27 protein-coding genes (2 of these 27 only partly in view) are annotated in these 57,671 nt (G+C 75.4%); 14 read left to right on the top strand and 13 right to left on the bottom strand.

Annotated elements, in window-relative coordinates; genetic code table 11:
• The 3 genes in view from JQX11_RS01895 to JQX11_RS32875 are tightly spaced (at most 59 nt apart) and all read right to left on the bottom strand, a layout consistent with a single transcriptional unit that may run on beyond the window.
• On the bottom strand, positions 1–140 hold the 5' end (the start) of the coding sequence (locus JQX11_RS01895; RefSeq protein WP_204923167.1) for an acyl carrier protein. The gene continues 169 nt to the left of window position 1, outside the view; 140 of the gene's 309 nt are visible here — the first part of the coding sequence; its start codon is at positions 138–140; its stop codon lies beyond the left edge, outside the window.
• 59 nt (positions 141–199) lie between these two features.
• On the bottom strand, positions 200–5,125 hold the full coding sequence (locus JQX11_RS01890; RefSeq protein WP_204923166.1) for a type I polyketide synthase: 4,926 nt from the start codon (positions 5,123–5,125) through the stop codon (positions 200–202).
• Between the two features lie 52 nt (positions 5,126–5,177).
• On the bottom strand, positions 5,178–12,779 hold the full coding sequence (locus JQX11_RS32875) for a type I polyketide synthase (RefSeq protein WP_269756740.1): 7,602 nt from the start codon (positions 12,777–12,779) through the stop codon (positions 5,178–5,180).
• Positions 12,780–13,615: 836 nt separating this feature from the next.
• Here JQX11_RS32875 and JQX11_RS01870 point away from each other — a divergent pair.
• Together JQX11_RS01870 and JQX11_RS01865 are read left to right on the top strand one after the other, a co-directional pair.
• Complete coding sequence (locus tag JQX11_RS01870; RefSeq protein ID WP_204923165.1) at positions 13,616–14,545, top strand: sulfite exporter TauE/SafE family protein; 930 nt, start codon at positions 13,616–13,618, stop codon at positions 14,543–14,545.
• A 248-nt stretch (positions 14,546–14,793) separates the two neighbouring features.
• Positions 14,794–15,633, top strand: coding sequence for a fumarylacetoacetate hydrolase family protein (locus JQX11_RS01865; protein WP_204923583.1), 840 nt, complete (start codon positions 14,794–14,796; stop codon positions 15,631–15,633).
• 65 nt (positions 15,634–15,698) lie between these two features.
• On the opposite strand, the gene JQX11_RS01860 is transcribed toward JQX11_RS01865, so the two are convergent.
• Complete coding sequence (locus JQX11_RS01860) at positions 15,699–16,436, bottom strand: SDR family NAD(P)-dependent oxidoreductase (protein WP_204923164.1); 738 nt, start codon at positions 16,434–16,436, stop codon at positions 15,699–15,701.
• Between the two features lie 242 nt (positions 16,437–16,678).
• Between JQX11_RS01860 and JQX11_RS01855 the strand changes: the two genes are divergently transcribed.
• The 4 genes from JQX11_RS01855 to JQX11_RS01840 are packed head-to-tail and all read left to right on the top strand — an operon-like array spanning position 16,679 to position 20,952.
• Complete coding sequence (locus JQX11_RS01855; RefSeq protein WP_204923163.1) at positions 16,679–17,365, top strand: (Fe-S)-binding protein; 687 nt, start codon at positions 16,679–16,681, stop codon at positions 17,363–17,365.
• Positions 17,362–18,804, top strand: coding sequence for a lactate utilization protein B (locus JQX11_RS01850; RefSeq protein WP_204923162.1), 1,443 nt, complete (start codon positions 17,362–17,364; stop codon positions 18,802–18,804). The genes JQX11_RS01855 and JQX11_RS01850 overlap by 4 nt, the downstream gene beginning before the upstream one ends.
• Positions 18,794–19,315 (top strand): LutC/YkgG family protein, encoded by a 522-nt coding sequence (locus tag JQX11_RS01845; protein WP_204923161.1) that lies wholly within the window; start codon positions 18,794–18,796, stop codon positions 19,313–19,315. Before JQX11_RS01850 ends, JQX11_RS01845 begins: the two co-directional genes overlap by 11 nt.
• 53 nt (positions 19,316–19,368) lie before the next feature.
• Positions 19,369–20,952, top strand: coding sequence for a DUF4139 domain-containing protein (locus JQX11_RS01840; protein ID WP_204923160.1), 1,584 nt, complete (start codon positions 19,369–19,371; stop codon positions 20,950–20,952).
• A gap of 48 nt (positions 20,953–21,000) precedes the next feature.
• Here JQX11_RS01840 and JQX11_RS01835 read toward each other — a convergent pair whose 3' ends face one another.
• The 3 genes from JQX11_RS01835 to JQX11_RS01825 form a co-directional block, all read right to left on the bottom strand.
• On the bottom strand, positions 21,001–22,533 hold the full coding sequence (locus JQX11_RS01835; RefSeq protein WP_204923159.1) for a polysaccharide deacetylase family protein: 1,533 nt from the start codon (positions 22,531–22,533) through the stop codon (positions 21,001–21,003).
• Between the two features lie 112 nt (positions 22,534–22,645).
• Positions 22,646–24,022: a glycosyltransferase family 2 protein gene (locus tag JQX11_RS01830; protein ID WP_204923158.1), complete on the bottom strand. Its 1,377-nt coding sequence runs from the start codon at positions 24,020–24,022 to the stop codon at positions 22,646–22,648.
• A gap of 1 nt (position 24,023) precedes the next feature.
• Positions 24,024–25,376 carry a nucleotide sugar dehydrogenase gene (locus JQX11_RS01825; protein ID WP_204923157.1) on the bottom strand — a complete coding sequence of 451 codons (1,353 nt, stop codon included), beginning with the start codon at positions 25,374–25,376 and terminating at the stop codon, positions 24,024–24,026.
• A gap of 609 nt (positions 25,377–25,985) precedes the next feature.
• On the opposite strand from JQX11_RS01825, the gene JQX11_RS01820 reads away from it, so the two are divergent.
• Genes JQX11_RS01820 through JQX11_RS01800 form a run of 5 tightly spaced genes read left to right on the top strand, consistent with a single transcriptional unit; the run spans position 25,986 to position 38,181 of the window.
• Positions 25,986–26,861 carry a DUF4132 domain-containing protein gene (locus tag JQX11_RS01820; protein ID WP_204923156.1) on the top strand — a complete coding sequence of 292 codons (876 nt, stop codon included), beginning with the start codon at positions 25,986–25,988 and terminating at the stop codon, positions 26,859–26,861.
• Positions 26,858–31,606, top strand: coding sequence for a hypothetical protein (locus JQX11_RS01815; RefSeq protein ID WP_204923155.1), 4,749 nt, complete (start codon positions 26,858–26,860; stop codon positions 31,604–31,606). Before JQX11_RS01820 ends, JQX11_RS01815 begins: the two co-directional genes overlap by 4 nt.
• Positions 31,603–32,766, top strand: coding sequence for an AAA family ATPase (locus JQX11_RS01810; RefSeq protein ID WP_204923154.1), 1,164 nt, complete (start codon positions 31,603–31,605; stop codon positions 32,764–32,766). The genes JQX11_RS01815 and JQX11_RS01810 overlap by 4 nt, the downstream gene beginning before the upstream one ends.
• Positions 32,750–36,307: a vWA domain-containing protein gene (locus JQX11_RS01805; RefSeq protein ID WP_204923153.1), complete on the top strand. Its 3,558-nt coding sequence runs from the start codon at positions 32,750–32,752 to the stop codon at positions 36,305–36,307. The genes JQX11_RS01810 and JQX11_RS01805 overlap by 17 nt, the downstream gene beginning before the upstream one ends.
• Positions 36,304–38,181, top strand: a complete 1,878-nt coding sequence (locus JQX11_RS01800) for an SWIM zinc finger family protein (RefSeq protein ID WP_204923152.1) — start codon at positions 36,304–36,306, stop codon at positions 38,179–38,181. Before JQX11_RS01805 ends, JQX11_RS01800 begins: the two co-directional genes overlap by 4 nt.
• A 27-nt stretch (positions 38,182–38,208) precedes the next feature.
• On the opposite strand, the gene JQX11_RS01795 is transcribed toward JQX11_RS01800, so the two are convergent.
• The 4 genes from JQX11_RS01795 to JQX11_RS01780 are packed head-to-tail and all read right to left on the bottom strand — an operon-like array spanning position 38,209 to position 48,705.
• Positions 38,209–38,481 (bottom strand): acyl carrier protein, encoded by a 273-nt coding sequence (locus JQX11_RS01795; RefSeq protein WP_204923151.1) that lies wholly within the window; start codon positions 38,479–38,481, stop codon positions 38,209–38,211.
• Positions 38,481–41,651 (bottom strand): non-ribosomal peptide synthetase, encoded by a 3,171-nt coding sequence (locus tag JQX11_RS01790; RefSeq protein ID WP_204923150.1) that lies wholly within the window; start codon positions 41,649–41,651, stop codon positions 38,481–38,483. The genes JQX11_RS01795 and JQX11_RS01790 overlap by 1 nt, the downstream gene beginning before the upstream one ends.
• Positions 41,652–41,674: 23 nt before the next feature.
• Positions 41,675–43,180 carry a class I adenylate-forming enzyme family protein gene (locus JQX11_RS01785; RefSeq protein WP_307826017.1) on the bottom strand — a complete coding sequence of 502 codons (1,506 nt, stop codon included), beginning with the start codon at positions 43,178–43,180 and terminating at the stop codon, positions 41,675–41,677.
• Positions 43,177–48,705 (bottom strand): non-ribosomal peptide synthetase/MFS transporter, encoded by a 5,529-nt coding sequence (locus JQX11_RS01780; protein ID WP_204923149.1) that lies wholly within the window; start codon positions 48,703–48,705, stop codon positions 43,177–43,179. Before JQX11_RS01780 ends, JQX11_RS01785 begins: the two co-directional genes overlap by 4 nt.
• A gap of 139 nt (positions 48,706–48,844) precedes the next feature.
• Here JQX11_RS01780 and JQX11_RS01775 point away from each other — a divergent pair, with 139 nt between their 5' ends.
• Positions 48,845–51,703, top strand: coding sequence for a condensation domain-containing protein (locus JQX11_RS01775; RefSeq protein WP_204923148.1), 2,859 nt, complete (start codon positions 48,845–48,847; stop codon positions 51,701–51,703).
• 82 nt (positions 51,704–51,785) lie between these two features.
• Here the strand turns inward: JQX11_RS01775 and JQX11_RS01770 are convergent, their stop codons facing one another.
• On the bottom strand, positions 51,786–53,903 hold the full coding sequence (locus tag JQX11_RS01770; RefSeq protein WP_232377001.1) for a cellulase family glycosylhydrolase: 2,118 nt from the start codon (positions 53,901–53,903) through the stop codon (positions 51,786–51,788).
• Positions 53,904–54,355: 452 nt separating this feature from the next.
• On the opposite strand from JQX11_RS01770, the gene JQX11_RS01765 reads away from it, so the two are divergent.
• A complete protein-coding gene (locus tag JQX11_RS01765) occupies positions 54,356–55,408 on the top strand; it encodes a LacI family DNA-binding transcriptional regulator (protein ID WP_232377000.1) in 1,053 nt (350 codons plus the stop codon).
• Between the two features lie 64 nt (positions 55,409–55,472).
• On the opposite strand, the gene JQX11_RS01760 is transcribed toward JQX11_RS01765, so the two are convergent.
• On the bottom strand, positions 55,473–56,552 hold the full coding sequence (locus JQX11_RS01760; RefSeq protein WP_204923147.1) for an SRPBCC family protein: 1,080 nt from the start codon (positions 56,550–56,552) through the stop codon (positions 55,473–55,475).
• A 586-nt stretch (positions 56,553–57,138) separates the two neighbouring features.
• Here JQX11_RS01760 and JQX11_RS01755 point away from each other — a divergent pair.
• Positions 57,139–57,671 carry the 5' portion of an endo-1,4-beta-xylanase gene (locus tag JQX11_RS01755; protein ID WP_204923146.1) on the top strand. It continues 862 nt past the right edge of the window, so only the first 533 of its 1,395 coding nucleotides appear in the window; the start codon lies at positions 57,139–57,141; its stop codon lies beyond the right edge, outside the window.

The following is a 57,671-nucleotide window of genomic DNA, read 5'->3' as shown; positions in this document are numbered from 1 at the left end:
ACCACGTCGATGCTCTCCATGCCCAGGTCCTCGGAGAACGTGGTGTCCATGGTGACCACCTGGTCGTCCGCGAAGTCGCCCAGCACGGCGTCGATCATCTCGGTGAGGTCGGCGAGGATGGTGTCCTGGGCCGAGGGCATGGGCGTTGCTCCTTCTGCTGATCGGATGGGTTGGGCGGTGCTGCGTGCCGGGTGCCGGCTCACGGCCGGGACACCCCGGGCGGGGTGGCGGGTGCCGGCTCCGGCCCCCAGGTCCAGGCGACGACGTACCGGCGCGGCGGCAGGTCCTCGGGGTTGGCGACGTCACGGTGGCCGACCCGGTAGGCCCGACCGCCGATCTCGACGGTCAGCCCCGAGTCGGTGGCCGAGTAGACCCGGAACCGGCGCGGCGAGCCGTCCAGCCCGGTCCCCTCGGCCTTGGCGACCGCCTCCTTGGCGGCCCAGAACCGGGTGAACCACAGCCGGCGGGCCTCGACGTTCCCACCGGCCAACGAGGCCAACAGGGTCAACTCGGCCGGGGTGAGGGCGAAGGTGAGGGTGCTCTCCGGATGGTCGGTGACCTCCGCGACGTCGATGCCGACGCCGGGGCCCCCGGGCACCGCGTCGGGTGCCCGGCGGCGGGCGATCGCCACCCCGATCTCCGCGCAGTGCGCCAGGGAGACGTCGCAGTCGCCGAGCCCCCGACCGGGCCGTCCACGTACCCAGGGCCGGCCGTCCGGGTCGTTGCCGACGGTCAGCTCGATCGGGTAGATGTCGGTGTGGCCGTCCTCCCACAGCCGGGCCCGGACCGCGTCCTTGGCGGCGATCCGGCCCAGCATCCACTGCTTGCGGGTCTTGGCCGGCTGCCGCTCGTAGTCGGCGTAGGCGGCCCCGCCGAGGATGCCCCGGGCGGCCATGCCCCGGGTGACCAGGTCGGTCCAGCAGTCGAACGCCATCGTCCAGCCCTCGGGCTGCAACAGCGACATCGGGTGCCGCTCGGGGAACCGCTCCGCGACCCGGGCCTGCGGGTGGCTGTCGAACCGGCGGTCCGTCGCGCCCTCGATCTCCGACCACACCCGCCCCTGGTAGCTGAGCTGGGTGTCGGCGACGAGTTTCCCGTCGTCGATGGCGCGGACCCGGGCGACGCACTCGAACGCCCGGCCGGCCGGCGGCGGCGGCCCGTAGAACCGCACCTGACCGAGCCCCACCGGCAGCGCCACCGTGCGGAACGGCTGGGTGGTGATCAGCCAGTTGCCGATGAGCTGCAGGGCGTTGTCCAGCAGCGCCCCCGGTGGCACCGGCGCGGTGACGATGCCGCGTACGTGCATGTCGCCGAGCGCGTGCACCTCGGTCACGCCCTGGAACTGCGGCCCGTGGAACATCAGCCGCTCCGCGTACATCTCGGCGGCGCCGAGGGTCGGCGGGCGTTCGGTGGCCGGGTCGTGGGTCCAGACCGGCGGCGGCGTCGGGTACGCCGTGCCGACCTCGATCGTCGCCCGGGCGTACCCGGCGAAGGCGACCGAGTACCGGTTCTCCCCGGCGGTGCGGACCACGATCTCCACGTCGGTGGCCGGTTCGGCGATCAGCCACCTGTTGAACTTCGCGTCGTGCACCGCCACCACCGGGACGCCGGGCACGAGCTGCTCCACCGCCTCCATCATGTGCGCGACCAGGGCGGTCGCCGGCACCACCGGCCACCGGTCCTCCGGGTCCGGCCAGTCGTCGGGCTGCACGAAGAAGCAGTGGTCCAGCAGGTACGGCATGGTGTCCAGGGAGATCCGCCGGATGATCCGGCCGACCTCCGTACCGGCCGCGCCGGCCGGGCGGGCCGCCGCGGGCGGCGTCGCCGCCGGGGTGACTGTCGGCTTCGCCAGCGGCGCGGTGGGGGCCGCCGCCCTGGCGGGAGCAGCCGGCGTGACGGGGGCGGCCGGCGCGGCGGGCCGCGCCGGGGTCGCGGTGCCGGCGGTGGCCGTGCCCCGGGTGTTCTCCTTCAGCAGGGCGGCGAGTTCGGCCGCCGCGCTGGAACCGCTGGCGAGCCGGTGCAGCGCGTCCAGCGCGGCCGCCGGGTCACCGGACGGCGCGGCGGGCTTCGCCACCCCGGGCCGCCCGGTCACCCGCGCGGCGGGCACCGGCGTCGCGGCCGGCGCAGCGGTCGCCGTCGGCACGGCGGCCGGGGCGACAGCCGTCCCCGGCACGGGGGCCGGCGCGACGGCGGGCGTCGGCACGACCGCCGGCCGGGTCACCGGCGGTGCTGCCGCGGCCGGGGTCGATCCGGGCCGGTCGGTGCCGGCGGCGACCGGACGGGCGACACCGTCGCCGACGCCCGGCGTGGCCGCCGAGCCGTCGGCCACGGTGACCCCGAGCAGGCCGGCGGCGTCCGCGCCGAGGCGGACCAGCGGCCCACCGAGGTCGAGCTTCACCCGGGGCCCACGCCGCGCGGCCTTCGCCGGGCCGTCCGCACCGGCCGTGGCCGGGCTACGGCCGGACGTGGCCGCCGGCGTGGCGGTGCCCCGCGGGGACAGCGCCCCCAGGTCCGGCGACGCCCCCTCCACCCACAGGGCGGTGGCGACCCGGCGCAACTGGTTCAACCCGCTGCGGTGCGCGGTGTTCACCGGCATCGCCAGGTGCTCGCGCCCGCGCAGGTTGTCCCCGACCAGCGAGGCGAGCTGCCCCGCGCCGACCTGGAGGAACACCCGGAACCCGGCGGCGTACATGGCCTCGACGGTCTGCCGGAACCAGACCGGCTCCATCATGTGCCGGACGAAGATCCGGTTGACCTCCTCCTCGTCGGCGGGGAACGGCGCGTGCAGGGTCGCCGACCACACCGGCATCCGGGTCGGGTGCACCTCCCAGCGGCCGAGGGCGGCACCGATCGAGGTGAGCCCGTCGGCGAAGGCGGGGGTGTGGAACGCCGAGCGGAACGGCAGCTTCTGGCACAGGATGTTGCGGGTACGCAGCGCCTCGACGAGGCGGTCGACCTGCGGCTCAGGGCCGTTGACCACCGACTGTGCCGGGGCGTTGTCGTGCGACAGCACCACCCCCGGGTAGTCGCCGAGCAGCGGGGCGACCCGGTCCGCGCCGGCCCCGACGGCCGCGAAGACGTAGCCGGAGACCTCCACCGAGTCGGCGTTGAACAGGTCGAGGAACTCGTCCATCGCGGCGGTGCTGATCTGGCCGCTGACCGCGGCGGCGGTCCACTCGCCGATGCTGTGCCCGGCGACCGCGTCGGGCCGTACCTTCATCCGGGCCAGCGCCGTGTCGAGCAGCTTGCCCACCTCGATCAGGCCGGCGCCGTGCCGGCCCAGGTCGGCGGCGGACCACTCGCGGTCCGGCAGACCGAAGTGGGCGGCCAGGTCGGCGGTGCGGGGGGAGAACTCCGCCTCGAGGCCGGGGAAGACGAAGGCGAGCTTGCCCGCCCCCGGGCCGAGCAGCGGCTGCGGGCTGAACCAGATGTCCCGCCCGCCCCGCCACGCCTGCCCCCGGGCGACTGTCTTGCGGGCCACCGCGAGCAGCTTGTCCGTCGGGTTGACGATGCCCAGCCGGGTCTGCGGCGGGGCGTCCCCACCGGAGCGGGCGGCCAGCTCGACGCCGATGCGGCGTACCTCCTGGTCGTCGCGGTCCAGCAGGTCGGCGAGCCCGGCCGGATCCGACGCGGCCAGCCAGAGCACCTGGTCCGGCTCGTCGACCACGGCCCGCCCGGCGGCCGGGGCGGTCAGCCCCACCACCGGCTCACCCACCGACACCGGGGCCTGCTCGATGATCAGGTGGGCGTTGATCCCGCCGAACCCGAACGCGTTGACGCCGGCCCGGCGCGGGCCGTCGCTCTCCCACGGCCGGGCGGTGTCGATCGGCGCGAACCGGGTCGCCGCCATCTCCTTGCGCGGCGTCTCGCAGTGCAGGGTGGGCGGCAGCACCCCCCGGTGCACCGCGAGCGCGGCCTTGATCAGGCCGGCCACCCCGGCGGCCGGCATGGTGTGCCCGATCATCGACTTCACCGAGCCGATCACCGGGCGCGGCCCACCGGTGTACGGGCCGAACACCTCCGCCACCGTGGTCAGCTCGGCGGCGTCCCCGGTCGGGGTGCCGGTGCCGTGCGCCTCCAGCAGCCCCAACGCGTCCGGGGCGGTCGGGTCGAGCCCGGCGGACTCCCAGGCCCGGCGGATCGCCAGCACCTGACCGGAGACCGCCGGGTTGAACATGCTCGCCGACTTGCCGTCGCTGGACACCCCGCTGCCCCGGATCACCGCGTAGACCCGGTCGCCGTCGCGCACCGCGTCGGCGTACCGCTTGAGCACCACCACGCCGGTGCCCTCGCCGATCAGCAGCCCGTCGGCGGCGGCGTCGAACGGTCGGATCTCGCCCCGCCGCGACAACGCCCGGAGCTGGTTGAACACCGACCAGAAGCTGATGTCGTGCACGTGGTGCACGCCACCGGCGAGCACCGCGTCCAACCGGCCGTTGAGCAGTTCGGTGATGCCCTGGTCCACGGCGATCAACGAGGAGGCGCAGGCGGCGTCGATGGTGTACGCCGGGCCGCGCAGGTCGAGCCGGTTGGCCACCCGGGAGGCGGCCAGGTTGGGCACCAGGCCGATCGTCCCCTCCGGCTGGTACGGCCCGAGCCGCTCGTCGAACTTCTTGCGCAGCAGCTCCAACCGGGCCGGGTCGACGTCGGGGATCAGCTCCCGCAGGATGCTGACCACCTGGCTGGACATCCGCACCCGCTGGGCGTAGCGGGCCTGGGCGGGGCTGAGGATGCCGCCCCGGCCGAGGATGACGCCGATCCGGTCGCGGGCCGGGAGCCGGTCGCCGCCGCCCGCGTCGTCGATCGCCGCGGCGGCCACCTCCAGCGTGATCAGTTGGTCCGGCTCGATGTCACCCACCGAGGCGGGCATCACCCCGAACCGCAGCGGTTCGAAGGTGGCGAACTCGTCGACGAACCCGCCGCGCCGGCAGTACATCCGGTCGGCCCGGTGGGACTGCTCCGGGTCGTAGAACTCCTCGTCCCAGCGGTGGGTGGGGACGTCGGTGATCGCGTCGACCCCGCCGATCAGGTTGCGCCAGTAGCTCTCCAGGTCGCCGGCGGAGGGCATCAGGGCGGCCATCCCCACGATCGCGATCTGGCCGGGCGCAGCGGCGCCGTTGTTCATCGGTTCCTCCGACGGATGGGGCGGGTGGGGGCGGGACGGCTCATCGACACCCTCACCACCCGGAGGCGGTGTAGACGACCGAGGTGACCGACGCGTCGGCCCAGGCCAGCTCGCGCAGCAGGGCCAGCGCGCCCTCCTCCGGGTCGATCAGGCCGATGCCGCGCCGGGCGTACTCGCGGCTCAGTTCGGCGGTGACCATGCCGCCGTGGCCGACGCCGGGCGCCCACGGCCCCCAGTGGACGGTCACGGTGCGCACCCCGGTGCGGGCCGCGTACCGGGTGCCGATGGCGTCCAGGGCGTCGTTGGCCGCCGCGTAGTCGGCCTGCCCCCGGTTGCCGTAGGCGGCGGCGATGCTGCCGAAGAAGACCAGGAACCGCGGTGCGCCGGGCAGCGCGTCGAGGCCGGCCAGCAGCCCCCGGGCCCCGTCGACCTTGGTGTCGAAGACCCGGGTGAACGACGCCGGGTCCTTCTCGGCGATCAGCTTGTCCTCGATGATCCCGGCGGCGTAGACCACCCCGTCGAGGCGGCCGTACTCGGCGTGGATCGCGGCCAGCAGCGCGCGGGTCGCCGCCGCGTCCCGGACGTCCAGGGCGTGGTAGCGGACCTCGCCACCCAGCTCGGTCAGTTCGGCGATAGTCGCGGTCACCTCCCGGGCCGCCAGGACGGCCTGCGCGGTGCGGGAGATCTCGGCCGGCGAGGACAGCCCCCGCCGGGCCAGCACCCCGACCAGCGCGGCGCGGTCGGTGGCGGCGGCCAGCTCCGGGTCCTCCGGGCCGGACGGCAGCGGGGTACGGCCGACCAGCTCGATGCGGCAGCCGCTGGCCGAGGCGAGCGCCCGGGCGAACCACGGGGTGATCCCCCGCGCCCCACCGACCAGCACCACCACCGAGTCGCGTTCCAACCCGATTGCGGCGGCCTCGGACACCCCGTCGCCGGCCGGTCCGGCACCCCCGGCGGCCAGCGCGCCCAGCTCGACCGGAACCAGGTCGGCGACGTAGCGGTCGTCGCCACGCCGGGCGACCACCGGGGCGTCGGCGGCGGTGAGCAGTTCGTCGAGCAGCTGCCGGGCCAGCACCTCCGGCGTCGCCGCCGGGTCCACCGCCACGAACCGGGCGGTCAGCCCCGGGTACTCGCGGGCGATCGTGCGGAACAGGCCGGGCATGCCGTCGGCCGCGCCGGTGACGCCCTGCGCCCCGGCGGCGAGCAGCCAGCGCGGCCCGGTGGCCAGGGCCCGCTGCAGCAGCGGGAACACGGCGGGCAGCAGCGGCTCGTCGAGGTTGGTCAGCCCGTCGAGCACCAGCACGCCGTCGAAGCCCTGGTCGGCCTGCTCGCTGTCGAGGACCCCCAGCTGGCCGCCGGCGCCGTGCGCGCCGAGCAGCTCCGCCAGGTACGCCCCGACCGGTCCGCCCCCGGTGATCAGGAACCGCATCCCGGCGAGCGTGCCCGGGTCGACGCGCTGGCCGGGCTGGACGCTCTCCCGGGCGACCAGCCGCTTCGGCGCGATCCCCACCCCGACCTCGGTCGGCGCGGGCGACGCGGCGGGTGCGGCGGCCGGCGCGGCGACGCTCGCCGGCGGGGCGGCGGGCACGGCTGCCGGCGCGGCGACGGTCACCGTCGCGGTGACGGTGGTGTTCATCTTCTGGTCGAGCCAGGTGACCATGGCGCGGACGGTGCGGGCCTTGACGAGGTCTTCGAGTTCGCTTTCGTCGCCTTCGACGCTGAGGGAGAGGCGTTGGGCGACCTCGCCGGCGACCTCGGCGCGTTTGATGGAGTCGATGGAGAGGTCGGCTTCGAGGTCGAGGTCGAGTTCGATGAGGTCGACGGGGTAGCCGGTGCGCTCGCTGATCACGGTGAGGATCGCCTGCTGGAACTCCGCGAGGCTGGCCCCGGCGGGCGCGGCCACGGCAGCGGCAGGGGCGGCGGGCGCGGCGGCCGGTGCGGCCACGGCCGGTGCCACCGCCGGGGCGGGGGCGAGCGCCAGCGGGCCGGTCGTGCTGGCCGAGACGTGGACGGTGCCGCTCATCTTCTGGTCGAGCCAGGTGACCATGGCGCGGACGGTGCGGGCCTTGACGAGGTCTTCGAGTTCGCTTTCGTCGCCTTCGACGCTGAGGGAGAGGCGTTGGGCGACCTCGCCGGCGACCTCGGCGCGTTTGATGGAGTCGATGGAGAGGTCGGCTTCGAGGTCGAGGTCGAGTTCGATGAGGTCGACGGGGTAGCCGGTGCGCTCGCTGATCACCGCCAGGATCGCCTGCTGGAACTCCGCGATGCCCGGCCCGGCCGGCGCGGCGACCAGGGCGACGGGAGCGGCGACCGCAGCGGGAGCGGCGACCGGGGCGGCGGGGGCCGCGACCGGGGCGGGGGCCGCGACGGGGCCGCCGACCGCGGGGGAGACCGGCATGACGTCCGGGGTGACCGGCCGGGGCCGGGCGACCGTCGGCGCCGGGGCGATGGCCAGCGCCGTGCCGCCGTTCGACCCGGCCACGGTGGGGGCCGGGGCGGGGCGTGGGGCGACGGCGGGGGTCGGGGCCGGCGCGGGGGCGGCGGCGGGCAGCGACCGGGGGGCCGGGGCGGGCGTCGGCGTGGGTGCCGGGCCGGCGTACCCCTCGACCCGGTACGTTCCGGTGGGCTCCCCGGCCGGCCGGCCGCCTCCGTCACCGGGGTCACCGAGGAAGGCGAGCATCACGTCCCGCTGGGTGGCGATCATCTCCCGCGTCGTGCGCAGGTACTCGCTGAGCAGCTCGCCCCGGATGTCCCGGACGGCGGCCGGCGCGGGCTCGTCGACGGTCCGGACTTCCCGGACGGTCGACGGTGCGGGGCCGCTGACGGTGCCGGTGGCGGCGCCGGGGGTGGTGGCGGTGCCATTGGCAGGGGTCATCGACAACTCCTTGATCCGTCGGGGAGGGGTCATACCACCGGGAAGGCAGTTGCCGTGCTGGTCCCGGACGAGTTGGCCGTCGACCGTCCAGAGCGGACGACGGTTCGGTGCGGTGGTGGCGGTGCCGTCCGCGACCCGGCCGTGGAACAGCCAGTCGGTGCGGACCGGGGTGCCGGCGCAGGCGAGTTCGGCCACCGAGATCAGGAACCCGCGCAGGCCGTCGGCCGGGCCGCGTTCGCAGGCGACCGTCTGGTGCGGCCGGTCGCCGAGCACCGCCTGCACCAGCCGGCTGAGTACCTGGCCGGGGCCGACCTCGACGAAGAGGCGGGCGCCGGCGGCGTACATCGCCTCGATCTGCTCGACGAAGCGCACCGGCGCGCCGATCTGCTCGGCGAGGTGGTGGCGGACCTGGCCGGCGTCGCCGGAGTACGGGGCGGCGGTCAGGTTCGACCAGACCGGGATGCGCGGCTCGGTGATCGACCTTTCGGCGAGCACCTCGGCGAAGGTCTCCACCGCGCCGGCCACCACCGGGCTGTGGAAGGCGCAGGCCACCGGGATGGCGCGGGCCGACAGGCCGGCCTCCTTGAGCGCGACCACCGCCGACTGCACCTTCGCCGTCGGGCCGGAGACCACCACCTGCTGCGGGGCGTTCCGGTTGGCCAGCACCACCTCGCTGGTCAGGCCGGCCCCGGCGAGCACCTGGGCGACCTGCTCGGCGCTGGCGGCGACCGCCGCCATGGTGCCCGGGTCCTCGCCGCAGGCGTCGAGGATGGCCGCCGCCCGCTGCCGGCTCAGGTCGAGCAGGGTGGCCGCGTCGAACGCCCCGGCGACGCAGAGCCCGACGAGTTCACCGTAGCTGTGACCGGCGGTCATGTCGGGTCGGACGCCGAGGCGGCGCAGCAGGTGGTCCACGGCGAGGCCACCGATGCCGAGCACCGGCTGGGCGGTACGGGTGTCGCGGACCCGGTCCTCCTGGGCGCGCCGGGAGTCCGGGTCGAACGCGGCCGGCGGGAAGAGCAGCTCCGCGGCGGGCTTGTCGAGTTCGAGGTAGTGCCGCAGCTCGGGGAAGGTGACGAAGAGTTCCCCGAGGGCGCCGGGGCGTTGGCTGCCCTGGCCGGGGAAGAGGAACGCCACCTGGCCGGGCCCGACCGGGTCGACCCCGGTCGGCTGGACCAGGCCCCGGGCCGGGTCGTGTTCGCCGGCCAGCGCCCGGTGCAGCAGGGTCTCCAGTTCGGCCAGGTCGCGGGCGACCACCGCGACCTGGGTCGTCCCGGGCCGGTTGGCGGCCTTGGCGGCGACCGACGCGGCCAGCTCGGCCAGCCGTCCCGGCCGGTTGCCGGTCCCGTCGGCGGCCAGGTTCTCCAGCAGCTGCCGGACGCCCTGGTGGGCGGCGGCCCGGTCGGTGCCCCGGAAGCAGAACAGCTCGGCCGGCCAGATCCGCTGCGCGTGCCGCGGCTCCGGCGCGTTGGCGTGGGCGCTGAGCACGACGTGGAAGTTGGTGCCGCCGAAGCCGAACGCGCTGACCCCGGCGATCCGCTCGGCGGCCGGCACCGGCCACGGGCGGGCCTCGGTGAAGAACGCGAACGGGCTCTGCTGCGGGTGCCAGGCCGGGTTGGGCCGTTCCAGGTGGATGGTGGGTGGGCGGATGCCGTGGTAGAGGGCGAGCGTCGCCTTGATCAGGCCGGCCAGCCCGGCGGCGCACTTGGTGTGCCCGATCTGGGACTTCACCGAGCCGAGCGCGCAGCTGCCCGGTTCGGCGCCGGCCTCGACGAACATCCGGGTCAGCGTCTCCAGTTCGGTGCGGTCGCCGACCACGGTGCCGGTGCCGTGCGCCTCCACCAGACCGACCTCGCGGGGGGAGATGCCGGTGCGGTGGTAGGCCCGGTCCAGGGCCCGCCGCTGCCCGTCGGGGCGCGGCGCGGTCAGGCCGAGGGCCCGCCCGTCGCTGGCCCCGCCGAGCCCCTTGATCACGCCGTAGATCCGGTCACCGTCGCGTTCGGCGTCGGCCAACCGCTTGAGTACGACGCACGCGACACCCTCGCCGAGGGCGATCCCGTCACCGGTGCTGTCGAAGGGGCGGGACCGGCCGGTGGGGGACAGCGCGTGCGCCGAGGTGAACATCAGGTAGTCGTTGACCCCGTTGTGCAGGTCGGCGCCGCCGCAGATCATCAGGTCGCTGTCGCCGGCGACCAGTTCCTTGCAGGCGGCGTCCATCGCGGCCAGCGACGAGGCGCAGGCCGCGTCGATGGTGTAGTTCGGCCCGCCCAGGTCGAGCCGGTTGGCGACCCGGCCGGCGATCACGTTGGCCAGCACGCCGGGGAAGCTGTCCTCGGTGACCGTGGGCAGCAGCTCCTGCATCTGCTCGGGCACCTCACCGAGGTACGCCGGGAGCATGGTGCGCAGGGTCTGCGCGTGGCCCATGTCGCTGCCGGCCTCCGCACCGAAGACCACGCCGGTGCGGGCGTGGTCCGCGCCGGGTGCGTCGTAGGGGTAGCCGGCGTCGACCAGCGCCCGGTGGGAGACCTCCAGGGCGAGCAACTGGGTCGGGTCGATGCTGCTCAACGCGGCCGGGGGGATGCCGTAGCCGATGGCGTCGAACGGGACCGGCTCGATGAACCCGCCCCACTTGGAGACGCTGATCCGGCCGGTCTGCCCCGGCCCGACCTCGGGGGCGTAGTAGTGCTCGGTGTCCCAGCGTTGCGCCGGGACCTCGGTGACGGTGTCGACGCCGCTGAGCACGGTGCGCCAGAAGCTGTCCAGGTCGGGGGAGCCGGGCAGCATGCAGGCCATCCCGACGATGGCGATGTCCAGCGGCGCGGGCGGTTCCTCGATCTCGACGGCCGGCGGTGTGAGTCGGGCCCGCAGCGCGTCGAGCCGGTCGGCGTGGAAGCCGCGTACCGCGGTGGTGACGTCGTCGTGCAGCTCGGCGACGGTGGTGGCACGGTCGCGCAGCACGGCCACCTGGCCGGCCATGAACAGCCCCTCGCTTGCCTGGACGCCCTCGTCGACGGTCTCGACGACGTCGCCGGAGCGGCGCAGGCCCTTGCTGGCGATCCGCAGCCGGCCGACGTTGAGCAGCTCCAGCTGCTCCCACACCTCGCGGTTCTCCGCCCCGGCACCCTCCAGTTGGGTGCGCAGCTGGTGGAAGTCGTCGACGAACGGGGTGTGCAGGCAGCGGGTGGCGTGCCCGGGAGCGGTCTCCAGCAGCGCCGTGTGCTCGGCGGTGAGCGCCTCACGCTGGAACAACGGCTGGACCGCGCCGTGGGTCACGGCCTCGGCGGTGAACAGGTAGGCGGTGCCCATCAGCACGCCGATCCGGGCACCCCGGCGGGCCAGCGGGGCGGCCATCGTGGCCACCATCGCCGCCGACCGGGCGTCGTGCACCCCACCGGCGAAGAAGATCTGCAGCTGGGCGCCGGCGGCGGGATCGGTGTCGAGGTGGTCGTCGAGGACCGCCAGCTGGGCCTCCCACAGCGGGAAGCTCGCCCGGGGTCCGACGTGCCCGCCGCATTCGGCGCCCTCGAAGATGAACTTGCGCGCGCCGGAGCGCAGGAACTGGCGCAGCAGGCCGGGGGAGGGCACGTGCAGGAAGGTGCTGATCCCCTGCTCCTCCAGGGCGCGGGCCTGCGGTGGGCGGCCACCGGCGATGATCGCGCAGGCGGGCCGGATCTCCCGGATGACCTCCAGTTGGGCGGCCCGCAGCTCCTCGGGGGCGAAACCGAGCACCCCGACACCCCACGGGCGGTCGCCGAGCTGGGCGGCGGTCTCGGTGAGCATCCGGCGGCACTGGTCGGCGGAGTTGAGGGCGAGCGCGATGAACGGCAACGCGCCGCCGTCGGCGACGGCGGCGGCGAAGGAGGCCTCGTCGCTGACCCGTGTCATCGGGCCCTGGGCGACGGGCACCCGTACCCCGAGGGCCTCGGCCAGGGGGGCGTGCGGCTGGAGCAGGTCGGCGGCGTCGGGGCCGTCGACGGCGTCGAGCATCGCCGCGCGCATGCCGCGTACGGCGGTGGCGGTGTCGGGCCAGCGGTCGGCGAAGGCCGCCGCCAGCCAGCCGTCCTGGCCGACCGGGAGCAGTTCGCTGTCGCCCTGGTGCGGGCCGCCCCGGCGGATGCCGCGTACGCCGTCGCGCAGCACGGTCTCCGAGCCGTCCATCCGCCGGATGACGGCCTGCACGTCGGCCGGCAGCTCCGACTCGGGCATCAGGGCGAGCTGGGTGTCCAGCACGACGCCGGCCGCGCCACCGACCAGGCAGGCCCCGGCGGTGCGCGGGCCGATCCCGCCGGCCACCCAGACCGGCAGGTCGAGGGTGTCGTCGGTGACGAGCTGCTGGAGCAGGACGAAGGAGCTGAGCTCGCCGACCCGGCCGCCGCCCTCCATCCCGCGGGCGATCAGTCCGTGCGCGCCGGCGGCCGCCGCGGCGTGGGCCTCCGCCCGGCTGGTCACCTCCACCAGCACCCGGTGGTGCCCGGTGATCTCGGCCAGCGGCCACGGGCTCGTCGGCTCGACCACGATCAGGTCCACCCGGCCGGCGGCGGCGCGGTCCACCTCGGCGGGGCTGGCCTGGCAGCCGGCCGGGACCCGGATGCCGATCGGGGCGGACGACCAGCTCGCGGCGCGGGCGAGCGCCCGCAGCGACCAGTCGTCGCCGGTGGCCAGGTCGATGATGCCGCGTCCACCACCGGCTGCGGCGGCGGCCGTGATCCGTGGGCCGGGTTCCAGGACGCCGACGGGGTTGACGACCAGGATCAGGTCACGTGTGTACGGTGCGCTACTCATCGGGCTCCCACTTCGGTCGCGACGGATCGCGTGCTGACTAGGGGATTTGCCGGCAGTGGGCCGGCGAGCGCGTGCTGATTTGCCACAGTGAATGTCGCGCTGCGTCACAATCTAACGTCGCCTAGTTACAGCCCGGTTAAATTCGCCGATCATCGGGCGTGGGATGAAGATTTCCTACCAAGGCTACCGGATATGCCGTCGGGTTAACCAGGCACGATGGTCATCGATGTGACCCTGCTGCCACCAGATCGTGCCATCGATGCTTGTCCGGTCATTTGCAGTTTTATTTCCAAACTGTTTTCTGGTGACCCGCGTAGTCCCTGGTAGTGGAGATCGGAGCTTCCCGTATCCCACTATGTGGAACGGGTCTTGCCATCGATTGCCGTATACATCAAAGATCCGTATCGGTATTCATGCCATCATTACCCATCGATTAGCTATGGCATTCGTGAGGCGAGGTGGGATTGGTTTTCGATCTTTAGATTCCCTGGTGGGGCGCGGATTGATTGCCGACCGCGCATCCGTCCCACCCGCCGCCGCTGACCTCGGTGGTGACCGTCGACCGGGCGACGAAGCCCTGCAGGCGTCACCGATAACGGCTCTGGGCTGGCAAAACGCCACCCCATGACGACGGTTGACGTACTCCCTTAACGAACGTTTCACGCGCTGTCCGCCGGGTGGTCGTACCCACCGGTGGCACACGCTCCGCGGGGGCGATTCCTCCGGCAGCACCGACCTCTGTACAGGCCGCGACCAGCCGGGACGGCCGTCACCGTGACGGTGGTCCGCCCCGGCCGCGCAGGCCTTCCCAATTCCCTTCCTGATCGGCGGTAATTGTGCGTAGCCTGCTTCTTCTTGCCCTTGTCGGCCTTGGTGCGCAACTGGTCGACGGCAGTCTCGGGATGGCGTACGGCGTGACATCCACCACATTGTTGCTGGCTCTCAACACGGGTGCGGCGAGCGCTTCGGCGACCGTTCACCTGGCCGAGATCGGCACCACCCTCGTCTCCGGCGCCGCCCACTGGAGGTTCGGCAACGTCGACTGGACGGTGGTCCGTCGGGTCGGCGTGCCGGGTGCCATCGGGGCGTTCGCCGGGGCGACCTTCCTGTCCAGCCTCTCGACCGCGACCGCGGCCCCGATCATGTCGCTGATCCTGCTGACCCTCGGCCTCTACGTGCTGATCCGGTTCACCGTCGCCGGCCTGCCCCGCGACCGGGTCGGCCTGCCCCTGCGCAAGCGCTTCCTCGGCCCGCTGGGGCTCGTCGCCGGCTTCGTCGACGCGACCGGGGGCGGCGGCTGGGGGCCGGTCGGCACCCCGGCGATCCTGGCCAGCGGCCGGCTGGAGCCCCGCCGGGTGATCGGCTCGATCGACACCAGTGAGTTCCTGGTGGCGGTCGCCGCCAGCCTGGGCTTCCTGGTCGGCATCGGCTCGGAGAACATCAACTTCGGCTGGGTGGGCGCGCTGCTGCTCGGCGGCATGATCGCCGCGCCGATCGCCGCCTGGCTGGTGCGACTGGTCCCGCCCCGGGTGCTCGGCTCCGCTGTCGGCGGGGTCATCGTGCTGACCAACATCCGGACCCTGCTGCGCAGCGAGTGGATCGGCGCCCCGGACGCCGTCCGCTACGCCTGCTACCTGGTCGTCGTGGTGCTCTGGGTGGCGGCGGTGACCTGGTCGCTGCGCCGGCACCTGGCCGACCGGCCGACGGCGCCGGTCGCCGTCGGGCCGGAGAGCGGTGCCGGAGAGCCCGCCACCACGTCGAGCTGACCTCCGGCGGCCGGCGGCTGCTCGACCTCCCGGGCCGGGAACAGGTCGACGAGCCGCCGGCCGTCCCCACCCGCCCGCCCGGGGTCCACCCGGGGCCACCGGGTACCCGCCCGTCGGCACCGGGTGCGGTTCGCCCACCGCAGTCGGGGCGACGCAGCGGGGCCGTCGTGCGGCACCGGGGCGGCGGGTGCGCTGATCTACGATCCTGGATGGCGTCGGCGAGGCGCCCGATCGTGGAGAGGCAGCGGATGAAGCTGATGCGGGTGGGCCCGGCCGGCGCGGAACGGCCGGTGCTGTACGCCGACGGTCGGCACTACGACCTGTCCGCGCTCACTCCCGACATCGACGGCGCGTTCCTCGCCTCCGGTGGCCCCGACCGGGTCCGGGCGGCCCGCGACCTGCCGGAGCTGGACGTCACCGGGATGCGGGTCGGCCCGCCGGTGGCCCGCCCCGGGGTGGTGCTGTGCATCGGGCAGAACTACGCCGCGCACGCCGCCGAGTCCGGAGCCGCCCCGCCCGAGACCCCGATCGTCTTCTACAAGGCGCCCAACACCGTGGTCGGCCCGTACGACGAGGTGCTGGTGCCCCGGGGCGCGACCGCGACCGACTGGGAGGTGGAGCTGGCCGTGGTCATCGGCCGGCGGGCCCGCTACCTGGAGTCGCCCGCGCAGAGCCTGGCCCACGTCGCCGGCTACCTGGTCGCCAACGACGTGTCCGAACGCGACTTCCAACTGCGCGACTCCGGTGGCCAGTGGTCCAAGGGGAAGTCCTGCGAGACGTTCCAGCCGCTCGGCCCGTGGCTGGTCACCCCGGACGAGATCCCCGACGTGCAGGACCTCGGGCTGCGCTCCTGGGTCAACGGCGAGCCCCGGCAGGACTCGCGCACCGCAGACATGATCTTCGACGTGGCGTACCTGGTCTGGCACCTGTCGCAGTACACCGTCCTCGACCCGGGTGACGTGATCAACACCGGCACGCCCGAGGGGGTGGCCCTGTCCGGCCGGTTCCCCTACCTGCGCCCCGGTGACGTGGTGGAGGTCGAGGTGGACGGTCTGGGCCGGCAGCGGGTCACCATGGCGGCGGCCTGACCGGCGGCGGGCGAGCCGCCGGGTCGGCAATGGGCCGCCGGGGGGCCGAGGGCCGTAGCCCCGGGTCAGCGGACCAGCCGCAGGCCGGACATGCCGCCGTCGACGGCCAGCGCGGTGCCGGTGGTCGCCCCGGAGACCGGGGAGGCCAGGAAGGCGACCGCCTGGGCCACCTCATCGGCGGTGACCAGCCGTCCGGTGGGCTGCCGGGCGGCCAACCGGCGCTTCTCCGTGGCCGGGTCCTGCGCCCCGGCGAGCAGCCGGGCCACCCACGGGGTGTCCACCGTGCCCGGCGCCACCGTGCACACCCGGATGCCGTCGCCCACCAGGTCGGCGGCCATCGCCAGGCTGAGCGCGTGCACCGCGCCCTTGGTGGCCGAGTAGACGGCCCGGTCTACCAGGCCCGCCGTCGCGGCGATCGAGGTGATGCTGACGATGGCGGCGCTGGCCGAGCGGCGCAGGTGCGGCAGGGCCGCCCGGCAGGCGCGGGCCACCCCGACGACGTTGACGTCCAGACACCGGTGCCACTCGGCGTCGTCGGCGGCCTCCACCGCACCGACCGCGCTGACCGCCGCGCAGTTCACCAGCACGTCGAGACCGCCCAGAGTGGCCGCGACCCGGTCCATGGTCTGCTCCAGCGGGGCGGTGACGTCGGCGGTGAGCCGCAGGTGCGCCCCGCCGGCCCCGGGATCGCGGTCGAGCACGGCGACCCGCGCCCCGCGTACGGCCAGCAGGTCGGCGACCGCCGCGCCGATGCCCGAGCCACCCCCGGTCACGGCGGCCACCAGGCCCTGGAAATCCGTCATCTCGGCACCTCGTCGACGGGCGGTGGAGGCCGGGGGACGCCCACCCGCGCCCGACGCCCACCGGGCCGGCACGCCGCGACGACCGACGGGCCACCGGCCCGCCCCGCCGGTGCGCAGAATGTCGCACCCCGCGCCGACTGCATAGATCATATAGAATCCGTCAATCACGTCCTGGCCGTGCGAGCGGGCTGCCAGGGGGCGTGGCGAGGGGGAACGGCGAGGGGGCCTGGCGAGGGGGCACGGTGCGTATCGCGTTGTTCGTCACCTGCCTCAACGACGCGTTCTTCCCCCGGGTCGGCATCGCCACCGTGACCCTGCTGGAGCGGCTCGGCCACACCGTCACCTTCCCCGCCGGGCAGAGCTGCTGCGGCCAGTTGCACGCCAACACCGGCCACCGGGCCCCGGCCCGCGACCTGGAACGGCACACCGAGGCGGCGTTCGCCGGTCACGACGTCGTCGTCTCGCCGTCCGGCTCCTGCGTGGCCCACCTGCGGGCGCACACCCGGCTGCCGGTGCACGAGCTGTCCGAGCTGCTGGTGGACGTGCTCCGCGTGACCGACGTGGGGGCCCGCTTCCCGTACCGGGTCACCTACCACCCGACCTGCCACGGGCTGCGGATGCTGCGGCTGGGCGACCGGCCGCTGCGGCTGCTCGCCGGCGTGCGCGACCTGGAACTGCTGCCGCTGCCCGAGCCGGAGCAGTGCTGCGGCTTCGGTGGCACCTTCGCGCTGAAGAACGCCGCCGTCTCCGGGGCGATGCTCGCCGACAAGTGTGCCCACGCGGTCGCCACCGGCGCCGACTACCTGGCCGCCGCCGACAGCTCGTGCCTGGCCCACATCGGCGGTGGCCTGGCCCGCCGACCCGACGCCCCGCGACCCGTCCACTACGCCGAGATCCTCGCCGCCACCGGCAGCCAGGCGATCGGATGACGCCCCGGCCGGGCCGGCACCTGCCCATCGTGGCGGCCACCCCGTTCCCCCGGGCGGCGGCCGGCGCGCTGCGCGACGCCCAGCTCCGGGCCAATCTGGGCCGGGCCACCCGCACCATCCGGGACAAGCGGGCCGCCGTGGTGGCCGAGGTGCCCGACTGGGAACGGCTGCGCGAGCGGGCGGCCCGGGTCAAGGACGACGTCATCGACCGGCTGCCCGAGCTGGTGGACCAGTTCGCGAAGGCGGCCACCGCCGCCGGGGCGACCGTGCACCACGCCGCGGACGCCGCCGCCGCCAACGCGCTGGTCACCGAGCTGGTCCGGGCGCGGGGCGTCGACCGGGTGGTGAAGGTCAAGTCGATGGCGACCCAGGAGATCGGCCTCAACGAGGCGCTCGCCGCAGCGGGTGTCACGGCGGTGGAGACCGACCTGGCCGAGCTGATCGTGCAACTCGCCGACGACACCCCGTCGCACATCCTGGTGCCGGCGATCCACTACCACCGGGGGCAGATCCGCGAGCTGTTCGCCCGCCGGATGCCCGGCTTCACCGCCGACTCGGACGACCCGGCGGTGCTGGCCGGCGCCGCCCGGGAGTACCTGCGGCGGACCTTCCTGTCGGCCCGGGTCGCCATCTGCGGGGCCAACTTCGCGGTGGCGGAGACCGGTTCCCTGGTGGTCGTCGAGTCCGAGGGCAACGGGCGGATGTGCCTGACCCTGCCGGACACCCTGATCGCCGTGGTCGGGGTCGAGAAGCTGCTGCCCCGGTTCACCGATCTCGGTGACTTCCTGCGGCTGCTGCCGCGTTCGTCGACCGGGGAGCGGATGAACCCGTACACCTCGATCGTCACCGGGGTGACTCCCGGCGACGGGCCGCGCCGGCTGCACGTCGTGCTGCTGGACAACGGTCGTCGGCGGATCGCCGCGGACCCGGTGGGGCGGGCGGCGTTACGCTGCATCCGCTGCTCGGCCTGCCTGAACGTGTGCCCCGTGTACGAGCGGGTCGGCGGCCACGCCTACGGCTCGGTCTATCCCGGGCCGATCGGCGCGATCCTGTCGCCCCAGCTCACCGGGCAGGACGCCGGCCACAACGCGACCCTGCCGTACGCCTCGACGCTCTGCGGGGCCTGCTACGACGTCTGCCCCGTCAAGATCGACATTCCGGCGATCCTGGTGCACCTGCGCCAGACCGGGCCGAAGCCGGCCGCCGAACGCGCGGCGATGGCGTGGCTCGCCTGGACGATGCGTGACCGTCGGCGGTGGCGGGCGGCGCTGCGCACGGTCCGCTCCGGCGGCCGGCCACTGCGGGTGCTGACCCGGCGGCACGGCGGGCGGCTGCGCCGGGCGCCGTGGCCGCTGTCGGCCTGGACGGCGCACCGGGACGCCCCGCTGCCGGCCGGGGAGTCCTTCCGCGACTGGTGGCGGCGGACCCATGACTCCTGAGCTGAGCGCGCTCTTCGCCGCCCGCGCCGGTGACTACCGCGCCGGGGTGCACCCCTGCACCCCGGCGGAGCTGCCCGACCTGCTCGCCACCCTGCTCGCCGGGGCCACCGCCGTGGTGCTGCCGGCCGGGACACCGCCGCAGTGGACCGCCCGGCTGGGCCCGCCCACGCTGCCCGGGGACACCCTCACCGCCACCGAGCTGGACGCGCCCGGCCTGGCCGTGCTCACCGGCTGCGCGCTCGCCGTCGCCGAGACCGGCACCCTGGTCCTCGACGGGGGCCCCGCGCAGGGCCGCCGCCTGCTCACCCTGGTCCCCGACCACCACGTCTGCGTGGTCCGGGCCGCGCAGATCGTGGCCGACGTGCCCGACCTGGTGCGCGCCCTGCCCGACCCGACCCGCCCCGTCACGATGATCTCCGGGCCCTCCGCGACCAGCGACATCGAGCTGAGCCGGGTGGAGGGCGTGCACGGCCCGCGCCGCCTCGACATCGTCTGCCTGCCACCGGCGTAGCCGGCCCACCCGTCGTTCCGGCCGGCGTGCGCACCCCGGCTACCCTCGCCGCCGTGGACGCTGTGGAGATCGAAGCACCCGTGGTCGCCGTCACCGTGTATCCGGACCGGGCCCGGGTCACCCGCCGGGCGAGCATCCGGCTGGCCGCCGGTGAGCACCGGCTCCGGATCGCCCCGCTGCCGTTGCGGCTGCGCCGGGACTCGCTGCGGACCGGGGGCGGGGGCCCGGCCACCGTCCTCGGCGTGGAGGTGAGCACCTGGCGGCAGGCCCGCAGCACCGACGGTCAGGTCGACGCGCTGACCCGGCGGGCCCGGGAACTGGCCGACGAACTCGCCGAGACCGACGACGCCGCCGAGGTCGAGACGCAGCGGCAACAGTTCCTCACCCGGCTGGCCGACCGGGCCGGCGGCACCTACGCCCGTACGCTGGCCGCCGGTGACGCCGCCCCGGCCGACGTGACGTCCTTCGCCGACGCGGTCGCCGCCCAGCTCACCGACTCCCACCGCCGCCGACGCGGGCTGGCCCGGCGACGTGTCGACCTGACCGAGGAACTGGCGGCCGTGCAGCGGCAGGTGGCCGACGCGGGCGGCAAACAGGCACCGGACCGGCTGGCCGCCGACGTGACGGTCGCCGTGGACGCCGACGACACCACCGTGGACCTGGAGCTGACCTACCTGGTCGACGGGGCCCGCTGGCAGTCCTCCTACGACCTGCGGCTGGTCGGCGACGCCATGACGGTCACCTGGTCCGCCCTGGTCACCCAGGACACCGGCGAGGACTGGCCGGAGTGCGTGCTCCAACTGTCCACCGCCCGCCCGGCGGCGGCCTCCGGCGTACCGGAGTTGTCGCCCTGGTACCTCGACCGGGTCCGGCCGGTCCCGGTGGCGCGGGCGGCGGCGAGCTTCGGTGCGCCGCCGCCGCCCGCGCCCGCCGCGGCCCCGGCCGGCGGCGGTGGGGCGGCCCGCGCGGGCGGGCCGCGCCCGGTCGTGCGGGAGAGCGTCGCCGAGGTCGAGCAGGGTGTCACCGCCGCGACCTACCGGCCGGCCCGCCCGGTGGCGGTGCCCGCCGACGGCAGCGCCTACCGGGCCGTCATCGCCGTACTGGACCTGCCGGTCCGCCTCGACCACGTGACCGTGCCGCTGCGGGCCGCCGAGGCGCACCTGCGGGCGACGGTCCGCAACACCTCCACGCACACCCTGCTGCCCGGCCCGGCGGCGGTGTTCCACGACGCCGACTTCGTCGCCACCACCCGGCTGCCGACCTGGGCGCCCGGTGAGGAGACCGAGGTGGCACTCGGGGTGGACGACCGGGTCCGGGTGGAACGCGAGCTGACCCGGCGCTCCGACACCCGGGCCGCGCTCGGCTCCACCCGGCGGCGGGACGTGGAGTACCGGATCAGCGTGGCCAACCACACCCCGCGACCGGCGACGGTGGAGGTCCGCGACCAACTGCCGGTCTCCCGCGACGAGGCGGTGACCGTCCGGGAGGCTACCGTCGTCCCGCCGCCGGACGAGCGCACCGACCTGGGCGAGCTGACCTGGCGGCTGCGGCTCGGGCCGGGGGAGGGCGGCGACATCACCCTCGGGTTCCGGGTCGAACTCGGCAAGGGCGTGGAGCTGGCCGGCTGGCGGGAGTGACCGCGTTCCCGCCGCGACCCGCCCGGCCGGCCGGGCGGGTCGCGGCGGTCACCCGACGGCCGTCACGGTGAGCGCGGCGACCGACGGGTGGGGCCGCCCCTGCGCGTCGTCGATCGCCACGGCCAACCCGCCGGTGGCACCCGGCCCGGTGGGGGTGGACACCCGCAGGGCCGGGCCGCCGTCGACCCGGGCCACCGTCACGCCGTCGCGCACGGTGACCGTGACCCGGTGGGTGGCCGCCGGGTCCACGGCGGCCTCGGCGGCCACCCGGCCGGCACGCAGCACCGCCACCCGGCCGTGCGTCACCCGGACCGAGACCGTGGCGTCGCCGTTGACCCCGACCAGCAGGGTGACGGTGCCGCCGTCGGCGCGCAGGCCGCGCACGGTGGCGTCGGCCGTGTAGCCGGTCCAGTCCGCGCTGGCGTACGCGAGCAGGGTGCCGTAGGCGCGACGTGGGCTGTCGGCGGGGAACCGGCCGCCGGTCAGCGGGGACAGGTCGGTCATCGGCTCACCGTGCTGGTCACGCCAGTCCCAGGAACGGGCGAACGGGTCGGTCACCACGGCGGGCACGGCCGTGCGTTCGACGACCGCGCTGACCAGTTCGGCGGCGGTGGTCCGGGCGTACACCTCGGCCCGCTCGACCTGCCCGTCGGCGGCCGACCGGCGGCTGCTCGGTTGCGGGGCGAGCGACTTGTTGGTCAGCGCGGCGACGAACCGCGTGGCGATCAGGTCGCGGCTGAACGCGGCGGCCTCCGGGTCGGTCGTCGCGTCCCCGATCTCGGAGAACGGGTACGCGAACAACTGCGGGCGGGGCAGCCGGTGGTCGGTGAACGCGGCGAACATCGCGTCGAAGTCGGCGGTCAACCGCTGCCGGTAGCCGGCCAGGCTCTCGCGCGCACCGGTGGCCGGCTCCCAGCGCCGGTGGGTCAGCGGGGAGCCGAGCCGCCCCGGCGCGGTCTGCACCCGGGTGTGCAGGTCGTGGGTGTGCGCCTGGAAGTCCCACCGGCCGGAGCGGCTCATCCGGTCGATCTCCGCCCAGCTCAGGTAGTACGGCCGGTGGGTGCCCACCTGCCCGGTGATCAGGTAGGAGGCGGCCACCATCCGGTGTCGTTTCAGGATCGGGTCGGCGTACGACCACAGGCCCCGGGTGCCGTCGTCGAAGGTGAGGTAGACCGACCGGGGCGGGACGCTCCCGCCGCGCAGGTAGTCGACGTACTGGGCCGAGGAGATCGTCCGGTAGCCGGCGGTGCGCAGGGCGGTGAGCTGGGCGTCGAACGCCTCCGGGGTGACCACGTAGTGTTCCCGGCCGGTCGGTTCGGTCGCCGCCGGGTCGTCGCCGTGCGGCCGGATGTCGTGGTACGCGACCACCACCGGCGCGGCCCGGTCCGGCAGCCGCCCGGCCGTCTCGGTGAAGCGGCGCAGGTCGGCGGGGTCGACCCGGGTGACCGGGGTGTCGTGCTGCCCGCTGACGTGGCGGCGCAGGTCGTCGAGGTACCAGGACACCCCGAAGGGCGCCGCCACCACCAACAGGGTGACCAGCGACAGCAGCCCGCCGAGCGCGCGAGGCCAGAGCCGGCTCACCGGAGCACCTCGCCCCGGGTGAACACCACCGCGTAGAGCAGCACCAGCGTCCCCGCCCCGGCGAGGGTGAGCGCGACCCGGGCCAGCCGGGTCAGCACCCGCCGCCCGGCGTTCACACCGTGCTCCGCGACCACACGCCGCGCCGGATCGTCCCCACCGACCAGGGCAGCAGCCAGGACAGCACGGTGGCGGACAGCACGCTCATCAACGGCCGGTACGCCCAGCGCGGGTCACCCGGGTTGTCCAGCCGGTAGGCCAGCCCCCACGCGGTGCCCTTGAGCAGCACCCCGCACAGGTAGAGCAGCGGCACCGCCCACCAGCCGCGCAGCGGCGCCCAGACCAGGTGGGAGAAGGCCATCGCCGGGGCCAGCGCCACCCACAGCGCGTGTCCGTAGTAGAGCGCGGCCGGGCCGGGCCCCCGCCGCCACATGAACGTGCCGGTGAAGAACAGGTTCCGCACGTAGCTCTTCTTCCAGCGGGTCTGCTGGCGCAGGAACGGCCGCAGCCGGGCCGGCACGGTGGTCCACACCTTCGCCGAGCGGACGTAGCCGACCCGCCAGGCGCGCGGTGGGTGGTCCTCGTCGCGGACGAACGGCGAGTCGGCGAAGCGCGCCTTGAGCCGGTCGCCGATCCAGCGTTGCCCCAGCACGTAGCCGGTGAGCTGCCGGTCGGTGGCGAACCGGAACTCGCCGCCGAGGAACCGGTCGGCCGCCCAGGCAGGCAGGTAGTTGAGCACCGCCTCCCGCCGGAACACCGCCAGCGGGCCGGAGACACAGGTGACCGCCCCGAACGACGCCTCGGCTGCCTTGGAGACCCGGAACTGGCCCTCGTACCAGACGTCCTGCACCCGGCTGAGCAGCGACTCGTCGGGGTTGAGCGCGCGGGCGTGGCCGCTGACCGCGCCGAGGTCCGGTTGCCGCAGCAGCGCCTCGACGCAGCGTCCCACCGCGTCCGGGGCGAGTACGCAGTCGGAGTCGGTGAAGGCGAGCACCTCGCCGGTGGCGTGCCGGGCGGCGTGCACCAGGGCCCGCTTCTTGCCGACGTTGCGGGGCAGGTGCAGCACGGTGACCGGGAGTTCGGCGGCGAGCCGGTCGAGCACCTCGGCGGTGCCGTCGGTGGAGCCGTCGTCGACCACGATCACCTGCAACGGGCGGTACCCGCTGCCGGTCATCGACCGGACGCACGCCTCGATGCCGTCGGCCTCGTCCTTCACGGCCACCAGCAGGCTGACCGTCGGGGACGGCGGCAGCGGCGGGAACGTGGCGGCGTGCCGGGGCTGCGCCGGGGCCTCGGCCGGGTCGACGTAGCGGGCGTAGGCCAGGTAGAACACGGCGACGGTGGCGGTGAGCACGGCGAAGCCGTAGAACGCCAGCAGCGGGGCGTACGGCAGCAGGGGCAGCTGGCGGGCCAGCAGCACGATCAGCGGGAGCAGCGCGAGCACTGTGAGCAGCCGGCGCAGGCCGCGCCGGACGGGGGCGGTCGCCGGCATCTCAGACGACCTCCCGCCGGGGCAGTCCGGTGAGCCGGTAGGTGGCGTCGAGCACCATCGGCTGCCCGCGCAGCCACGCCTCGTCCAGGCCGGACTGGCGGGTGTGCACGACCACCAGGTCCCACTCCCGGTCGGCCGGGTCGGCGACCCGGTGCAGGAGCTGGCCGTCGGGGGTGCGGACCGTGTCGACGAGGTCGTCGACGAAGGCGACGTCCGCGCCGGCCCGGACCAGCTCACCGATGATCTCCAGCGCGGGCGACTCCCGGACGTCGGCGACCCCGGGCTTGTAGGTCACCCCGGCCAGCAGCACCCGGGCCCCGAGCAGCGGACGGCCGGCCCCGGCGAGCAGTTCCCGGATCCGGTCGACGACCCGGCGGGGGCGGGCGGCGATCCCCCGCATCGCGGTCTCGATCAGCGGTGCCTCGCGGCGCTGCCCACGGACCTGCCACAGCAGGTAGTGCGGGTCACACGGGATGCAGTGCCCGCCCACCCCCGGGCCCGGCTGGAAGGCCATGAACCCGTACGGCTTGGTGTCCGCCCCGTCGATCACCTCGGTGACGTCCAGGTGCAGGTCCCGGCAGAGGTCGGCGAACTCGTTGGCCAGGGCGATGTTCACCGCCCGGAAGGTGTTCTCCAGCAGCTTGGTCATCTCGGCGGCCTCGGGGGAGCCGAGCCGGTGCACCAGCGGGGTGATCCGGGCCAGCGCGGCGGCGGCCCGCGCGGTGCACTCCGGCGTGGTGCCGCCGACCACCCGGGGGGTGAGTTCCTGCCGGTGCCGGTCGTTGCCGGGGTCGACCCGTTCCGGGGCGAACGCCACGAAGACCTCCTGCCCGACCCGTAGGCCCCGGGCGGCCAGCGGCTCGACCAGCAGCTCCCGGGTGGTGCCGACGTAGCTGGTGGAGGTCAGCACGATGGTCTGGCCGGGGCGGGCGTGGGCGACCACCGCCGCGCAGGCGGCCCGCAACGCGGTGAGGTCGGGGGCGAGGTGCCGGTCCACCGGGGTGGGCACGCAGATCAACACCGTGTCGGCGTCGGCGATCTCGGCGACCGCGGTGGTGAGGCGCAGTGCCGGGTCGGTGGCCCGCAGCGTCTCGCGGAGCCGGCTCCGGTCGTCGTCGAGCAGGTCGGCCCGGTCGGCCCGGATGTCGTCGAGCCGGTCCGGGGAGATGTCCACCCCGGTCACCCGGGCGCCGCCGGCGACCAGGGCCAGGCTGGTCGGCAGGCCCACGTAGCCGAGGCCCACCACTGCGGTACGCGCACCGGGGCCGGCGACGGCCGGCTCCGGCGGGGCGACGGGGGAGACGGGGGCGGTGGTCGGGACGTCGGCCCGGGCGGCGGGCAGGAGCTGCGACATGGTCGGTGGCCCTCACGGAAGGTGAACGGGGATGACCCCAGAGTGCCGATCCGGTCGCCCCGTCGGCTGTCCGTCGAACAGCCGCCCGGCCGCAGAAAGACTACGGTCGGTGACTGTCCGTTCGGTCAGTTCTCGGCGCGGTGGCAGCCCGGACGCGTCGTTGTCGCCCCGGTGTCCTGACTCACGGTCGTCCCAACCGACTCACCGGCCCCGCCGGTCACGGTGCCCTCGGCGGTCGACATCGAGTAAGAATCATCACTGGCGGTGAGCCGCCGGCCGTGCTCCACCGCCCTGCCCCGGCCGGCGCGGCGGGCCGGGGCCGTTGCCCCGGGGTGGTGCCACACCCCGGGGTGGTCCGCCGGTCGCGGTCCGCGAAGCCTTGCCGGTCGCGGGTACGGCGGCTTGCCGGTCGCGGGTGCGGCGCGGTGCCGGGCGGGCGGGGTGGCGCGGCCCGCTGGACATTTCCCGGCACGCCCATCAATGGTCACCGACAGTGAGGTCGTCGTGTCGTTGCCGGGTCGTCACCGGGTGGCGGGACGACCCCCCGACTTTGTCGCCCGGGTGGGCTAGCCTCCGGTGTCTTCTTCCGTCGAGACGTGGAGTGTCCACATGGGATGGTCAGAGGTGTCGGGTGGCTACCAGGTCACTCTCCGCGATGGCGACGTCGTCGCCCGGAACGCGAAGGGGCGGGAACTGCGTTCCGTCCCGGCGTCCCTGCGCGACGATCCGACCGTGGTGGGGCTGCGGCAGCTCACCGAGTGGCTGGGCCGGCACGAGACCCAGTGCCGCACCGACATCGAACGCTGGATGGTGCGGTCGCTGCCGGTGCCGGTCGCGGTCCTGACCGAGGTGTGGCCGGACGAGGCGTGGCGCACCGCGCTCACCGACCTCGTCGTCGCGGTGCTCGACGACGAGGGTCGGCGCGACCCGGACGGCGTGGGCCTGCTCCGCGAGGTGGGCGACGGCCAGGTCGGACTGGTCGACCTCGACGGCGACAGCGTCCGCCGTAGCGCGGACCGGGTCGTCATCCCCCACCCGGTCACCCTCGACGACCTCGACGACCTGCGGGAGTTCGCCGCCGAACTCCAGGTCCGCCAGTCCGTCGACCAGCTCTTCCGGCAGACCTGGGTCCGGGGCACGGACGTCGACGCGACGGCGACCCGCTACGGCGGCTACGCCGGCGGCCGGTACGACCAGCTACGGCACCTGACCGCCCGGGCGACGTCGCTCGGCTACCCCGTCCGCGGCGGCAACGCGGTCTGCCGGATCGTCGAGAACGGCGTCACCGTCGAGGCCCGTTCCTGGGTCGGCGCGGACGACCCGTACTACGAGACCGAGACCGGTGACCTCGTCTTCACCGACCGGCACGGCACCGCCCTGCCGCTGGGCGAGGTCGGCCCGGTGGCCTGGTCGGAGGGAACCCGGATGGCCGCCGCGCTGTACGCCGGCCGGGTCGTGGCAGCAGAGCAGGAGGAGGACCAGTGAGCGTCGACGCGACGGACCTGTTGGAGGCGGGAGCGGTGCTGCCCGTCGGCACGGTGGTGGCCAAGGACGACACCACCGACACCCTCACCGCCCGCCGGTACACCCACCCCGTCCTCGCCGGACGGACCGTGGTCCGGCTGGTCAGCGGCGCGCTCGGCGAGGCCGAGGACCTGTCCATGGAGTTCCTGGGCTTCGCCCGACCCGAGCGGGTGACCCCGGTCGGCGTGGTCCGCCAGCAGGCGCTCGGCTTCCCGGCGTGGGCGCTGGTCAACGACCCCGCCAACGGCCACCACGCGCTCGCCCTGGTCAAGGAGATCGAGCGGCTGGCCCGCACGGCGCGCTCCCGGGTCGGCCCGGCCAAGGACGGCTTCAACGCCCTCGGCGAGCGGCTGGCCCGGTCGGTGCCGCACTTCCTGCCGACGTTCTACGAGGAGGCCGGCCGGGCGTTCCTCGCCGCCGACAGCGTCACCCACGCGGCGACCATGTTCGGCAAGGCCCGCGACGCCGAACGCGCCTACGGGCTGACCATCGACGAGGACCGCCAGCACGCCGTGTTCCTGGAGTTCGCGCTGGCCGGGGCGTTGACCGCGAAGGCGCTCTCCGGCCACGCCCGGGACCTGGCGACCCGGCGCACGCCCGCCGACGCGTACGCGATGTTCCTGCGGCTGTGCGTGGAGCGCACCCTGGGCGGCCTGCCGCCGTACGCGGCGATGCACACCGACCTGCGTCGGCTGGCCCGCGCCGCCGGCCTCGACCCGGCCACCGAGGACGAGCGGGTGCTCGGCGAGCTGCTGGCCGCGCCGGCCCTGCACCGGGCCCCGGAGGCGTTCTGGACGGCCTACCGGCAGCCACTGGCCCGGCTCGCCACGGCCGACCCCGCACTGCGCGGCCGGCTGCTCGGGCTCACCCCCCGCAACTGCGGCGACGACGTCTGGCTGGCGGTGCTGGAGGAGGCCGACGCCACCCGCGCGCTGACCGGGCCGGCGGGTGCCGTCCCCGCCGAGGCCGAGTCGCCCGACGGGCCCGCCGGCTGGCTGCGCCGCTTCGACGAGCACCGGGAACGCCGCTCGTGGCGGGTCCGCAAGCGGCACCCCGGGCTGCTCGCCCTGGTGGAGCGGATGGCGGGACGGCTCAAGGCCGACGGGGTGCCGGTCGCGCTCTGCCGCGCCCACGACGCCGTCGACCTCGACCTGCTCGACACCTGCCTGGCGCTGGGGGTGCCCGTCGCGGAGCCGGACGGCGACGTCCGGCACCGGCTGGACAACTGGTTCTCCGACGACACCGACGGCCGGCGTGACCTGGTCGCCGTCGCCGCCGACCCCCGGTTCCTGCCGATGCTGGTCGAGGGCGTCGAACGGCGACTGCGCACCGGCGGGCGGGACCAGCGCGACCCGACGCCCCGGGTACGGGAGATCGTCGCGGTGTCCGGCCTGCGGACCGCCCTGCGCAGCTGGCTGGACACCCTCGCCGACGCCGTCGGGCGACAGGGGCTGCCGACGCTCGACCACCACCTCGACCGGGTCGGCACCGTCGCCTGCCCGACCGGCTTCGCCGTCAACCCCGACGCGGTACGCCGGCTCGTCGACCACGACCTCGGCCCGGTCCTCGGCCGGACGCTGCGCTCCGGCCTGCTCGACGAGTACGGCTGGCCCGCCCTGGACACCGCCGCCGAACGGCTCACCGGGTCGACGACGGACGTGCAGCTCACCGGGCAGTGGCCGAACCTGCTGCTGCTCACCGGTGACCTGGTGACGGTCATCGGGCCGGACGGGGTGGAGCAGGAACACCTGATGCGGATCCCGGCCGGGGAGAACCGGTACCGCTGGCGGCTGGTGCTGCGCCACGTCGACGGGCAACTGCTGGTCTGCTGGGACCGGGGCCGGGACCGGGCCGCCTACTGGAGCGGCACCCCGGACGACGTCTTCACCCTCGCCGACGACGCCTTCACCACCTATCCGCAGCTGTCGCTGCCGCTGCCCGGCGGCGGGCGCACCATGGGGCGGCGTCCGTTGCGGGTCGGCGACCGGGCCGAGCGGACCGGTGGTCGGGTCATCAGCGACGGCACCACCTACTGGCTGCGCGCCGCCGACAACCCGCTCGGCTGGCAGGAGTACGACCCGACGACGGGCGAGCGTGGACGGTTCTCCCGGCCGACGTTCTTCGAGGACGGCACCGTCGATGGCCGACCCCTCGACGCCGGCGCGTCCTGGCTGCGCCCCACCACGTCGTCCGACAGCCCGCTGGGCCGCGCCGACGGGCTGGCCGGCTGGCGGGTGCGGCGCACGGCGGACGGCGGCTGGTCCGGCGAGGCCGTGAACGGGCGGTCCTTCGCCCTGCCGGCGGGTGCCGCCGACGGCAGGCTCGCGGCGGCGGTGCGGTTCCCCGGCGCGGACACCACCTTCGGACTGCTGCACGGTGGCCGGGGCGCCAACGGCGAGCTGCTGCTCTGCGCCGAGGACGGCTTCCTGCTCGGGCGCTACCCGTCCGGCGGTGAGCGGTCCGCCTTCGCCGCCGGCAGCCGGCTGGTGCCGCCGCCGGAGTACTGGCACTTCCTGCGACCCCGCGACGAGACCGGCTCGGCGGCGCTGCGCGACGTCACCGACGCGCAGGCCGGCACCCTGCTGGCCGAGGCCGCCGGGCTGGACGCCGACCAGGTGCGTGCCCTGGTCGCCCGGCACCTGCCGCAGCTCACCGCGCCCGCCCTCGTCGCCGGGGTCGCCGGGCTCGTCACCCGGGCCGCCGAGCAGGTGACGCGGCTGCGGACGCTGGCCGCCGTGCTCGACGGCGAGCAGGACAACGCCCTGCCGGCGCAGGAGGCCCCGGCCGGGGCACCGGCGGTCGACCGGCTGCTCTCCGAGGGACTCGCCGGGCTGATCCAGTACTGCTACAGCGCGGAGGACAGCTCCCTGCGGCTGATCTCCCGCGCGGGCGCCGCGCTCACCGGCACCGACCCGACGCCTGCCGCCCGGGTCCAGCTGGACGGTGACCTCGACTGGTTCGACCTGCTGGGGGTGCTGCCGGCCGCGATGTACCGGGCGGTGGCCCCGATCTGCCTGTCCGAGGTCCGCGAGGCGCTGCTGACGCTGCTGGAGGTGTGCGCCCGCTCCGGGCTCCTCGCCCCGGGCAGCCGGCTGCGGCGGGCCACCCTGGTCGCCGACGCCCACCAGCCGGTCGACCAGGTCCGGGGGCAGCTGCTGACCGCAGGCGACCGGCGGCTGCTGGTGCTCGCCGTCGACACCGACGACCGGGAGGTCGACGTCCTCGACTGGACGCCGACCGGGCGGTTCTCGGCGGTGCCCGGCTTCCGGATCACCGAGGAGCAGATCCTGCCGACCGGTGACGTCACGCCGCAGCGGATCGACGGGTTCCTCCGGCTCGCCCGGGCCAACGAGCCGCTGGAGTGGCAGCCCGAGTGGGCCCGCACCCTGTCCGAGGCGGCGGGCATGAGCCACGCCGAGGCGGTGCTGCTGCTGGCGGGCCTGCCCCGGCTCGTGTGGGAGAAGGCCCCCGCCGAACTGCTGACCATCCTGGAACTGCCCGACCCGGCGGCACCCGCCGCGGCGGCCCGGTTCTGGGGCACCGGCGGTCGCGGCCGGCAGGCCTTCGCCAACCTGCTCGGGCGGCTGATCCCCGAGGACCCGGCGCGGCTGTGGGTCGACGGGCCCCGACAGGATCTGATCGTCGAAGAGTGGGTGCGGCGGCACGGGCCCCGGCGACCCGTGCCCGACGAGTTGATCGTCGGAGTGGACAAGGCCGAGGTGACCAGCCCGCTGCCGGCCTCGACGGTGCTCCACTGGGTCGCCAACGCGGCCACCGGCCGGTGGCTGGCCGGGTCCGACACCGGCGTCGACGACGACGACGCGCTGATCGCGCTGACCAGGACGCTGCCGTGGCTGGCGTACCACCTGGCCGTCGACGACCCGATGCGGGCGGCGCTGCCGGTCGCCGCCGACCTGGCCCGGCAGCGGCTGGCCGACCCCGGCTTCACCGTCTCCATCGGGCACGTCGACGGCGCCAAACTGCCGGCGTTCACCGCCGCGTTCGGCCTGCCGGTGACGACCGGTCCGGCCGGTACCGAGGTCGGTCCGGTGCTGGTCCCGCCGACCGACCGCTGGCACCGGGTCCGGTTGTACCCGTCCCGGCTGTCCGGAACGGACGATCCGGCGCTGGCCGTGCTGCGGGCCCGCCTCGACCACGTCAACGAGCAGCTGCTCGCGGCGCTGCGGGCGCTGGTCGGCGGCCAGCTCACCGAGGTGGTGTCGCACGTCGTCCCGGCGATGGACGACGGCTTCGCGCAGGACCCGACCCGCTCGGCCGCGGACCTGGTCACCACGGTCGCCACGACGCTCGGACTGGGCGTCGACGCGGCGGCGCTGTACCTGCAACTGCTCGCCCTGCCCGACCCGACCGACCGCAACGTGGCCCGGTGGACCGGCTGGAAGCCGGCCCGGCTCAAGGCGGCCCGCGCCGAGTTGGCCGCGACCGGGCACGTCGTGGTGGCGAAGCGGCCCCGGGCCGGGCGGTCGCTGTTCCTGCCCGGCGGCTGGTTGGCGCTCAAGGCGCCGCTGCTGCCGCTGGAACGGTGGAAGCTCCCGCTGCTGATCGGGGGCGAGGGCGGCGTGACCGCCCTCGGCATCGTCTCCCCGGTGGCCCCCCCGCCCCGGCTGTTCGCGCTCGCCTGGGCCCGGCTGTGCGACGGCGACGCACCCCGCTTCGACGATCTCGTTACGGAAGGGCGCCGATGACCACCACGACCACGCCTGCGGCCCGGCAGGTCCAGCCGGCCGAGCACGCGCACGCCGCCGAACTGGCGTTCCTCGCCGCGTACGACGACGGGCCCCGGCCGCCGGGCTGGCGGTTGACCCCGCGCGCGGTCGTCACGTTCATCGTCGGCAGCGGCGGTGTCGCGCTGGAGCTGCCCCGGCAGGCCCGCCGCGACGACCTGCCCCGCACGCTGACCGTCACCGCCAAGTTCGTCGGGGAACGGGCGCTCGTCGAACGCTGCGTCGTGACCCTCGCCGGGGAACGGGGCCTGCTGCTCGTCGGCGAACCGGGCACCGCGAAGTCGATGCTGTCGGAGCTGCTGTCCGCCGCGATCTGCGGCAGCAGCGAACTTGTCGTGCAGGGCACTGCCGGCACCACCGAGGACCAGCTCCGCTACGGCTGGAACTACGCGCTACTGCTCGCGCACGGGCCGAGCGCCGCCGCGCTGGTGCCCTCGCCGATCCTGGCCGCGATGCGCACCGGCGCGGTGGCCCGGGTGGAGGAGATCACCCGCTGCCTGCCGGAGGTCCAGGACGCCCTGGTGTCGATCCTGTCCGACCGGCGGATCGCGGTGCCGGAGCTGTCCGGCACCGCCGACGCCACCGTTCCCGCCGCACCCGGGTTCACCCTGATCGCGACCGCCAACCTGCGCGACCGGGGGGTGTCGGAGATGTCGGCCGCGCTCAAGCGCCGGTTCAACTTCGAGACCGTCGGCCCGATCGGCGACCTGGCCCAGGAGATCGCCCTGGTGCAGCGGCAGGCCCGCGCCACGCTGGAGCGGGTGCACGCCCCGTTCGCCGTCGACGACGCCGTGCTGGAGGCGCTGGTCACCGCGTTCCGCGACCTGCGGGCCGGGCGGTCGGTCGAGGGCTGGGAGGTGGAGCGGCCGTCCACCGTGATGAGCACCGCCGAGGCGGTGGCGGTCGCGTCGTCGCTGGCGCTGGCGGCGGCCTACTTCCCCGGTGACCGGGACGTGGTGTCGCTGCTGCCGGGGCACCTGCTCGGCGTGGTCCGCAAGGACGACCCGGCCGACGGGGCCAAGCTGCTCGGCTACTGGGACGGCGCGGTGCGGCGACGGGCCGAGGACGGCGCACGCCTGTGGCGGCGGCTGTGGGAACTGCGCGATGTCCTCACCGACTGACCCGCCCGCACCCGCCACCGGGGAGCCGACGGCGGTCGACCCCACGGTCGCGGTCGCCGCGCTGGCCGGGCACCGCCGCCCGTACCTGATCGGGGTACGGCACCACTCGCCCGCGCTGGCGGTGGCCCTGCCCCGGCTGCTGGCCGGGTACCGGCCGGAGGTGCTGCTCCTGGAACTCCCGCCGGAGCTGGGGCGGTGGCTGCCGTGGCTCGCCGACCCGGCCACCGTCGCCCCGGTGGCGCTGGCCGGGGTCCTCGGCGACGGCGGCGGGCCGGCGTTCTACCCGTTCGCCGACTTCTCCCCGGAGCTGGCCGCGGTGCGCTGGGCCGCCCGCAACGGGGTTCCGGTCGTGCCGTGTGACCTGCCGCTGGCCGACCCGGTCTGGCGGGAACGCGAACCGGGTGCCGCCCCGACGCCGGGCCGGTCGTTCGCCGACGCGCTGCGCGCCGCCGGCAGCGGGCGGGCCGACGAGGACCTGTGGGACCGCACGGTCGAGGCCCGCGCCCCGGGCGCCGACCCGGAGGCGGTACGCCGGGCGGCGCTCGCGGTCGGGTGGGCGCTGCGCGCCGACGCCGAGCGGGGGGCCGGGGTGTCCGCCCTGGACCTGCGCCGCGAGGCCCGGATGCGGCAGTGCCTGGCCGGGGCGGGGCAGCGGCGGGTCGCCGCCCTGGTCGGCGCGTTCCACGCCCCGGCGCTACTGGTCGGGGAGGAGGCCCCTGCGCTGCTGACCGGAGCGGAGGCCCCGGCGCTGCTGACCGGGCGGGAGGCCCCGCCACCGGCCGGCCCGGCCGGCCCGGCGACGGTGGTGACCTCGCTGGTGCCGTACACGTTCGGGCTGTTGGACGCCCGGTCGGGCTATCCCGCCGGCATCCGCGACCCGCAGTGGCAGCAGTCGGTCCTCACCGCCGACGGCGACCCGGTCGCGGTCGAGTCGGCGACGACGGACGCCGTGGTGGCGGTCTGCGCGGCGATCCGCCGGGCCGGTCACCCGGCGGGCCCGGGGGAGGCCCGGGAGACCGTCCGCCTCGCGCTCGACCTGGCCCGGCTGCGCGGCCTGCCCGCGCCGGGCCGGGGTGAACTGGTCGAGGCGATCCAGAGCGTGCTGGCCCACGGCGAGGTGCTCGGCCGGGGCCGGGCGGTGGCGCACGCGATGGAACACGTGCTCGTCGGGGACCGGCGTGGCGTGCTGGCCCCCGGCACCCCCCGTTCCGGGTTGGCCCCGGCGGTCCGTGAGCTGCTGGCCGGGCTGCGGCTGCCCGGTGCCGGCGACCCGGCCAGGGAGCTGCGGCTGGACCCGCTGCGCTCCGCCCTGGACCGGCGGCGGGAGGTCACGCTGCACCGGCTCCAGGTCTGTGACGTCGCGTACGCCGAACAGGTCGGCGGCGCGGGCGTCGGCGGGGTGGACCCGGTCACCACCAGGTGGCGGGTGCACTGGTCACCCCGGACCGAGGCGACGATCGAGGTGGCCGGGTTGCGCGGGGTGACCCTCGGGCAGGCCGCCGAGGGCGCGCTGGTGGAACGGCGACGGCGGGAACGCGCCGAGGACGGCCCGACCGTCGCCGCCGTGATCACCGGCCTGGCGGACGCCGCGCGGTGCGACCTGACCGCGCTGGCCGCCCGCCGGCTCGCCGAGGTGGCGGTCACCGTGCCGGCCGAGGGCACCCTCGGCGAGCTGGTCACCGCGTTGGCGCTGCTCGACCGGCTGCGTCTGGGTCACCTGCCGGGCGGTGCCGACCTGCCGCCCGACGAGCTGGGCCGGGTCGCCGAGGCGCTGGAGAGCGCGGCGGTCCGCCAGGTCGACGGGCTGGCCGGCGCGCAGGACGTGGCCGACGCCGAGGCGCTGGCCACGCTCGCCCAGCGGGCCGACGCCGCCGGTGCGGGGTTGCGGCTGGCCGACTGCCTGGCCCGGCTCGCCGCCCGGGGCACCCCGCTGATGGCCGCCGCCGCCGGGGCGGTCCGGGTGCTGCTGGGCCTGCGGGAACCCGCCGCCTTCGGCCGGCTCGTCGCGTCCTGGGTGGACACGGCGTCCACGCCCGCCGGGCGGCAGCAGCTCCAGGGCCACCTGACCGGGCTGCTGGTCGTCGCCGAACCGCTGCTGCGGGCCAGCGGTGAGGTGTTCGACGGGCTCCTGGAACGGGTCGAGACCCTGCCCGACGAGGAGTTCCTCACCCGGCTGCCGGCGCTGCGCGCCGGCTTCCACGTGGTCAGCCCGGCCGGCCGGGACCGGCTGCTGGACGTGGTCCGGGGCCGGCTCGACGACGCCGGCCCGGACGCCGACGTAGCGGTGCTCGACGATCCGGACGCCCTGCTGGTCCGGCTGCGGGCCGACGCGGCGGGCCGCCGGGCGCTCCTGGCGCAGGGCCTGCTCGCCGCCGAGCCGCCGGAGCCGCCGACGGCCGCCGACGCGACGCGGCCGGCCACCCGGCGGGCCGCGGCCGGCGGGCTGTCGACCGTGGACCGGTGGCGGCTGGTGCTCGGCAGGGAGTCGACCCGGGTCGGGTCGCGCGCCCGCCGGTACGCCACCGCCCTCGACGAGTTGTACGGGGCGGGCCGGGGCGAGGGGGCGGCGGCCGAGGCGGCCGGTCGCGCCGGTCGGGAGGCGTCCTTCCCCGGCGTACGGGAGTGGGCGCAGGAACTGTCCGCCCTGTTCGGCCCCGGCGTACGCGAGGAGGTGCTGGCCCGGGCGGTGGAGGCGGGCCGGCTGGACGCGGTCACCGAGCTGGACCCGGCGGCGGTCCGTCCGTCCGTGGAACTGCTCCGCGACGTGCTCACCCTCGCCGGTGGGCTGCCGGAGTCCACGGTGGCGAGGCTGCGCCCGCTGGTGGCCCGGATCGTGGCGGAGCTGACCCGGCGGTTGGCCGCCCGGCTGCGCCCGGCGCTGACCGGGTTGACCACCCCCCGCCCCACCTACCGGCCGGGCGGGCCGCTGGACCTGCCCCGGACGCTGCGGGCCAACCTGGCCACCGCCCGCCGTGACGCGCAGGGCCGGATGCTGCTGGTGCCGGACCGGCCGGTGTTCCGCACCCGGGCCCGCCGGGGGGTGGACTGGCGGCTGGTGCTCGTCGTCGACGTCTCCGGATCGATGGAGGAGTCGGTGATCTGGTCGGCGCTCACCGCCGCCGTGCTGGCCGGCGTCCCGGCGCTGAGCACGCACTTCGTCGCGTTCTCCACCGAGGTGGTGGACCTCACCGAGCGGGTGGACGACCCGCTGGCCCTGCTGCTGGAGGTCAGTGTCGGCGGGGGCACGCACATCGCGGCCGGGCTGCGCTACGCCCGGTCCCTGGTCACCGTTCCACAGCGGACGATGGTGGTGGTGATCAGCGACTTCGAGGAGGGGTACCCGATGGGTGGTCTGCTGGCCGAGACCCGGGCGTTGGTCGAGGCGGGCTGTCAGGTGCTGGGCTGCGCCAGCCTGGACGACACCGGCCGACCCCGGTACTCGGTGGCGGCGGCGGGCCAACTGGTCGCGGCGGGGATGCCGGTGGCCGCGTTGAGCCCGCTGGAGCTGGCCCGGTGGGTCGGCGAGCAGGTGCGGCGGTGACCGGCCTGCCACCGGTGACCGCACCGGTGCTGGCCGAGGCGTTGGACGCGCTGCCCGCCCGGTTGCGCCGCAAGGTCGACGACGCGGTCGTGCGGGCCGGCGGCTGGCCGGTCACCGGCACGGCCGGTGGGGTGAACGTCCAGGTCGACGAGGCGACCACGGTGACCCTGGTGACGGTCGACGGGGTGGTGCGCCGTGCCGCCGACGCCCGGTGCAGTTGCCTGCTCGCGCCGAACTGCCTGCACCGGATGGCGGTGCTCGCCCTGGCCCCGGTGGACGACACGCCCCCGGTGGGCGACGCGGCCCCGGTGGACGACGCGGCCCTGGTGGGCGACGCGGCCCCGCCGCCGGCCGCCGACCGGCCCGTCGATCCGGCTGCCGCCACCGGCCCGCCCACCGGGGTGACCGGAGACGCGGTGGCGGACGGCGCCGGATCGCCCCCCGCGCCCACCGGTCGACAGCGGGCCGCGGCCGACGGGCTGTGGCGGGTGGGCGTGGCGGTGCTCGCGGCGGGGACCGTCGGCTGCGGGGTGGTGCTGCGGACCGCCCTGCTGCGGGCGGTGCACGAGGCCCGGGCCAACGGCCTGCACCGGGCGGCGGCGTCCGGCACCCGGGTCGCGGCCGGGCTGCGGGCCGCCCGGGAGGGCGAACCCCAGCACCGGCTGGCCGACCTGACCGACGACCTGCGGGAGCTGTTGTCCGTGTCCCGCCGGCTGCGCGGGGACACGCCGGCCGGTGACCCGGGTGCGTTGCTGGGCACCGCCCGGCGGACCTACGACCCGCAGGCCGGCCTGCGACTGTACGGGCTCTGCACGGTCCCCGTGGTGGCCGACTCCGGGTACGCCGGGGTGGTCACCTACCTGGCCGACCGCACCGGTCGACTCTGGACGGTCGCCGATCTCGCCCCGGGCGACGTGGGCCGGGCCGCCGGGGCGGGCGACGCGACGGTGGCGGTGGGCGAGTCGGGGCTCAGCCACCGGCAGCTCACCCGGGCCGGGCTGGTGGTGTCCGGCGGCACCGCCTCGGAGTCGGGGCAGCTGGGCGCCGGCAAGGCGGTCCGGGCGGCGCGGGCCGCCGGGGTCGGCTGGGCCGACGAACCTCTCGCCGGGCTCTGGGCGCAGCCCCTGCCCGAGCAGGTCCGCCGGGCCTTCGGCGCGGTGGCCCTGCCGCTGCCGGAGCGCCCTGCCGGGGCCGACCTGCTCTTTGTGACCGTGCGGGTGCTGGGCGGACACGACCACACCGTGCTGGTCGGCACCGACGACGGGGTGGTCCTGACGCTGACCGTCGCCGACGAGCACGCCGCCCTGCCGCACCGGGCCAACCTGCGCCTGCTGGGGCAGGCGGTGGGGGCGCGGCTGCGCCTGGTGGGCCGCCTCGATCCGACCCGCCGGGCGACGGTGCAGGCGCTCGCCGTGGCACCTGTCGACAGCGACGGGCCGGGGCTCACCCTGCCGCCGAGCTGGGCGGGACACGCCGACCTCGGCTACGACCGGCTGCACGCGAGCCAGCTCAGGGCGGGCGACGGCGCGGTGGCGGTGGCACCGGACCGGCTCCCGGAGGCGGCCGTGCCGCGTCCCCGGCTCGGCGATCCCGCCCTGGGGCTGCTGCGCCGGCAGGTGGAGCGGGTCGTCTCGGGTGGCCGGGCGATCCAGGCGTTGGCCGACCCGACGGAGCGGACGCTGCGGCTGGCCCGCCTGGACCTCGGCGCGCACCTGCTCGCCGCGATGGGCTCGGTGGCCCGGGCCCGGCCCCGGGACGCCTTCGGGCGGCTCACCGACGACGACGGGCAGGCGTTCGCCGAGTCCTGGCTGGCGGTGGCGGTCTACGAGGAGGCGGCATCCCGGGCGTCGGCGGAGGCGTCCTGGCTGCCCTGACCCCGTCCACGCCCGGGTGGCACGCCGTCAGTGGGTGTGGTCGTCGGGCCCGGCGGCGGTCAGCAGCGCGACCAGGTCGTCGAGGGTGTCCAGGGGACGACCCGGACCGTTCAGCTCGACCTCGACGTCGTACTCCGACTCGATCGCGTCGACCATGCGCAGCAGACCGAGGGAGTCGACGCCGAGGGCGACCATCGAACCGCCGGTGAGCAGGTCGGTGGCCGCGACCTCACCGCCGGTGGCCTCGCTGACCAGGTCGGCGAGCCGCCCCCGCAGGTCGGTGGTGTCGCTGGTGTCCATCAGCACTCCTTCACGGACGGCCGGACGATCTCGGCGATCTCGGCGATGGTGGGGGTGTCGAAGAAGGCGTCCAGGGGCACCTCGACGCCGAGCCGTTGCTGGATGCGGCCACTGATCCGGGTGATCGTCAGGGAGTGGCCGCCCAGGTCGAACAGGTCCTCGTGCACGCCGATGTCGGGAATCCGCAGCACCTCCTGCCAGATCGTCCGCAACTCGGCCACCACCGGGTCGTCGGCGGGCGGGGTGACGGCCCCGCCCGGTGCCGGGTCGCCGGGCGGCCCACCGCTCCCGGCCGGGTGGACCGGGTCGGTGGCCGGCGGTCGGGTGAGGTCGGCCGTGCGGTCCCGGGCGGCCAGGGCGGCCCGGTCGACCTTGCCGTTCGGGCTCGACGGCAGCCGGTCGAGCGGCACGAAGTCGGTCGGCAGCACGGCCTGCGGCAGGCTCGCCGCCAGGTGCCGGCGCAGCCCGGCCGGCTCGACGACGGTGCCGGCGCGGGGCACCAGGTAGGCGACGAGCCGAGGTTCGTCGGCGTCGGAGCGCAGCACCGTCGCCGCGTCGGCCACGTCCGGATGGTCGAGCAGCCGGGCGTCGATCTCGCCCAGCTCGACCCGGTGCCCCCGGATCTTGACCTGGTCGTCGGTGCGGCCGAGGAAGTCCAGCCGCCCGTCCGGCAGCCACCGGCAGCGGTCACCGGTGCGGTAGAGCCGCTGTCCGGGTCGTCCGAACGGGTCCGGCACGAACACCTCGGCGGTCAGGTCGTCGCGCCCCCGGTAGCCGGCGGCCAGCCCGGCGCCGGCCAGGTGCAGCTCGCCCGGTACCCCGATCGGCGTCGGCTGTCCCGTGGCGTCCAGCAGGTACGCCCGCACGTTCGGCAGGGGGCGTCCGATGGTGACCTCGTCGGGGTCGACGTCGGCCATCGTGGCGTACACCGTCGCCTCGGTGGGACCGTACCCGTTGACCAGGCGGGCGGTGCGGGCCCGCAGCTCGCGGGCCAGGGCGGGCGGCAGGGCCTCGCCGCCGGTGACGGCGACCAGCGGGGTCGGCGCGACCCCGGTGGCGTCCGGTCCGGGCGTGCCGAGGCCTGCCTCCAGCAGCACCCGCCAGCCCGAGGGGGTGGCCTGGGCGTGGGTCACCCCGGCGGTGTGGACGAGCCGCAGCACGCCCGCGCCGTCCAGCGGGCCGACCGTCGAGGCGACGACCACCCGGCCGCCGGTGACCAACGGCAGGAAGACCTCCACGGTGGAGATGTCGAACGACAGCGAGGTCAGGTGCAGCCAGCGGTGCGTGGGACCGCTGCCCAGCAGGTCCCGGACGCCCAACAGCAGGTTGGTCAGCGCCCCGTGCCGCACCGCGACGCCCTTGGGTCGGCCGGTCGAGCCGGAGGTGTAGAGCAGGTAGGCCAGGTCGTCGGCGGCCGGCGGCGCGACGGGGCCGGTCGGCGTCGGCACCGGCCCGGCGAGCAGGTCGACCCCGTCGAAGGCGAGGGTGGGCCGGGACAGCCCGCTCGCCGTCGGCGTCACCACCAGCGCGGGGTCGGCGTCGTCGAGGACGAGAGCCCGGCGGGCCGGCGGGTGCTGCGGGTCCACCGGCAGGTACGCGGCCCGGCAGCGCAGCACCGCCAGCAGGGTGACCACCGCCTGCCAGGACCGGTCCAGGGCGACCGCGACGATCGTCCCCGGCCCGACCCCGCGCTGTCGCAGCAGCCCGGTCAACCGGTCGGCGGCGGCATCGAGTTGGGCGTAGCTGAGCGTCAGGTCGTCGTCGACCACGGCCGGCGCGTGCGGGTCGGCGGCGACCCGGGCGGCGAACAGGCCGGGCACGCTCGCCCCGGCGGGGTACGCCCGGCCGGTGCCGTTCCACTCCCGGGTGACCCGGTCGAATTCGTCGGCGGGCAGCACCGGCAGCTGCGCCACCGGCCGGTCGGGGTCGGCGAGCGCGGCGGCGAGCAGGGTACGCAGGTGCGCCCCGATCCGGCGTACCGCGTCGGTCGGGATCGTCGCCGGGCTGTGCTGGAGGCTGACCGTGAGGCCGCTGGGGGCGTCCACGATCTGCACGTGCAGGGCGTTGCGGGCGGCGCCGCCGTACAGCGTCCAGTCGACCTCGCCGGCCACCCCGGGGAAGGTCGGCTCGCCGCCGCGTCGCCGGTAGCCGACGCTGACCGGGGTGAGCGCCGGGGCGGGGCGCAGGCCGGGCACCGCGTGGGCCAGCGGCACGGCCCGGTACCGGTACACCTCGCGCAGCCGGTCCCGGACGGCGCGGGCGTGCGCCCGGAACGTGCCGTCGGCCGGCGCGACGGTGACCGGTAGTTCGTTGACGAACAAACCGATCCGGTCGGCCTGGTCCGGGGTGCGGGTGGACAGCGCCACCCCGATCGGCAGGTCCCGGTTGCCGTACCGCCCGAGCAGGGCGTGCAGCGCGGCGAACAGCAGCTCGAAACGGGTGACCCCGAGCGACCGGGCCGCCGGGTCGATGCCGTCGACCACGTCGGCGGGCAGCGCCACCTCGACGGCGACGCCGGGCTCGGCACTGGTGGGCAGCCGGCGCAGGCCGGGCAGCAGCACGTCGCCGGGGCCGGACCAGTGCCGCGCCCAGAAGTCGCGGGCGGCCGGCAGGTCGGCGGCGATCCGCTGCTGCTCGGCCGCCGCGAGGCCGGCATGGTCGTCGCCGGGCTGCCCCGGCGCGGTGCCGGTGCCCCGGGTCGGGTTGGCGGACCGGGCGGTGGCGTATCCGGCGGCGAGGTCGGCGACCAGCACGTCCTTGGAGGTGCCGTCGAAGACCAGGTGGTGGGCGGTGACCAGCAGCAGGTGGTCGCCCGCCGCCCCGGTCAGCAGGGTGAACCGGGCCAGCGGGCCGGTCCGCAGGTCGTACGGCCGGGCGATCTCCTCGGCGACCCGGGCGTCGGTCAGCGCGCCGAGGGTGACCGCCGGGCGGGTGTCGGCGGGCGTCAACCGGGGGGTGCCGTCCTCGTCGGTGTCGATCCGGGTGGCCAGGACGGGGTGCCGGGCGACCGTCGCCGCGCACGCCGCGACGAGGGCCGCCCGGTCCAGCTCCGCGCCGAACCGGATGCCCACCGCCAGGTGGTACGCCGTGCCGGCGACCCCGGCCTGTTCGGTGAACCAGACGGCGTGCTGCGCGAAGGTCGCCTCGGCGGTGCCCACATGCTCTCCCATGGTCGTGCTGTCGGTGCGGGTGGTCAGTTGTCGAACAGGGCGGTGAGCTGCCGTTTGAGCACCTTGCCGCCTTCGTTGCGGGGCAGCCGGTCCAGTAGCAGCAGCCGGGCGGGCAGCTGGTGGTCGGCGAGCCGGTCGGCGAGGAAGCCACGCAGCGCCGGCAGGGTCAGCCCGTCCGGGCCGGCCTGCGGTCGGGCCACGACGGCGGCGGCCACCGCCGAGCCGAGCACCGGGTGCGGCACCCCCACCACGGCCACCTCGGCGACCAGCGGATGCTCGTGCAGCGCCGCCTCGACCTCGACGGTGGAGACCTTGAACGCACCGGTCTTGATCACGTCCTGGTGCCGGTCGGTGAGGTAGAGGTAGCCGTCGGCGTCGATCCGGCCCACGTCGCCCATCCGCACCCAGCCGTCGCGGAAGGTGGCCCGGTTCGCCGCGTCGTCGCGGTAGTAGGCGCGCGGGTGCGGGGCGCGCAGCCACACGTCGCCTGTCGTCCCGGCGGGCAGCGGGCGGCCGTCGGCGTCGGCGACCATGAGTTGCCCGCCGACCGGCCGGCCGACCGCGTCCGGCCGGGCCGGGTCGTAGATCATCGTGGTCTGCGCCGGGGCGGCCTCGGTGGAGGTGTAGTAGTTGACGATCGTGGCCTGCGGGAAGGCCGTGGCCAGCCGGGCCGCGACCGCCGGTGGCAGCGGCGCGGCGGTGGACCCGATCAGCTGTACGCCGCTGGTGTCGCGGTCCCGCAGCGCGCCGGAGTCGAGCAGCTCGATGGCGATCGACGGGACCACGAACACCGTCCCGGTGCCGGGGGCGGCGACCAGCCGGGCGAACCGGACCGGGGTGAACCGGGGCAGGGTGAGCGCGGCGGCCTTCGCGGTCAACGCGTTGAGCAGCATCGTCTGCCCGGCGTTGGTGCCGATCGCGAAGGCGTGCAGGAACCGTTGCGAGTGGGCCAGGGCCAGCCGGCGTGGGTGGTGCGGCGCACCGGCGGTGAGGTTGGCGTGCCGGGCGGCCACCCCCTTGGGCCGGCCCGTGGTGCCCGAGGTGTAGAGGATCTGGGCGAGGTCGCCGGGGCGGGCGGCGGACGGGTCCCCGTCGTCGGGCCGGTCGGCGCGCAGCTCGGCGTCGCCGTACACCGCCACGCCGGGTGGGGCCGGCGGGGCGGGGGTGTCGTCGCCGTGCACGACGGCGGTGGCCGCGCAGTGGGTGAGCGCGTAGCCGAGCTGCCCGGCGGCCAGCCGGTCGGACAGCGGCACCGCCACCCCGCCGGCCCACAGGACCCCGCAGTACGTCACCGCGTACCGGACCCAGTCGCGGGGGCCGAAGACCAGGCCGACCCGGTCGCCGGGGCGCAGCCCCCGACGGCGCAGCGCGGCGGCGACGGCCCGTGCCCCGGCGGACCACCCGGCGAAGGTCAGCGTGGCCACCTGGTGCACCTCGACCGCCACCCGGTCCGGGTGCAGCCCGGTACGCCAGTCGAGCAGTTCCGGCAGGGTACGCGGCGGTGGCGTCCCGGCGGGTGTCGTGGTCACCGCGACCCTCCCGCCGCCCCGACGCCCACCGGGGTCCGGTCGGCGGGGCCGGTCGTCCGGGTCCGGCGTTCCTCGAGGCCGACCAGGTCGTCCGGGGGCGCGTCGGGCACCTCGTCGTCGAACCGGGCCAGGGTGGGGGTGGCCAGCGACACCAGCGCGGTCAGCGCGATGCAGACCCCGAACAACACGTAGAGCAGCCCGTGCCCGCGACCCGGTCCGACCCCGAGCACCGCGCCGACGGTGCCGGCCAGCGCCCCGTCGGGCAGCAGCGTCGGCTCCACCACCCGGGCGGCGAACGGGGCGACGAGGCCCCAGCCCAGCGGCAGGGTGGACTGGGCGACCATCTGGTTGACCGCGAACACCCGGCCGTGCACCCGCGCCGGCACCTTGGTCTGGATGATCGTCTGGTAGACGCCGTTGACGATGCCCAGCGCCAGGTACATGCCGAACGCGCCGGCCCCGATGAGCAGCAGGTTGGGCCGCAGCCCGGTCAGCACGGCGGCCACCGCGATGCCGAGGGTGCCCAGCAGCACCGCCCGCATCCGACGGCGGCGGGGGCCACCCCAGAGCAGCATCACCAGGCCGCCGGTGGCCGCGCCGACCCCGCCGGTCAGCGCGACGCGGGACACGTCGGTGAGGTCGGCGAAGCCGAGCACCAGCGGGGAGAGCAGGAACAGCACCGGGAACAGGAAGAAGTTCAGCGCGGCGAAGAACGCCAGCATGGCGCGGAACTCCCGACGCCGCAGCGCGTAGCGCAGCCCGGCGACGATCTCGGTGCCGATGCCCTCGCGGCGGCGCAGGGCCAGCGTGCGGGGGAACCGGACGACCGCCAGCACCCCCACCGCGAACAGGTACGACGCCACGTCGATGAGCAGGATGCCGCGCAGCCCGACGGTCTCCAGCAGGGCCACGGCGAGCAGCGGCACGGTGAACTGGGTGAGGCCGACGGCGGTCTGGGTGAGGCCGTTGGCGTGCCCGAGGAAGCGTTTGGGCACCAGTTGCGGCACCGCCGAGACGAACGCGAGCCGTTGGAAGGCCAGCGCCACCGACAGCCAGCCGACCAGCGGATAGAAGTGCCACACCTGTACCCGGTCGGTGAACACCAGCCCGGCGAGCACCGCGTTGGCGCTGCCGGCGGCGAGCCCGGCGCACAGCAGCACCCGCCGCCGGCTGGTGCGGTCGATCAGCGCCCCGGCCAGCGGCGCGACCAGCAGGCCGGGCAGCAGGCCGAGCACGGCGAACAGGGCGAACCGGGCGAGTGACCCGGTCTGCGTGTAGATCCACAGTGGGATCGCGAAGGTGGTCAGCGCGGTGCCCAGCCCGGAGACGACCTGACCGCCGGCGACCAGGCCGAAGCGGCGCAGGCTCGGCGGCGGGTCGCCGCGGTCCCGGTCACCGTCGTCCGTCGGGGGCCCGTCGGTGCGGGAGACGGCGGCGAGCTGCCAGGGCGGTGGCATGGCCGGTGACCCGTCCGCGACGGGCCGGGGCGGGGCGTCGAGCCGCCGGTGCACGTCGGTGACGATCTCGGCCAGTTCGGCGGCCCGGTACTTCAGGAAGTAGTGCCCGCCCTCGTCGATCACGGCGAGGGCGGTGCGGTCACTGAGGAAGTGCCACTCCCGGTACCGCTCCTCGTGGTAGTCGGTGCTGCGGTCCCGCTCGCCGACCACGGAAACGACCGGTGCCCGCAGCGGGGTGACCCGCTGACGCATCAGCGTGGTGAAGTAGTCCTCGCTGACCCGGGCGTCGTGCCGCATCGCCCGCACCAGGAACCGCACCTCGTCGGGGGCGAGCGAGCCGACGGCCGTGCCCTGCGCCTGCAACCAGGTGCGGTAGATCCGGTCGCTGCGTAGCCGCTCGGCCAGCCGCAGCCGCAGCAGCGGCGCGAGCGGCCCGTCGGCGGGCCGGGCGAACGGGAACACCGCACCGAGGTAGACCGCGAGCAGGTCCCGTCCGGCGGCCTCCAACCGGCGGGCGACCTCCACGGCCAGCGCCCCGCCGGGGCCGCAGTGGCCGTACACGATCAGCGGGCCGGTGACCCGGCCCAGCACCTCCGCGACCACGTCGGCGGCGACGTCGGCGATCGGCGCGGGCTCGTCGGCGAGGCCGATGTCGTGTCCGGGTACGGCCACCGACAGCAGCCGGTACCCGGCCGGCAGCGCGTCGGCCAGCGGCTGGTATACCACCGCGCTGCCCCCGCCGTACGGGACGCAGAGCAGGGTGGCGACCCGGTCGGCGGCGGGCACCGGCGGGGTGAGTTCGTGCAGCAGCCCGGCCCGGCCGGCGTCGGGCCCGGCGACCAGGTCCGCCAGCTCGCGTACGGTGCGGTGGCGGAACAGGTCCATCACGCTGACCGTCGGCGGGGGCCCGTCGACGACGGCGGGCAGTTCCCGGCGCAGCCGGGCCACCACCCGGGTGGCCAGCAGCGAGTGCCCGCCCAGGTCGAAGAAGTCGTCGGTGACGCCGACCTCGGGCACCCCGAGCACCGCCCGCCACACGTCGGCCACCAGCGTCTCCACCGGCCCGACCGGGGGCACCCGCTCGCCGGTCGGGCCGTCGTCGGTCGGCTCGGGCAGGGCCCGTCGGTCCACCTTCCCGTGCTCCTGCAACGGCAGCCGGTCCAGCACCACCCAGCGGGTGGGCACCATGTGCTCGGGCAGCCGCCCGGCGAGCAGGCGACGCCAGCGCGCCGGGTCCGGGCCGGCCGCGTCCGGCTCCACCTCCAGGTAGGCCACCAGCCGGTCGTCGCGCAGCAGCACCGCCGCCTGGCGTACCCCCGGGCAGTCCCGCAGGGTGGCCTCCACCTCGCCCAGCTCGACCCGGTAACCACGGATCTTCACCTGGTGGTCGCGCCGGCCGAGGAAGACCAGTTCCCCGTCGGCCCGCCAGCGGGCCAGGTCGCCGGTGCGGTACAGCCGGGCCCCCGGCGGCCCGTACGGGTCGGGCACGAACCGTTCGGCGGTCAGGCCGGGCCGGCGCAGGTAGCCCCGGGCGAGCCGGTCACCGCCCAGGTACAGCTCACCGGGCATCCCGACCGGCACCTGGCGCATCCGCTCGTCGAGCACGTGCACCGAGGCGTACGGCAGCGGCCGGCCGGTCGGCACCGGGCCGACCTGCGGCGCGTCGGCCGGCACCGGGCCGACCTGCGGCGCGTCGGCCGGCACCCGGTAGGTGGCCACGCCGACGGTGGCCTCGGTGGGCCCGTAGTGGTTGAACACCCGGGTCGGCCCGGCGGCGAGCGGGGCGATCCGCTCCAGGTCGGACGCCTCACCCCCGAGGATCAGCGCGCGGGCCGGCAGCAGGTCCTCCGGTGCGGTGTCGGCGGTCAGCGCGGCCAGGTGCGACGGGGTGATCTTCAGGTAGTCGATCCGTTCGTCGCGCAGCCGGGTGGCCAGTTCGGCGCCGGTACCCCGGCGGGGCAGCAGGTGCACCGCGCCGCCGGTGGCCAGCGCCAGATAGAACACGGTGACGGCGAAGTCGAACGACATCGACTGCAACAGCCCGTACCGGGCGGCGGGGGCGATCCCGAACCGGTCCGCCACCCCGTCGAGATAGCGCAGCACCGGCCGGTGCGGCACGGCCACCCCCTTCGGGGTGCCGGTCGAGCCGGAGGTGTAGATGACGTAGGCCAGGTGCCCGCCGCCCACCCCGGTGGCAGGTCGGTCGTCCGGCTGGGCGTCGACCTCGGCGGTGATCTCGTCCAGGCAGGTCGCCGCCGTCCCGGCGGGCAGCCGGTCGCGCAGCCCGGTGCCGGTCAGCAGCACGGTCGGTCGGGCGTCGGCGAGCATCAACCCCAGCCGGGCGGCGGGCTGCTCCGGGTCCAGCGGCAGGTACGCGCCGCCGGCCCGCAGCACCCCGAGCAGCGTCACGGCCAGCTCGACCGACTGCTCCAGCAGCACCCCGACGAGGCGGTCCGGGCCCACCCCCCGGGCCCGCAGCCAGTGGGCGAGCCGGTTGGCCCGCCGGTCCAGCTCCCGGTAGCCGATCCGGTCGGTGCCGCAGACCACGGCCGGCGCGTCGGGGCTCGCGGCGACGTGCGGGTCGATCAGGTCGGCCAGGGTGACCGCCGCCCCGGTGACCCCGGTGCCCGACGGTGGCCTGCCGGCCGGGTCCCCGGCGAGGGCCAGCAGCCGGTCCCGGCCGGCCGGGTCGAGCAGGTCCAGGTCGACCACGGGCCGGTCTGGTTCGGCGACGGCGGCGCGCAGCAGGGCCCGGAAGCTCTCGGCCAGTCCGGCGACGGTGCCGGCGTCGAACAGGTCGGTGTGGTAGACGAACGTGCCGCGCAGCCCGTCGGCGCTCTCCGCGACGTACAGCGCCAGGTCGAAGCGGGCACTGGCCGCGTCGGTGCCGACCGGCTCGGCGTGCAGGCCGGCGGGCCACCGGTTGCCGCCCCGGGCGTAGTTCTGCAGGGTGAACAACACCTGGAACACCGGGGCGCGGGCGACGTCGCGGGTGACGTTCAGCTCCTTGACCAGGCGTTCGAACGGGATCTCCTGGTGGGCCAGGGCGCGCACCACGGTGCCCCGGTTGCGGCGCAGCAGGGTCGCGAAGCCCGGCTCGGCGGCGGTCGCCGGGTCCGGGGAGAGGTCGGCGCGCAGGGCCAGGGTGTTGACGAACAGGCCGACGAGGTGTTCCAGCTCGGGCACCACCCGCCCGGCCACCGGGGAGCCGACGGCGAAGTCCCGCTGCCCGCTGTAGCGGAACAGCACGGCCTGCAGGCCGGTGAGCAGGGTCATGTAGAGGGTGGCCCGGTGGGCGCGGCCCAGCCGGCGCAGCCCGTCGGTGAGGTCGGCGTCGACGGTGAACCGGTGGGTCGCGCCCGCGTACGACTGCACGGCCGGGCGGGGCCGGTCGGTGGGCAGCTCCAGCGGCGGCACCCCGGCCAGCGCGCGGATCCAGTGGGTGAACCCGTCGCCGGTCGGCGGCCCGTCGAGCCGGTCCCGCTGCCAGCCGGCGTAGTCGACGTACCCGGTGGTCGGCGGTTCGGGCGGGTCGCCGCCGTCGCGCAGCGCGGCGTAGCCGGCGGCGATCTCGCCGAGCAGCAGGTCCAGCGACCAGCCGTCGCTGACGATGTGGTGCATCGCCAGGTGCAGCAGGTGCTCGGTGTCGGCCAGCCGGACGACGAGCACCCGCAGCAGCGGCGCGACGGCCAGGTCGAACGGGGTGTGCACGGAGTCGGCGACGAGAGCGTGGGCGGCGTCGGTGCCCGGCGCGTCGGCGACGGTCACCGGCACCCGTACCTCGGGCAGCACCGTCACCACCGGCTCCCCGTCGGCGTTCTCGGTGAACCGCATCCGCAGGCTGTCGTGCCGGGCGGCGGTGGCGTCGAGGGCGGCGCGCAGCAGGTCGACGTCGAACGCCCCGCGCAGCCGCACCGTCGCGTGGACGACGTACGCGGCGGTGCCGGGGGAGAGCTGTTCGGTGAACCAGATCCGCTCCTGGGCGAATGACAGCCGGGGAAATCCTTCGGCCCGGGGGATGGTGGAATGCGGCGGGGCGGCCCGCGTCGGTACGTCAACGTTCGTCACGCGGCGCCTTACTCGAAACGGTGCGGGCAGTGGCCAGTAGTCTGCCCGGCGGGCCCGAACCGTCGGATCGGCTGATCGGTCCACTATGGAAAGCACCTTCGAGCGATTCGGCGACGGTCGGTGCGTCGTACGGTCGGGAATGCGATTCGCTGACGTGGTGGTGCCCGCGCAATGGGCGTCGGAGACGCTGCTGTCCGCCGAGTTCTCCGGCGACGGGGCCGGGTCGGCGCCGTTGACGTGGGCCCAGCAGGTGATGTGGCGCTCCCTCGCCCGGTACGGCTCCAACCACGTCTTCCTCAACCTGCGCCGCACCGTGCCGGTGTCCGCGCGGGCCGGGGCGGACCCCGCCGCCGTGGTCCGGGCGGTCGGCGCGCTGGTCGGCCGGCACGGTGCCCTGCGCACCCGGGTACGGGTCGTCGACGACGTGCCCCGCCAGGAGACGGCGGCGGCCGGGGTGCTGCCGCTGCTGGTCAGCCCCGGGGTCGACGACGGTGCGCGGGCCGCCCGGGAGGTCGCCGGCCGGTTCGGTGACGTCGCGTTCGACCACGCCGCCGAGTGGCCGCTGCGGGTCGCGCTGGTGACCGTCGGCGACCGGGTACGGCAGATCGTGGTGGTGTTCAGCCACTCCACCGTGGACGCGCACGCCGCCGAGGTGGTGCTGCGGGACCTGCGGCTGCTCGTGCTGCGCGGCGGCCTGCCCACCCCGGCCGGCCCGCAGTCGGTGGACGTGGCCCGCTGGCAGCACGGGACCGACCAGGGTCGTTCGGCGCGGGCGGTCGGGCACTGGCTGCGGGAGTTCGACATGCTGCCCCCGTCGCCGCTGCCCGCGCCGGGTCCGGGCCTCACCCCGCCGTGGCGACGGGGCGTGCTGGTCTCCGCGGCCGTCGACACGGCCATCCGGCTGATCGCCGCCCGGCACCGGGTCAGCGGTTCCGCGGTGCTGCTGGCCGGGGTGACGGCGATGGCCGCCGGCCACGGTGACCGGGAGCGCACCGGCATTTTCCCGATGGCCCACAATCGGTTTCGGGCCGGGTACGCCAATGCCGTCGCCAATCTCGGCCAGATCGGTTTCGGCGTGCTGGACCTGTCCGGTCGCCCCCATTTCGGGGAGCTGTTGTCCCGGGTGTGGCGGGTGTCCCTGGACGCGTTGCGGCACGCGTATTACGACCCGGTCGCGCTGCGGCTCGGATTCGAGCAACGGGGCGTCGACCCGGCGTCGGCGTTCCAGCCGTACCACTACTTCAACGACGTCCGGTTGCCGGTCGGCGGCGTCGACCGGCTGCCGGCGGTGACCCCGGAGGCGTTGCGGGCGGCCACGACCGGCAGCACGTTCGGCTGGACGGCGGGGCTCGACCGGGCGGCCTGGCACCTGCTGACCCACGTGGTGGACGAGCCGGCCGGGGTGGGCGTCACGCTCACCGTCGACACCCGGCAGCTTCCGCTGGAGACCGTCGAGCCGTTCCTGCGCGGCCTTGAGGAGCTGCTGGTGCGGGCCGCCTTCGACGACGTCCCCTGGCCCTGGTCACCCCCCACCGTGACAACTGGCACCGTGACAACTGGCACCGGGACAGCCCTCACCGCGACCGCAGCCGCTGAGCCGGTCGAGCGGACGACCGCCGCCGACGGGTCGACGTACGCCGAGTTCGCCGGGGGACGGGTCGCGACCGCGCCGCTGACCTGGGGGCAGCGGGCGATGTGGCGGACGGTGGCGGAGTTTCAGGCCCCCGCGGCGTACCGGGTGCTCACCCTGCCCCGCACCCTGGCGGTCTCGGTGCGGGCCGGCGTGGACGTCCCCCGGGCGGTACGGGCGATGGGTGCGCTGCTCGCCCGGCACGAGTCGTTGCGTACCCGGGTCCGCCCCTATGACGGGCAATTGTGCCAGGAGGCGTCGGCGGCGGGACGGCTGCCGGTGGGCGTGCACGCCGTACCCCGGCCGGCCGACGACCCGGACGGCGCGCGGGTCGCGGCGGAGCTGGCCACGCGACTGGCCGGGTCGCCGTTCGACCACGCCGTCGAGTATCCGCTGCGGGTCGCGCTGGTCACCGTGGCCGACACGGTACGACAGGTCGTGCTGGTGTTCAGCCACTGCGCCGTCGACTTCCACGCGGCGGCCACCGTGCTGCGGGACCTGCGTCTGCTGCTGCTGCGCGGGACGGCCGACGACCCACCCGGCCTCCAGTCGCTGGACGTCGCCGGGCAGGAGCGCACGGTGCAGCAGCGGCGGTCGCAGCGGGCGGTGGCGTACTGGCTGCGGCAGTTCCCCGGCCTGCCGATGACCCTGGCCGACCCGGTCGGGACCGGTCCGGGGCCCCGCTACCGGCAGGGTTCACTGGTCTCCCCGGCGGTGCTGCACGCGACCCGGCTGGTCGCCACCCGGCACGGCGTCAGCACCTCCACCGCCCTGCTCGCCGCGACCGCCGCCGTGCTCGACGGCGGCACCGGGCAGGACGCCTGCGGCATCGTGGTGATGGCCAACAACCGGTTCCCACCCGGGTACGACCGGGCGGTCGCCACCCTCAACCAGATCGGGCTGTGCCGGCTCGACCTGACCGGGCGGCCCGACTTCGGCACCCTGCTGTCCCGGGCCGGGCGGGCTGGCCTGGACGCCTACCGGCACGCCTACTACGACCCGGTGGAGTTCGAGCGGGCGTTCACCGGGCGGGGCGACGACCACCGCAGCGTGCTGGCCCCGCTGTGCTACCTCAACGACACCCGGCTCGCCCCCGAGGTGCACCCGGGGGTGCCCGGCCCGGACGAGGCGGCCCTGCGGGCGATGGTGGTACCGGACGCGGTGCGCTGGGTGGGGGAGCTGGACCGGTTCGCGTGGCGCTGCCGGGTGCAGGTGCGCGACGCCCCCGGCGCGGTGGAGCTGGCCGTCACCGCCGACACCCGCTACCTGCCGGTGGAGCGGGCCGGGCGGCTGCTGTCCGGCGTGGAGGCGCTGCTGGTCGAGGCCGCCTTCCACGACGTGCCCTGGCCGTGGTCCCCGGCGGGGTGAGGGTGTCCCTGAGGCCCGGCGGGACACCCTCACCCCTTCGGCCGGGGCGTCGCGGTCCATCGTCCGCGACGCCCCGGCCGGCTCAGGCCGGGCTGCCGGTGACGGTGCTCCCGGACTTCGTGATCCGGTACGTCTTCTGCGTGCCGCTCCAGAAGTGGAAGGTCAGGGTGACCTGGCCGTCGTTGACCTCGGCGAAGAACTCCGGCTTCAGCAGGATGGTGTTGGCGGTGTAGTCCGGCTGGAAGTGCGTCCAGAACTCCTTGTAGGAGGTCCAGTTGGCCGGTCCGGCGCCGCTGCCGTCGGCGTACTTGGCTTCCATGGTGGCGAGCTGGTCGCCCCGGAACTGGGTGGGGACGGCGAACGAGGCGGTCGTCCCGCTGGCCGCCGACTGGCTCGGCGGGTCGTAGGAGATGATGCTGATCTGCCAGGGCACGCCCTGGGAGAAGCGGGCCTCGATGGTGGCGTTGACCCCGGCGGCGCGGTTGCCGGCGAGTCGGGTCAGCGCCGACGCGGTCAGCGTCAGGGTGCTGCCCGAGACGGTGTAGTCGGTGCCGGCGACCAGGTTGGTGCCGCCCTGCCGCAGGCCCTGCAACGACGTGCCGTTGAGGTTGAGGGTGAGCGACTTGGCGGTGATGGTGCCGCTGCGCGGCAGGTAGACCTGGTCGGAGGAGGCAGTGGCCGAGCGGGTGGTCAGGTTCGCCTTCATCAGGTCGTAGATGCCCTGGTCCCGCCACTGCAACGTGTTGCGGTTGAGGAACGAGCCGGCGTCCCAGAGCATGGTGGTGAGGTTGCGGGTGCGGGCGTGGTAGCCGACCGCCTCGAAGAACTTCAGCAGTTCCCCGCGTTCGATGATGCCGGGCCGGGTGTAGTCGTAGCTGAGCAGCGCCCACTCCCCGATGATCACCGGGATGCCCCGGGCGACGAACGAGGCACGGGCCCGCTCGAAGGTGCCGACGAGGTCCTGTTCGACGTTGCTGTCGTAGCGGGTGCCCCCGGCGATGTTCACGCTGAACGGCCAGTACCCGTAGAAGTGGATGGTCGCGGCGATGTTGGGGTCGCGCAGTTGGCTGATCGTGGTGTTCAGCGCGTCCATCCGGGCCTGCTCGCCACTGGTGTGCAGGGTGGGCAGCACCAGCAGCCGGGTGGCGTTGCCGCCGCCGGACTGGCGGATCAGGCGGACGAACGCCAGGTGCAGCTCCCGCAGCACCTCGTCGCCCTGGGCGTCGTCGGCGGTGCCGGTGAACTGCGGCTCGTTGATGTTCTCGAACACCAGCTTGGCCGAGTGGTCGCGGAACGTGGTGGCGATCTGGGTCCACAGCGCGGTGTACCGGTTCATGACGGTGGTGCGGTCGCCCGGGTAGCCGTTGAGCCACTGCCACGAGTCGTGGTGCAGGTTGATCATCACGTAGAAGCCCTCGGCGAGCGACCAGTCGACCACCTGGCGGACCCGGGCCAACCAGACCGGGTCGATGGTGTACGTCGGGGCCGGCCCGGTGTGGTCGGTCCAGGTCACCGGGAGGCGGATGCTGCGGTAGCCCTGCGAGCGCACCTGCCGTAGCAGGGCCTGGGTGGTCAGCGGGTTGCCCCACGCGGTCTCGTCGGGGATCGCGTCGAGGGTGTTGCCCAGGTTCCAGCCGGGCTGCATCGCGGCCACCGCCGCCATCGGGTCGCCACCGGGTGACGGCGACGGCGAGGTCGTCGGCGAGGTCGTCGGGGAGGGGGAGACCGTCGGGGACGGCGGCGCGGTGGTGCCGGTCGGCGTCGGCGTGCCCACACCCCCGGTGCAGGCGACCCCGTTGAGGGTGAACGAGGTCGGCACCGGGTTGCTGCCGGTCCACGACCCGTTGAAGCCGAAGGAGACGGTGCCGTTGGTGGCGATCGCCGCGTTGTAGCTGAGGTTCTTCGCGGTGACCTGGTCGCCTGCGGCGGTGGTCGTCGCGTTCCACGCCTGGGTGACGCGCTGGCCGGCCGGGAAGGTCCAGGCCAGGCTCCAGCCGTTGACCGGGTCGCCGAGGTTGGTGACCTGGACGTCGGCGGTGAAACCGCCCTGCCACTGGGCCGGCACGGTGTACGCCACCCGGCAGCCGGCGGCGGCCTGGGCGTTGCCGGCGACCATCAGGCCCGCCAGGAGCAGCGCGGCGAGGGTGCCGGCGAGCAGGCCGGCCCGCTGTCGCATTCGTCGGAGGTGCTGGGTACTCATCAGGGGAACTCCTCGCCGGGATGACACCGGTGGGTGGGGGATGGCCGTCCGGCGGCCCGGCCGGAACGGGCGGGTGTGGACGCTGCCCGGGGCGTCCACGGTGAGTGGCGAGGCTCCCGCCTGGAAACGATCGGACAACTCTCCCGGAAAGTTTCCGTCGCAGACCTTACAAGTATCGGTCGACGTGCGTCAATGAGCTGGTCGGTTCACCCCCTGGGTCCACCCGACGGCGATGACCCGCCGCCGGATCGGGTGTGCTCACGGAACAGTTTCGGTAACTGAGGGAAAGTTTCCGTCCCGGCGGTACCCCGCACCCGGAGAGCGGACATCGATGGTCGGGTTATCCTGGGTCCCCCTGAACGATGCCGGCGGTCCCCGCGGCGGTGCCGGCGGCCCGGTCGCGTGCGGAGCCGCCGGCGTGACCGGCAGCCACCGCCGGGGAGGAGGCCGGGTTGAGCCACGTCGAGTCGGGCGGGCCGGGCGGCGACCTGGTGTCGCTCGCCGATCCCGGCAGACCCGTGACGATCGCGGCGATCGCCGCGTCGGCCGGTGTGTCGGTGCCGACCGTGTCGAAAGTGATCAACGGTCGGTCCGGCGTCGCGGCGGACACCCGGGCCCGGGTCGAGGCGGCGATCAGCCGGCACGGCTACCGCAGGGCCGCCCCCGTCACCCGCAGCAACATGATGGAACTGGTCTTCGACGAGATCGAGGACATGTGGGGCCTGGAGATCATCCGGGGGGTCGAGCGGGTGGCCCGGCAGCACCGCGTCGGCGTCGTCCTCACCGAGTTCGGGCCGCAGCGCAACGCGATCCGGTACTGGATCGACGACACCCTCGCCCGGCGGCCGGACTGCCTGGTCATGGTGGCCCAGCTGGACGCGGAACAGCACCGGCTGCTGCGTGCCCGGGGCATTCCGTTCGTGGTCTTCGACCCCACCACCGAGCTGCCCGAGGACGTCCCGTTCGTCGGCGCGACGAACTGGGCCGGCGGCCGGTCGGCCACCCGCCACCTGATCGGGCTCGGCCACCGGCGGATCGCGATGGTCGCCGGCCCGGAGCACGTCCTGTGCTGCCGGGCCCGGCTCGACGGCTACCGCTCCGCCCTGGAGGCCGCCGGGTTGCCGGTGGCGTCCGACCTGGTCCGGCACGCCGGCCTGACCGACGCCGACGGCCGGGCCGCCGCCCTCGACCTGCTGCGTCGCCCCGACCGGCCGACGGCGGTGTGCACCGGCAACGACCTGCAGGCCGTCGGGGTCTACCAGGCCGCCCGCGCGCTCGGGCTACGGATTCCCGCCGACCTCAGCGTGGTCGGCTTCGACGACCTGCCGGTGGCCACCCTGGTCGACCCGGCACTGACCACCGTGCACCAGCCGCTGCGCGAGATGGCGGTCACCGCCACCGAACTGGCGCTCGCCCTCGGGCGGGGGGAACCGACCGGCCAGGTCCGCCTGGAGCTGGCGACCACCCTGACCGTACGCCACAGCACCGCGCCACCGCCCGCCTGACCGGCGACGCCGGGTCGCCGCCGCCCGGGTTCACGACGGACCCCGGCCGGCGCGGGGGCGTCGCTCACAGCCCGGCGCAGGGGCGCTCGTCGAGCGTGCAGCCCTGGGGTGCCTTGGTGACCGGGTCGGCGGTGCGGACGTCGAAGCGGATGGCCTGCGTCCCGCCCGCCGCGACGGCCGGGCCGGTGAAGGTGACCGACTGCCCGTCCTGTCGCCAGTCGGCGCCGGTCACCTCCGCCGCCGAACTGCCCCGGGGCAGCGTGACGACGACCGTCCAACCGGTGGCCGGCGTCGCGCCCGGGTTGGCGACCACCACCTCCCCGGTGTACCCGAAGACCCGGGTCGACACCGTCGCGTACCGGGCGTCCAGCGGCCCCGCGACCGCCGGGGTCGGGGTGGGGGTCCGCGACGGGGTAGCCGACGGCGACCGGCTCGGCGGGGCGCTGCGCGACGGCGGGGCCGACGTCGGGCGTGCCGACACGACGGACCGCGACGGGCTCGGCGTGGCGGTCGGGCGCACCGACGGCGCCACCGGAGCCGCCCCGGTCGGTTCCTCCCGCTCCGGTGGCAGCAGGGCCCAGCCGGCCAGTCCGAGCGCCAGCGCCGCCGTGCCCGACCCGACCACCACCCAACCGGTACGGCCCCGGGTCGACGGCCGGGCCACGTCCGCCATCAGCGCCACCGGCAGCACGGCGGTCGGCGCGGCGCTGTCCCGCCGCAGGTCGACCTCGCGGAACGCCAGCCAGTCGAGCAGCGCGGGCAGGCGTCCGGCCAGCGACTGCCGGTAACACTCCTCGCGCCGCGCGCCCTGCCCGGCGGACCAGTCGCCCTGCTGCACGGTCTCCCGGACGGTCACCCGGCAGCCCTCGGCGGTGGTGGTGAGGACGAAGGTCAGCTCGGTGTGCCGCGTCCCCTCGACACACCGCACCACGAGCAGCTCCGGCGCCCGCTGGCGCACGGCCGCGATCTCGACGTCGCCGTCGAAGCCGGGCAGCCCCGCGGTGCCCACCCGCCACCGGCCCGGCCGGTCGGGCACCGCCTCGGCCCCGGCGAACCAGCGGGCCAGCAGCGCCGGATCGGTCACCGCGCGCCAGACCCGGTCGGCGGGGTGCGGCAGGTCGACCTGCGTGCCGATCTCGATCACGGCGAGAGACTCTACGGCCCGCACGCCCCCTAAGTGAATCTGGTCGCCACGATCGACCCAGCTCACTGCGGTACGACTTGACGAAACACATGTTATCGCTCACAGTCGATGTCGAGGACCACCGCACCTGATGGCTCACCGGGCGAGCCGTGCTGGTCGAGCCTCGGATCGCGACGTCCCCCCAGGGCATGTGGGACGTCGGGTCAGGATTTCCCATCAGTAGCTGCCGGCGACGGCGCGACCGGCCCCGAGCAGGGGCGGGACGACTCCGTCGACGGCCGGCCCGGTCTCCTCGAAGGAGGATCATGGCGCCCTTTTCGGGAGGCGCTGCGCCGTTGCCCACAGCGGGTGATCCTCTCGCCGATCCGGGCTGCGGCCCCGGCGTCGAGGTCACCGGGGTCGACGGCCGGCACGGACCGCGACCGGGACATCGCCGACTGTCCCTCGTCCGGGCCGGGTACGGCGGCCACGATGGTCCGTCCTGGCCGACTGGACGGCGGACCCCGCCGGCCGGCACGACCCACCGCACCGGGAACCGGGCAACTCAGCACCACCACCGCTGCACCCACCTCGAGAAGGATGCGACATGAGACCCAAGAGAGCCCTACTGGCCACGGCGACCCTCGCCGTGGCCGGCGCACTCACCGTCGGGATGACGTTGGCGATGGCCCCCGCAGCCAGCGCCGGGACGACCCTGCGGGCGGCGGCGGCCGAGAAGGGCCGCTACTTCGGCGCGGCGGTCGCGACGGGCAAGCTGTCCACCAGCACCTACACCACCATTCTCAACCGCGAGTTCAACTCGATCGTGGCCGAGAACGAGATGAAGTGGGACGCCACCGAGCCGCAGCAGGGCCGGTTCAACTACACCGGCGGCGACCGGATCGTCAGCCACGCCCAGGCCAACGGGATGAGCGTGCGTGGCCACGCGCTGCTCTGGCACCAGCAGGAGCCGGGCTGGGCGCAGGGCATGTCGGGCAGCGCGCTGCGCAGCGCGATGATCAACCACGTCACCCAGGTCGCCACCCACTTCCGCGGCAAGATCTACGCGTGGGACGTGGTGAACGAGGCGTTCGCCGACGGCGGTAGCGGTGGGCGTCGTGACTCGAACCTGCAGCGCAC

The sequence above is a fragment of the Micromonospora humida genome, from assembly GCF_016901255.1.
In the GTDB taxonomy this organism is placed as follows: Bacteria; Actinomycetota; Actinomycetes; order Mycobacteriales; family Micromonosporaceae; genus Micromonospora; species Micromonospora wenchangensis.
Note: the sequence above shows the minus strand (reverse complement) of the source record. Positions and strands in the feature narration are given on the sequence as shown.

Bases quoted from the DNA above. Each gene is read 5' to 3' on its own strand.
- JQX11_RS01890 (WP_204923166.1), bottom strand. From the start codon at position 5,125: ATGAACAACGGCGCCGCTGCGCCCGGCCAGATCGCGATCGTGGGGATG.
- JQX11_RS01830 (WP_204923158.1), bottom strand. From the start codon at position 24,022: ATGCCGGCGACCGCCCCCGTCCGGCGCGGCCTGCGCCGGCTGCTCACA.
- JQX11_RS01825 (WP_204923157.1), bottom strand. From the start codon at position 25,376: ATGTCGCAGCTCCTGCCCGCCGCCCGGGCCGACGTCCCGACCACCGCC.
- JQX11_RS01790 (WP_204923150.1), bottom strand. From the start codon at position 41,651: ATGGGAGAGCATGTGGGCACCGCCGAGGCGACCTTCGCGCAGCACGCC.
- JQX11_RS32875 (WP_269756740.1), bottom strand. From the start codon at position 12,779: ATGAGTAGCGCACCGTACACACGTGACCTGATCCTGGTCGTCAACCCC.
- JQX11_RS01775 (WP_204923148.1), top strand. From the start codon at position 48,845: ATGCGATTCGCTGACGTGGTGGTGCCCGCGCAATGGGCGTCGGAGACG.
- JQX11_RS01805 (WP_204923153.1), top strand. From the start codon at position 32,750: ATGTCCTCACCGACTGACCCGCCCGCACCCGCCACCGGGGAGCCGACG.
- JQX11_RS01860 (WP_204923164.1), bottom strand. From the start codon at position 16,436: ATGACGGATTTCCAGGGCCTGGTGGCCGCCGTGACCGGGGGTGGCTCG.
- JQX11_RS01795 (WP_204923151.1), bottom strand. From the start codon at position 38,481: ATGGACACCAGCGACACCACCGACCTGCGGGGGCGGCTCGCCGACCTG.
- JQX11_RS01820 (WP_204923156.1), top strand. From the start codon at position 25,986: ATGGGATGGTCAGAGGTGTCGGGTGGCTACCAGGTCACTCTCCGCGAT.
- JQX11_RS01845 (WP_204923161.1), top strand. From the start codon at position 18,794: ATGACTCCTGAGCTGAGCGCGCTCTTCGCCGCCCGCGCCGGTGACTAC.
- JQX11_RS01770 (WP_232377001.1), bottom strand. From the start codon at position 53,903: ATGAGTACCCAGCACCTCCGACGAATGCGACAGCGGGCCGGCCTGCTC.
- JQX11_RS01865 (WP_204923583.1), top strand. From the start codon at position 14,794: ATGAAGCTGATGCGGGTGGGCCCGGCCGGCGCGGAACGGCCGGTGCTG.
- JQX11_RS01850 (WP_204923162.1), top strand. From the start codon at position 17,362: ATGACGCCCCGGCCGGGCCGGCACCTGCCCATCGTGGCGGCCACCCCG.
- JQX11_RS01810 (WP_204923154.1), top strand. From the start codon at position 31,603: ATGACCACCACGACCACGCCTGCGGCCCGGCAGGTCCAGCCGGCCGAG.